At 42.8% G+C, this 42166-nt stretch carries 40 protein-coding genes, 5 tRNA genes and 1 riboswitch; of the genes, 39 read left to right on the forward strand and 6 right to left on the reverse strand.

Features of this window, described 5'->3' with window-relative positions; genetic code table 11:
* Positions 1–273 (reverse strand): hypothetical protein (locus H532_RS18420; protein WP_038112036.1); only part of this gene is annotated, 273 nt, incomplete at its 3' end.
* Positions 274–638: 365 nt separating this feature from the next.
* Between H532_RS18420 and H532_RS20330 the strand changes: the two genes are divergently transcribed.
* The 7 genes from H532_RS20330 (at position 639) to H532_RS0109490 (ending at position 2087) form a co-directional block, all read left to right on the forward strand.
* The gene (locus H532_RS20330) at positions 639–794 is read left to right on the forward strand and encodes a hypothetical protein (RefSeq protein ID WP_155995025.1); all 156 of its coding nucleotides are present in this window, start codon (positions 639–641) and stop codon (positions 792–794) included.
* Between the two features lie 107 nt (positions 795–901).
* Entirely contained in the window at positions 902–1282 is a 381-nt protein-coding gene (locus tag H532_RS18425) for a potassium channel family protein (protein WP_051263245.1), read from the forward strand.
* A 96-nt stretch (positions 1283–1378) separates the two neighbouring features.
* Positions 1379–1453 (forward strand) — tRNA-Glu (locus H532_RS0109470).
* Positions 1454–1475: 22 nt separating this feature from the next.
* Positions 1476–1551: transfer RNA gene (locus tag H532_RS0109475), tRNA-Val, on the forward strand.
* A gap of 55 nt (positions 1552–1606) precedes the next feature.
* A tRNA-Tyr gene (locus H532_RS0109480) sits at positions 1607–1691 on the forward strand.
* A 235-nt stretch (positions 1692–1926) separates the two neighbouring features.
* Positions 1927–2002 (forward strand) — tRNA-Lys (locus H532_RS0109485).
* A gap of 9 nt (positions 2003–2011) precedes the next feature.
* Positions 2012–2087 (forward strand) — tRNA-Ala (locus H532_RS0109490).
* A 265-nt stretch (positions 2088–2352) separates the two neighbouring features.
* On the opposite strand, the gene tpx is transcribed toward H532_RS0109490, so the two are convergent.
* On the reverse strand, positions 2353–2850 hold the full coding sequence (tpx, locus tag H532_RS0109495) for a thiol peroxidase (RefSeq protein WP_027725288.1): 498 nt from the start codon (positions 2848–2850) through the stop codon (positions 2353–2355).
* Positions 2851–3036: 186 nt separating this feature from the next.
* Between tpx and rocF the strand changes: the two genes are divergently transcribed.
* The 7 genes from rocF (at position 3037) to glmS (ending at position 11483) form a co-directional block, all read left to right on the forward strand.
* Positions 3037–3933 carry an arginase gene (gene rocF / locus H532_RS0109500; protein WP_027725289.1) on the forward strand — a complete coding sequence of 299 codons (897 nt, stop codon included), beginning with the start codon at positions 3037–3039 and terminating at the stop codon, positions 3931–3933.
* Positions 3934–4162: 229 nt separating this feature from the next.
* Complete coding sequence (gene sigW, locus H532_RS0109505) at positions 4163–4738, forward strand: RNA polymerase sigma factor SigW (protein ID WP_027725290.1); 576 nt, start codon at positions 4163–4165, stop codon at positions 4736–4738.
* Between the two features lie 5 nt (positions 4739–4743).
* The gene (locus H532_RS18430; protein ID WP_155995027.1) at positions 4744–5436 is read left to right on the forward strand and encodes a zf-HC2 domain-containing protein; all 693 of its coding nucleotides are present in this window, start codon (positions 4744–4746) and stop codon (positions 5434–5436) included.
* A 233-nt stretch (positions 5437–5669) separates the two neighbouring features.
* On the forward strand, positions 5670–6491 hold the full coding sequence (gene cdaA / locus H532_RS0109515; RefSeq protein ID WP_027725291.1) for a diadenylate cyclase CdaA: 822 nt from the start codon (positions 5670–5672) through the stop codon (positions 6489–6491).
* Positions 6484–7728 carry a CdaR family protein gene (locus H532_RS0109520; protein WP_027725292.1) on the forward strand — a complete coding sequence of 415 codons (1245 nt, stop codon included), beginning with the start codon at positions 6484–6486 and terminating at the stop codon, positions 7726–7728. The genes cdaA and H532_RS0109520 overlap by 8 nt, the downstream gene beginning before the upstream one ends.
* Before the next feature lie 50 nt (positions 7729–7778).
* Positions 7779–9131 carry a phosphoglucosamine mutase gene (glmM, locus tag H532_RS0109525; RefSeq protein ID WP_027725293.1) on the forward strand — a complete coding sequence of 451 codons (1353 nt, stop codon included), beginning with the start codon at positions 7779–7781 and terminating at the stop codon, positions 9129–9131.
* Between the two features lie 549 nt (positions 9132–9680).
* Positions 9681–11483, forward strand: coding sequence for a glutamine--fructose-6-phosphate transaminase (isomerizing) (glmS, locus tag H532_RS0109535; protein WP_027725295.1), 1803 nt, complete (start codon positions 9681–9683; stop codon positions 11481–11483).
* A gap of 782 nt (positions 11484–12265) precedes the next feature.
* Here the strand turns inward: glmS and H532_RS0109540 are convergent.
* Entirely contained in the window at positions 12266–13429 is a 1164-nt protein-coding gene (locus tag H532_RS0109540; RefSeq protein ID WP_027725296.1) for an MFS transporter, read from the reverse strand.
* Between the two features lie 349 nt (positions 13430–13778).
* On the opposite strand from H532_RS0109540, the gene H532_RS18435 reads away from it, so the two are divergent.
* The 24 genes from H532_RS18435 (at position 13779) to H532_RS0109670 (ending at position 39781) form a co-directional block, all read left to right on the forward strand.
* Complete coding sequence (locus H532_RS18435) at positions 13779–14492, forward strand: LysR family transcriptional regulator substrate-binding protein (protein WP_245566443.1); 714 nt, start codon at positions 13779–13781, stop codon at positions 14490–14492.
* A 599-nt stretch (positions 14493–15091) separates the two neighbouring features.
* Positions 15092–15553 (forward strand): putative iron-sulfur cluster-binding metallochaperone, encoded by a 462-nt coding sequence (locus tag H532_RS0109555; protein ID WP_027725298.1) that lies wholly within the window; start codon positions 15092–15094, stop codon positions 15551–15553.
* Positions 15554–15599: 46 nt separating this feature from the next.
* Positions 15600–15926: a YnfA family protein gene (locus H532_RS0109560; protein WP_027725299.1), complete on the forward strand. Its 327-nt coding sequence runs from the start codon at positions 15600–15602 to the stop codon at positions 15924–15926.
* Between the two features lie 92 nt (positions 15927–16018).
* Complete coding sequence (locus tag H532_RS0109565) at positions 16019–16348, forward strand: ArsR/SmtB family transcription factor (RefSeq protein WP_027725300.1); 330 nt, start codon at positions 16019–16021, stop codon at positions 16346–16348.
* 30 nt (positions 16349–16378) lie between these two features.
* Positions 16379–17419, forward strand: a complete 1041-nt coding sequence (gene arsB, locus H532_RS0109570; protein ID WP_169721028.1) for an ACR3 family arsenite efflux transporter — start codon at positions 16379–16381, stop codon at positions 17417–17419.
* A gap of 4 nt (positions 17420–17423) precedes the next feature.
* On the forward strand, positions 17424–17846 hold the full coding sequence (arsC, locus tag H532_RS0109575; RefSeq protein ID WP_027725302.1) for an arsenate reductase (thioredoxin): 423 nt from the start codon (positions 17424–17426) through the stop codon (positions 17844–17846).
* A 61-nt stretch (positions 17847–17907) separates the two neighbouring features.
* Positions 17908–17967, forward strand: a riboswitch (Fluoride riboswitch).
* A gap of 51 nt (positions 17968–18018) precedes the next feature.
* On the forward strand, positions 18019–18405 hold the full coding sequence (crcB, locus tag H532_RS0109580; RefSeq protein ID WP_027725303.1) for a fluoride efflux transporter CrcB: 387 nt from the start codon (positions 18019–18021) through the stop codon (positions 18403–18405).
* Between the two features lies 1 nt (position 18406).
* Complete coding sequence (locus H532_RS0109585) at positions 18407–18760, forward strand: fluoride efflux transporter FluC (protein WP_027725304.1); 354 nt, start codon at positions 18407–18409, stop codon at positions 18758–18760.
* A gap of 229 nt (positions 18761–18989) precedes the next feature.
* Complete coding sequence (locus H532_RS0109590) at positions 18990–19565, forward strand: cupin domain-containing protein (RefSeq protein WP_027725305.1); 576 nt, start codon at positions 18990–18992, stop codon at positions 19563–19565.
* 342 nt (positions 19566–19907) lie between these two features.
* Positions 19908–20453 (forward strand): hypothetical protein, encoded by a 546-nt coding sequence (locus H532_RS0109595; protein WP_007503499.1) that lies wholly within the window; start codon positions 19908–19910, stop codon positions 20451–20453.
* A gap of 156 nt (positions 20454–20609) precedes the next feature.
* Positions 20610–20804 carry a hypothetical protein gene (locus H532_RS0109600; RefSeq protein WP_027725306.1) on the forward strand — a complete coding sequence of 65 codons (195 nt, stop codon included), beginning with the start codon at positions 20610–20612 and terminating at the stop codon, positions 20802–20804.
* 32 nt (positions 20805–20836) lie between these two features.
* Entirely contained in the window at positions 20837–21181 is a 345-nt protein-coding gene (locus H532_RS18440; RefSeq protein ID WP_051263247.1) for a Uma2 family endonuclease, read from the forward strand.
* Positions 21182–21787: 606 nt separating this feature from the next.
* On the forward strand, positions 21788–22054 hold the full coding sequence (locus H532_RS0109615) for a hypothetical protein (protein ID WP_155995026.1): 267 nt from the start codon (positions 21788–21790) through the stop codon (positions 22052–22054).
* Positions 22054–22977, forward strand: a complete 924-nt coding sequence (locus H532_RS0109620; protein ID WP_027725309.1) for a RecB family exonuclease — start codon at positions 22054–22056, stop codon at positions 22975–22977. The genes H532_RS0109615 and H532_RS0109620 overlap by 1 nt, the downstream gene beginning before the upstream one ends.
* A gap of 124 nt (positions 22978–23101) precedes the next feature.
* Positions 23102–23590: a helix-turn-helix domain-containing protein gene (locus H532_RS19580; protein ID WP_051263248.1), complete on the forward strand. Its 489-nt coding sequence runs from the start codon at positions 23102–23104 to the stop codon at positions 23588–23590.
* Between the two features lie 65 nt (positions 23591–23655).
* The gene (locus H532_RS0109630; protein ID WP_027725310.1) at positions 23656–24822 is read left to right on the forward strand and encodes a hypothetical protein; all 1167 of its coding nucleotides are present in this window, start codon (positions 23656–23658) and stop codon (positions 24820–24822) included.
* Positions 24823–24957: 135 nt separating this feature from the next.
* Positions 24958–25236 (forward strand): TIGR04540 family protein, encoded by a 279-nt coding sequence (locus tag H532_RS18450; RefSeq protein ID WP_342662301.1) that lies wholly within the window; start codon positions 24958–24960, stop codon positions 25234–25236.
* 13 nt (positions 25237–25249) lie between these two features.
* Positions 25250–25846, forward strand: coding sequence for a DUF1819 family protein (locus H532_RS0109640; RefSeq protein WP_027725311.1), 597 nt, complete (start codon positions 25250–25252; stop codon positions 25844–25846).
* A 13-nt stretch (positions 25847–25859) separates the two neighbouring features.
* Positions 25860–26426, forward strand: a complete 567-nt coding sequence (locus H532_RS0109645) for a DUF1788 domain-containing protein (RefSeq protein ID WP_027725312.1) — start codon at positions 25860–25862, stop codon at positions 26424–26426.
* Between the two features lie 19 nt (positions 26427–26445).
* Positions 26446–29997 carry a BREX system P-loop protein BrxC gene (brxC, locus tag H532_RS0109650; RefSeq protein ID WP_027725313.1) on the forward strand — a complete coding sequence of 1184 codons (3552 nt, stop codon included), beginning with the start codon at positions 26446–26448 and terminating at the stop codon, positions 29995–29997.
* Between the two features lie 58 nt (positions 29998–30055).
* On the forward strand, positions 30056–33541 hold the full coding sequence (gene pglX, locus H532_RS0109655) for a BREX-1 system adenine-specific DNA-methyltransferase PglX (protein WP_245566444.1): 3486 nt from the start codon (positions 30056–30058) through the stop codon (positions 33539–33541).
* Between the two features lie 81 nt (positions 33542–33622).
* A complete protein-coding gene (gene pglZ / locus H532_RS0109660) occupies positions 33623–36181 on the forward strand; it encodes a BREX-1 system phosphatase PglZ type A (RefSeq protein WP_027725315.1) in 2559 nt (852 codons plus the stop codon).
* A gap of 14 nt (positions 36182–36195) precedes the next feature.
* Complete coding sequence (brxL, locus tag H532_RS0109665; RefSeq protein ID WP_027725316.1) at positions 36196–38250, forward strand: protease Lon-related BREX system protein BrxL; 2055 nt, start codon at positions 36196–36198, stop codon at positions 38248–38250.
* A 202-nt stretch (positions 38251–38452) separates the two neighbouring features.
* A complete protein-coding gene (locus H532_RS0109670) occupies positions 38453–39781 on the forward strand; it encodes a hypothetical protein (protein WP_027725317.1) in 1329 nt (442 codons plus the stop codon).
* A 171-nt stretch (positions 39782–39952) separates the two neighbouring features.
* Here H532_RS0109670 and H532_RS0109675 read toward each other — a convergent pair whose 3' ends face one another.
* The 3 genes from H532_RS0109675 to H532_RS20515 are packed head-to-tail and all read right to left on the reverse strand — an operon-like array spanning position 39953 to position 41388.
* Positions 39953–40240 carry a hypothetical protein gene (locus H532_RS0109675; RefSeq protein ID WP_027725318.1) on the reverse strand — a complete coding sequence of 96 codons (288 nt, stop codon included), beginning with the start codon at positions 40238–40240 and terminating at the stop codon, positions 39953–39955.
* Positions 40224–41210, reverse strand: coding sequence for a ParM/StbA family protein (locus H532_RS0109680; protein ID WP_027725319.1), 987 nt, complete (start codon positions 41208–41210; stop codon positions 40224–40226). The genes H532_RS0109675 and H532_RS0109680 overlap by 17 nt, the downstream gene beginning before the upstream one ends.
* Positions 41200–41388 carry a hypothetical protein gene (locus H532_RS20515; RefSeq protein WP_027725320.1) on the reverse strand — a complete coding sequence of 63 codons (189 nt, stop codon included), beginning with the start codon at positions 41386–41388 and terminating at the stop codon, positions 41200–41202. The genes H532_RS0109680 and H532_RS20515 overlap by 11 nt, the downstream gene beginning before the upstream one ends.
* 233 nt (positions 41389–41621) lie before the next feature.
* On the opposite strand from H532_RS20515, the gene H532_RS0109690 reads away from it, so the two are divergent.
* The coding region (locus tag H532_RS0109690) for an IS110 family transposase (RefSeq protein ID WP_027725321.1) at positions 41622–42166 on the forward strand (545 nt) is incomplete at its 3' end.

The raw sequence follows: 42166 nt of genomic DNA on the forward strand, positions 1-42166 counted from the left end.
TGTTGGCAAGTCCTCCAGCTTTCGATGAATCGTTGATTCATGAATGGAATCAAGTTGGGTTAGCTGTTGTAATGCCTTCTTGGCTCTAAGGTTTTCTGAAATCTCCCAAAGGGAGTCATATTGGCGAAGTTGGGCATCGACGAGAAGTAAAATAGCTTTCCCTGTTAAAAGTTTTTTGGATCCGTGATCGCGGTAAGGATGCCGATAGAGAGCAACATCCAAAATCTTAAGACACTTTTCAATAACGGTTTCTTCTGGTATACTGTTACCCATGTTAATGCTCCTTTTGTAGAGGTTTTTGGGTAACTTGTCTATTATATCTCTACATTAGGAGTTTTTTTTATAAATGTCTAATAAAAAATACCTTTTTTGTTAAATTTTATTTATATTACCGTTTAAAAACATTTATTTACAAAGTCAGTGGTTCTATACTAAATTTTTAACCTTAATATTTGCAGCCATTTCAAAAGACACACTTATCCCATCATTACTTCAGTATCGTTACAGCCAGAACCGCTTTTGATCATTTTTCTCATCCATTAGTTCGCTTGCCGAATTATTACAGTGTTTTTATGAAACGAATGGGAAACATAAATAATGCCAAAGGTAAGTGAAACATAAAAATGGGTGGTGAGTTTATGGCTCAAGGCAAAGCATGGATGCCATTACTTGCATTCGTAGGTATTGGTGCCGCTGCATACCAGCTCATGCGGCCGAATAATAAAGTTGGTAAAATGATTCGCAATCGTGTCAGTAAGATGTGGCAGCAAAGAGAATTGTTTCCCAACCAATGATTGTTAGGGGGTACCCTGATATAGGGTATCCTTTTTTTGTGTAAAAAATATTACCGGTAAAGCATAGGCATGTACTATTGAGGCACTTTACCGGAGCGTGATTATATATGAAAAGGGTATCGTTGTTATATAATGCCTTTACACTCCTTATTCTTTGTTTGAATATCATTTTGCTTTTTTCCTTAATATATATTCTTTTGGATATCATGGATGTTGGACAAATTGTCGAACATCATGGGTTTTTGTTCGAGGGGGAGAGCTGGGCGGAACAAGTGGCTAAAACGATTTATTTTAGTGCCATCACGCTCTTATCAGTTGGTTACGGTGATATTACACCGATTGGCTGGTCCCGGATGGTTGCCATCCTTGAGGCGTTAGTCGGTTATCTTTTGCCTGCTGTGATCACGGTGCAATACCTCCGTTTATTTCCGTCTGCTATTGAACGCTTTTTCCATTTTATAAAACCGACGGACAAAAAGAATAAATAAAGGCGGGCTATTCTTTTCTGAAAAGATGAACATTAATTTTTCCCTTTACAGAGCGGCACGTACAAGCTATAATAAAATATGTCCTGTTTGAAATGTGGCCCCTTGGTCAAGTGGTTAAGACACCACCCTTTCACGGTGGTAACACGGGTTCGAATCCCGTAGGGGTCACCAACATTTCTTTTTTATTCAGTATGGAGGATTAGCTCAGCTGGGAGAGCATCTGCCTTACAAGCAGAGGGTCGGCGGTTCGATCCCGTCATCCTCCACCATTTATAAATGACGTGAATGGTATGAAGAGGCCATAAAGCCCTTGTTTTTTTATATGGAGGGGTAGCGAAGTGGCTAAACGCGGCGGACTGTAAATCCGCTCCCTCAGGGTTCGGCGGTTCGAATCCGTCCCCCTCCACCACTTATACATATTGACGAAATAGTCTTATTATTGCTCGGGCAATAATCCAGGGGCGAAAAAGCTCCCAAGCGAGTGCACATTATAATCAAGCACGAGCCATTAGCTCAGTTGGTAGAGCACTCTAGCTTAAACATCTTGAGTGAGCAGCGCTGAGGAACACACCGTAATCAAGTGTTCCGAATCTCTGAGTAAGCTTCGTTCAATTACCAAGCGAGTGCACATAATAATTAAGCATGAGCCATTAGCTCAGTTGGTAGAGCATCTGACTTTTAATCAGAGGGTCGAAGGTTCGAGTCCTTCATGGCTCACCATTTCAAAACGGGGCTTTAGCTCAGCTGGGAGAGCACCTGCTCCGCAAGCAGGGGGTCAGCGGTTCGATCCCGCTAAGCTCCACCATACATAAACGGTAATGTCCTAATGGACATCATATATAATAAAGCTCATGATTCTTTATGGGCTTTTTATTTTTTACTCAGAAATCATCGAGATACCTGATGTCCATCCACCAAAAAGACCGGCCAACGGGCTTTCTATCCAGTCCGCTTGCCGGTTTTTATCGTGCAGGTAAGAGAGTATAAAATTTTTCAGACCAACATAAGTGTAACAAAGGCTCCGCCTTCGCCTAAAAGGTTTGACGGAGCCATGTTATTTTTATCAATGATTATTTTGCCTCTTTTACCGCTGCCAAAGCTGCTTCGTAATTAGGATGATGGGTGACTTCATCCACATATTCTACATAAGTGATTTCGTCGTTGCTATTGACGACAAAAACGGCACGGGATAAAAGCCGCAATTCTTTAATGACGACACCATAAGCTTCACCAAAAGAAAGATCGCGGTGATCGGACAGAGTGATGACATGATCCAGACCAGAGGCCCCGCACCAGCGTTTTTGGGCGAAAGGTAAGTCAACGCTAATGGTCAGAACGGTTACACCATCGATTTTTCCCGCTTCTTCATTAAAACGTCGGGTTTGCGCATCACAAACACCGGTATCAAGAGATGGCACAGAACTGATTAACCGTACGCCTTTAAAATCACTTAATGTTTTTTCATTTAAATCGTTGTCTATTACCTTAAAATTGGGCGCTTGATCGCCTACTTTTACTTCGTGACCAACCAAAGTGACAGGATTACCGCCAAAAGTGACATGAGCCAAATCAAACACCTCGCTATGTATTTTTAAGCTAATCATACTCTCTTTTCTCCCCATAATCAAAAAATTTGCCATAATATGCGCGTTCCTAAGAAAGTGGTTAAAGTTGTTTCATTATTATAAAAGTGTAAAATAGTATATGGAAGCGCATACATGTTGTTATGCAAACTTTCATTAGGGGTTGATAACATGAATAAACAACTTTCGATTATCGGTTCGCCTATGGACTTGGGTCAATCCCGCCGAGGCGTTGATATGGGCCCTAGTGCCATGAGATATGCCGGTTTGATACAACGCTTGGAATCACTAGGTTACGATGTGGACGATTGCGGTGATATTGCTATTGGTCGACCAGAGCGCACAAATAGCGTGAAAGGGTTAAAAAACCTCAATGCAGTAGCTGAGGCGAATCATAAATTATATGAAGTCGTCGATGAAGAAGTCCGAAAAGGTCGGTTTCCGCTGGTTCTTGGCGGCGATCACAGCATTGCCATTGGGACATTGGCTGGTGTCAGCAAACATTACAAAAGCCTAGGAGTTATTTGGTATGATGCGCATGGTGATTTGAATACGGCTGAAACCTCACCAAGCGGGAATATTCATGGTATGCCGCTCGCCGCTAGCCTCGGACTCGGTGACCCGCTTTTAACAGGGATAGGGGGCTATTCGCCAAAAGTTAAAGCGGAAAATATCGTTCTTATCGGCGCGCGGTCGCTGGATGAAGGGGAAAAAGTGCTGATTAAGAAAATGGGGATACGCGTTTATACCATGCATGAAATTGACCGGCTAGGGATGACCCAAGTCATGAAGGAAACCATTGCTTATTTAAAAGAAAGATCGGACGGTGTCCATCTCAGTTTAGATTTAGATGGCCTCGATCCTAGCGATGCACCCGGGGTTGGAACACCAGTGAACGGGGGGATTTCCTTTAGAGAAAGTCATTTGGCGATGGAAATGCTAGCGGAAGCTGATATCATTACTTCCGCAGAACTGGTGGAGGTCAATCCCATCCTCGATGTCCGGAATAAAACCGCCGATGTGGCCGTTGACCTTGCCGGATCGTTATTTGGTGAGAAACTTTTATAACCTATGTTATTCGGATCATATAGAGATAGCCTGCCGTTTGTGGCGGGCTTTTATGTTCTTTTTTACAACAGTGCTTTTGCAAGTGACTCATGATCTGAATTTGTATACCGTGATTTTCTGTTATTAAGAGGAGTTTTTTTCCGTTTCGCGAACATTTTGTTAAAATAAAAATGAAACCTTTAACCTTCGATGTTCGTATAAGGAATTGCCAAAGAAAGAGGCCGAGTGCATGAGCGATATGGAAAAACAATTAATAAAAAAAGTGAAACGGGGTAATAAGGAAGCCTTTGCCCGTATCGTCGATTTATATAAAACTTCTGTTTATAATATTTGTTTGCGCATGGTAAAAATACCGGCAGAAGCCGAAGACTTGGCCCAGGAAGCTTTTCTCAGGGCATATACGAACATCGAAAAATATGAAGATGATAAAAAATTTTCAACATGGTTATATCGAATTGCTACAAACTTATCGATTGATTACTTAAGGAAGAAACGTCCGGGCGTCTATTTAGATGCCGAAATTCCCGGCGCAGATGGGGTTAATATGCACGCGCAATTAGCATCTGAAGACCCCTTGCCGGATGAACGCGTAGTCCACAAGGAAACCCGCGATGTGGTTCTCCAAGAAATTGATCGGTTACCCCCCAAATATCGGGCGGCTATCATTTTGAAGTATCTAGAAGATTTAAGCTTAAAGGAAATCAGTGATATACTGGGAATTCCCGTTGCGACCGTCAAAACTAGAATTCACCGAGGCCGGGAAGCTTTGAAAGAACGTCTGGTCAGCAGGAGAATAAAGAGGTGAGCATCATGGCTTGTTCTAATTCCATAACGGAATTAATTCATAAAGTGCTTGACCGGGAAGCATCAGAACAAGAACGCCATGAAGTTGAGAAGCATATTGCGAATTGCGATGATTGCCGCAAGCGTTTTGAACAACTGGATCAAACGGATGTCATGCTTAGAAGCCTTACGAAGGAAAACGTACCGGATTTTTTTACGGAAAAAGTCATGGCCAAAATCTCAAAGGAAGCTGAAAAAGAGTCAAGGGTTTTAAAATGGCTAAAAAGGCATCCATTCGGAGCAGCCGCTTCTCTATTTATTGTTTTAATGGCAGGCTACATCTTCTCATTATGGGAACAAGCTCCGTTTAGTGCCGAAGTCCAGGGCAAAGGAAACATCAGCTATGAAGGTCATCATACTGTCGTCGTGCCAAAAGGGGAAACCATTAAAGGCAACTTGATAGTTCGGAATGGAAAGGTTAAAATCGAAGGTCGCGTCGATGGTAATGTTATTTTAATTAACAGCGATTCCATGCTGGCTTCGGCCGGTCATGTGACAGGGGACATTAAAGAGGTTAATCAAATTCTTGAATGGCTTTGGTTTCATGTCAAACAATTCTTCCGAGAAACTTTTTTCATTATGCCGAAAGAAAAATGGACGGGTGTCGCCTGTCCTTTCTTTTTTAAGCAGATGTGTCTGATGCAAAGGTTAAAATTATAGGGATAACGTGATATGTCCAACAAGGCTTTTCATTGAGCCGTCAATGGCATGTTAATTGTCCTTTATTCATCGTGTCGGTTCAACTTCTGGTTTATGCCATCAGCGATTAGCAGGAAACCTAACTTCGGTTTCGATCGGGGAGGGTTGTCCCAAAACCGCAAGAGAGTTTCTTCACCGCGCAAGGTCTGATATAATAAAGCAGTGATTCAGTGTTTATTTGGAGGATGGGCGCCATGGTTTCGTGGTCAGAAATAAACTTGCTCGATCTTTTAAGATCAGTAGTGGACATTTTACTCGTTACATATGTCATCTACAAACTTATCATGGTGATTCGCGGAACCAAAGCGGTTCAATTGTTAAAAGGGATCACGGTCATTGTAGTGGTTTGGTTTTTAAGTAGTCTGTTGCAATTGAAAACGCTGAATTTCATCATGACGCAGGCGATCACCTATGGTGTTCTTGCTATTATCATCATCTTTCAACCAGAATTGCGTCGGGCGCTCGAGCAACTTGGCCGCGGACGTTTTTTCTCGAGGGAGTTACAGGAAGAGGAAATTCGAAAACAGGCGATCGAAGCGATTGTTAAGGCGACCACCTACATGGCGAAGCGGCGTATTGGTGCTTTGATTTCTATTGAACGGGAAACCGGGCTCAATGAGTACATTGAAACGGGCATACCCATTGAAGCACAAATCACATCCCAATTACTCATTAATATTTTTATCCCCAATACACCACTCCATGATGGGGCCGTAATTATTAAAGATGGTGAAATTAAGGCGGCTGCTTGTTATTTACCGCTTTCGGAAAGCCCCTTTATCTCGAAGGAATTGGGGACAAGGCATCGGGCAGCCATAGGTGTCAGTGAAGTAACCGACTGCGTGACGATTGTCGTATCGGAAGAAACCGGAGCCATCTCTATTACCAAAAACGGTGAGATTTATCGAAACCTTACGGAGGAAAGATTGACTGAGCTACTTGAACTCAACTGGCTGAACCAGACGAAATCGGTTAGTGGATTACGCTGGAACTGGAGAGGGAAAAACAATGGATAAAATTTTCCGGAGCAGTTGGTTTATCAAGGTAATCTCTTTTCTCATTGCCTTAATGTTGTATAATATGGTTTCTTCCAACAACCAGTTATCGCATAATGACATTAATCCCTTTACACCGAGCACGTCCACGAAACAAACGGTTACGGAAAAGTTAAACGTTATTTTCGATCAAGACAAATATGTTGTCACCGGGGCACCGGAGACCGTCAATCTTTTGCTAGAAGGGTCTATTGGGCAAATCACGAAAACGCGTTTAATCACAACAAAAGAAGCTTATATTGACTTAACGGGAAAAAAGCCGGGGACGTACAAAGCTAAAGTTTTATATAAAGGTTTCCCCTCAAATCTTAAAATCACACCTGACCCACAGTCAGTCACCGTCACAATCATGAAAAAAATCACGAAAACGTTTCCAGTCAGTGTCGATTTTATTCATAAAAATGAACTGCCGGAAGGCTATAAGGTGGGGGAACCGAAAATCAATCCTGAAACGGTCACAGTCATCGGCGGAGAAGAATTCGTCGACCGCATCGCTTTTGTTAAAGGTGTCGTCGATCTAAAAGGAATCGATAGTTCCTTTAGTGCAAGAATGACGTTACATGCCTATGACGAGGATGGCAATCAGGTGAATGTGGCTGTCAATCCCGCCGTAGCAAGTGTACAAGTTCCCATTTTAAGTCCTTCTAAAGACGTTCCGGTTACTGTAAAAACGACGGGAAACCTTCCGAACGGATTGGCTCTTGCAGACATCGACATCGACCCTGAAACAGTGACCGTTTTCGGCAAAAAATCCGTGCTGGATGCCATTGATCATATTGGTGACATAGAGCTACCGCTTGGTGGTATTGATAAAAGTCAGACAGTGGAATTAAAGGTACCTGTCCCAGATGGCGCAGAAAAAGTGGAACCAAGAAAAATCAAAGTCAAAGTGACCATCAGTCAAAAAGCAAAAAGAACGTTGAAAGATGTTCCGATCTCCGTCAATATGCCTGCCGGCCAAAACAAGAAGGTTAAGTTTATTGACCCAGAGTCTAGAACCATCGATGTCGTTCTGACCGGCGCTAAGAACGTGATTGAGAAAATCCAACAATCGGATATTAAATTGTCCATTGATGTCGGAAACGCTTCCTCCGGGGATGTTGAGCTCCCCATCCAAGTGATTGGACCTGATAATGTCACGATGCGTTTGGAAAAAAATACAGTCACGGTGCATATAGAAAATGCAAAAAACGATTAAAGTCTTTTAGGATACGATAAAGGCTCGTTAGAAAAAGGAGCGATAACGTTATGGGTAAGTATTTCGGTACAGACGGCGTTAGGGGGATTGCCAATACGGAATTAACGCCGGAGCTGGCTTTCAAACTTGGAAGAATGGGCGGGTATGTACTGACAAAGCAATCTGAACGCCCGAAAGTGCTCGTCGGCAGGGATACGCGCATTTCGGGGCAGATGCTTGAAGCTGCCCTTGTCGCCGGGCTTCTGTCAATAGGAGCGGAAGTCATGCGTCTAGGCGTCATCTCCACCCCCGGTGTCGCTTTTTTAACCAAGGCAATGGGAGCTGAAGCCGGTGTCATGATCTCGGCTTCCCATAATCCGGTAGCAGACAACGGCATTAAATTTTTCGGCGGTGACGGTTTTAAACTCAGTGATGAGGAAGAAGCCGAAATTGAACGGTTATTGGATCAAGAAGATACGTTGCCGCGGCCGACCGGGGGCGATGTCGGCGTCGTGAGCGATTATTTTGAGGGCTCGCAAAAGTATTTGCAATTCCTGAAACAAACCATCGATGAAGAAGACTTTTCAGGTCTGCGCATTGCCCTTGATTGCGCGCACGGTGCAACTTCTTCCATTGCCCCGCATTTGTTTGCGGATTTGGAAGCGGACATCGTCACGATTGGCACATCGCCGAACGGGACCAACATCAATAACGGTGTCGGGTCCACCCATCCGGAAAGCTTAAGGGAAGTCGTGATCAAAGAAGGTGCGGATGTCGGGCTTGCCTTTGACGGTGACGGGGACCGCTTAATTGCCGTTGACGAGAACGGGAAAATTGTTGACGGCGATATCATTATGTATATTTGCGCCAAGTATTTTCATGAACAAGGCCGTTTGAAAAAAGATACACTTGTCACGACGGTTATGAGCAATCTTGGTTTGTATAAAGCTTTGGAAAAAGAAGGAATCAGCACGAAACAAACGGCCGTGGGAGACCGTTATGTCATGAGTGAAATGCGTGAGGGCGGCTATTCCATCGGCGGCGAACAATCCGGCCATATCATCTTTCTCGACTTTTCAACGACAGGTGACGGCATGCTGTCAGCTTTGCAATTGGTCAATATCATGAAAGCCACGGGGAAAAAACTTTCGGAGCTGGCAAGCGAAGTCCAAAAATATCCGCAAAAGCTGGTGAATATTAAAGTCACCGATAAAAATGCCGTGGCGGAGAATCCGCGCGTCGCCGAAATCATTCGACAAGTAGAACAAGAAATGGCAGGAAACGGCCGTGTGCTCGTCCGGCCTTCGGGCACTGAACCGCTTGTTCGCGTGATGGTCGAAGCAGAAACGGAAGAGGCCTGTGAAACGTATGCCAACCGGATTGCTGAAGTCGTGAAAAGCGAAATGGGATTGAACGAACAGTAAAATCTCTGGCCGTCTCAAAGTCCTAAAAAGGATGGGGACGGCCAATCATCTTCTCAAGCTATCATTCATCGCCAGTCGTGTTTGTTCATGAACTGCTACGCGATCGATCGGAAATATTATTGAAGCTGATTCAAGGGATACAGCCCCGAATCGGGACTGATCGTTTAATCGAACATGATTCAGTAAAAGCCGCAGGTCCTCACCTTTTTAGGCGCACGGCATACGATAGGGTTAGGCAGGCGCCCATTGACAAATTCATTTTTTGCTTATAATATAAAAAGGAATTTTTACTTTAGAATAGAAAGGTGGATCGTTGTATTATTTAAATCAAGCGCCTGGACTGATCGCACGGAAAATGGATCAGTTGACGAGGAAAGAGGAGTATCGAAGAATCGGCGGATGCCTCTCGGGACGACTCACGCCCGTAAGTTGGGATCAAAAACAAAAGGGTGACCTTTTGGACAAAAATCTCAACAGTGAGAACGACGAAAACAAGTGGGGTAAGATGCCCCACGGTCGTCTTGCCCCACAATCAGGGGGAAAGATATTATGTGTGGTATCGTTGGTTATATTGGTCAACAAGATGCAAAAAAGATTTTAATTAATGGATTGAAAAAGCTTGAATACCGAGGTTATGATTCGGCGGGGATCGGCCTTCTCAATCAAAGCGGCGTGCATGTTTTCCGTGAAAAAGGACGCATCGCTGACTTGGAAGCCATTGTCGATTGGAAGATTACGGCAAGTGTCGGCATCGGCCACACCCGTTGGGCCACCCACGGTGAGCCGAACCGTGAAAACGCGCACCCGCATCAAAGCGCCTCTGGGAGATTGACCTTAGTCCACAATGGCGTCATTGATAACTATGAAAAACTGAAAGAACAGTATCTTGTCGGCGTTCAATTAAAAAGCGATACGGATACTGAAGTCATCGTCCAATTAGTCGAAGTCTTTATTGGCGAGGGCCTTGAAGTTGCCGAAGCGTTCCGCAAGACACTGTCCTTGTTGCACGGCTCATATGCGATTGCCATGATTGATGCGGAAACGCCTGACACCCTTTTTGTCGGTAAAAATAAAAGCCCGCTGCTCGTCGGCCTTGGCGAAGGGTTTAATGTCGTTGCCAGTGATGCAATGGCGATGCTTCAAGTGACCGATCAATTCGTGGAATTGATGGACGAAGAAATCGTTTTGGTCAAGAAGGATGCCATCACGATCGAAACCCTTGACGGCAAAATGGTCAAGCGCGATCCGTTTACCGCGGAACTCGATGCGTCCGATATCGAAAAAGGCACCTACCCGCATTATATGTTGAAAGAAATCGATGAACAGCCAGCGGTCATGCGCAAATTAGTTACAGCCTATCGCGATGACAATGGCGACATTAAACTCGATCAAAACATTTGCGAAGCTGTTAAAGCAGCGGACCGGCTGTATATCATCGCGGCTGGAACGAGTTATCATGCCGGGCTTGTCGGCAAACAATTATTGGAGCGGATTGCCGGCATTCCGACAGAAGTTCATATTGCCAGCGAATTTGCTTACAATATGCCTTTAATATCGAAAAACCCGCTCTTCATCTTTATTTCGCAAAGCGGAGAAACGGCTGACAGCCGCGGGGTGCTCGTTCATGTGAAAAAACTGGGCTTTAAAACCTTAACGATCACGAACGTTCCCGGCTCGACGCTTTCACGAGAAGCCGATTATACCTTGCTGCTTCACGCCGGACCGGAAATTGCAGTGGCCTCCACGAAGGCATATACCGCGCAAATTGCCGTTTTGGCTATTTTATCGGTGGCTACAGCTGAAGCGAAAGGCCTTCAACCGAAAATCGATTTAATGAAAGAATTGAGCATTGCCGCCAATGCCATGCAGACACTTGTCGACCAAAAAGAAATGATCGAAGACATAGCTCGAAAGTATCTCAGTACATCACGCAATGCTTTCTTTATCGGCCGTGCTGTCGATTATTATGTGGCTTTGGAGGCCGCTTTAAAACTTAAAGAAATCTCGTATATTCAAGCGGAAGGCTTTGCCGGTGGTGAACTCAAACACGGTACCATTGCCCTGATTGAAAAAGGCACACCGGTCATCGCCATTGCCACACAATTCCATGTCAACGGAAACATTCGTAGTAACCTGAAGGAAGTGACGGCTCGCGGCGCCCATGCCTGCATCGTCAGCATGGAAGGCTTGAATGAAGCGGGCGACCAAATCGTCCTTCCAGAAGTTCATGATGCTCTCACACCGCTTGTTTCAGTCGTACCTTTGCAGCTGCTCGCATACTACGCAGCCCTCCACCGCGGCAACGACGTCGATAAACCGCGCAACCTTGCCAAGAGCGTGACGGTGGAGTAAGTTGCATTTTGCAAAAGGAAAAATTGTAGACAGCTAATAATTCCCGTCCTGGGAAAATAAAATCTGTCCAAGGAAAATAAAAAATGTCCAAGAAGCCGAGCGTGGTTAGGGTTTTGCCCTGATTCATGCTTGGCTTTTACTTCTTTTGAAAAGGTACAGGGGAGAGGGGACAGGAACGGCGTCTGATTTATCAAGCAGTTTCCTAATATACCCCCTCCCGCTATATTCCGATTGAGCGTCTCTATTTGTTAACTCAAATTATTTCCCTGGACATTTCCCAACGTTCCGTTTCCCTTATCCCTTCCCCCTAATCACCTAATTCCTTCCAATTGGACGGACACTTTTTATTTTCCTGGCATTTTGTACCAACTGGTTCCTCAAATCCCGAAAACCCTTGCGGCTGTAGGGAAGAGAGGGTCTGAGGGGGGAGGGGAGGGATGGACATGAATTATTTTCTCTTAACATAGTAGGAAATTCAAAATGGGTTGATCGGTATCTTGCGGTTGGTTTGCGAAAGGGGACAGGGGAAAGGACGTTCGGAAAAGCATGGAATAGCACGAAGTACATTTCAATTGCAATGCCTGGCATGTGATATAAAAATGTGTAAGAAAGTAGGGTACAACAAAAGTATATAAAATGGTCAAAATATAAATAACGGGCGAAGTGAATGTTTACATGCATTGTAGATGAGCGTGATTGAATTTCCCCAACGGGAATTGAGGAAACGATGAAAACGAGTTGCCCGAACTGCGGGAAAAATGGAAGACGACCTCGCTCTTTAGTCATAAATGTGACTCGTTTTTACTTTCCTTTTTCTTTGTTAACATTAGCATTAATTGTCCGAAAAATGCTACTAATACAAGGCAACCAGCAGCAAAGGGAAGTTGAGAAGGTCTTAAACCTGCGAACAGTGCAAAACCTCCAATCATTGATCCCACTGCACTGCCTAAATAATTTGCAGAGCTGTTTAATGCAACTACAGCTTCAGCGTGATCACGTTGTGAGAGGAGCAGTGCATGTTGTTGTGGTGGTTGAGAAGCCCAGCCCATTGCTCCCCAAAAGAAAATAGGTAGAAACGGTAACACAGGATATCTTAGTGTAGATGGTAGACTAAACATTGCTAATGCCATTATTGCCAAGATACCAGCCATGAGCAATGCAGGACGTTTTGTTCGATCAATTAGAGTCCCGATTGAAAAACTTCCCACAACACCACCAATCCCCCATGCCCATAAATATAAGGTTATATTTTTAACATATTCAAGGCTCTGTAAAATTGACGCAATATACGTATAGAGTCCTAAACTAGCAGTACTAGTTACAAATGTAATTCCAACAATTGCTAAAACACGTTTATTAGTCATCATTGCAATACGTTGACATATTGATGGCGGAGCTTCAGCTGGGATGTTAGGTAAAAAAATAATGATCCCAACCATAGCTATAAAACCATTTATGGCGACTAACCAAAGAGTTCCCTGCCATCCTATTTGTTCAGCGATTATTAAACCAAGTGGAACCCCTACAACAGTCCCCATACTCATACCTCCCAGTGTCATACCTAGAGCACGTCCACGTTTTTGTTCAGAAACGAGGGATGCTGCAGCAACAGAGACCAAGGGAGAAAAAAGTCCAGCTCCCATTCCTGCCATTGCACGTGAAATAAGAAACAATGAAAAATTAGGGGCTATAGCACTAACTCCATTTGCCAAAGAGAATACACCAAGTGCAAAAACTAAAATATTACGAATGGATTTTCCAGCAAGCAATGTTGCAAATATCGGAGCTGCTAGTGCATAACAAAGAGTAAAAACGCTGACTGCTTGTCCAGTATGTGAATCATTTATGTTAAATGTTGCACCAATTTCAGGCAACAAACCTGCTACAACATAGGCATCAAATCCAAGACCAAACATGCCTATTGTAAGAATTATAACTTTCTTCATGGATATTCACCTTTTACCTTTTTACTTCGATCTGGTTTATGTTTGGATACATAGTATGAACAAAACCTTATATTAGACAAGTTGCTATAATATTATGTTATGATAATGAAGGGGCTAATCTCTTGATAAAATACCATATATTCGACATATAAAGAACAACCATTATTCTATATGGCCATAACATATCGTTATAGAGAAGAGGGATTAAAGAAATGAATATGGAATGGTTAAATAGTTTTGCTGCAGCCGCTAAGTTAAAAGTTTTTCCAAAGCCTCAAAAGCCATTAATCTTTCTCAACCAGCATTAAGTAAACATATTCGTAATCTAGAAAATGATCTAGGTGTACAATTGTTTTATAGAACGTCTAGTGGAATCGAACTTACCGAAGCAGGCGAACGCTTCTACACTAGAATAATGCCAGTTATTTCTGATCTAACTGCGATTCGTCAAGAATTACGTCAATATTGCAGAAATAATCCCATAGCGATAGGAAGTCTTCCAAGTCTAGCTACCTACTTCTTGCCTTCAAAAATAAAGGAACTTCAAGCATTAAATCGACCTTATACTTTAATGATTCAAAACACTTCTAGGGAACTCATACAATCATTACAAGAAGGAAGACTTGATGTAGCTTTTGTAAATACATTTTATACAGATGAGTCGTTGTGGAGTTGTGAATTGTTTACGGAATCTTACTGTGCTGTATTTCCTTTAGACAATCGATTTCGATCAAAAAAAACGGTAGAACTTGCTGAACTCTGCAAGGAACCGCTAATTGTTCATCAAGCTCCATGTGATACAAGGGAGCATATTATTTCACAAATGGAGTTGCTCGGATACAAGCCTAACATCGTTAGTGAGGTTGTTTTTGGCGATTTTATATATGGATATGTAATGGCTGGGATGGGAATAGCTATTGTTCCAGATTTAGTTGCTAAGAATATAAGGCATCTTAAACTCTTTACTTTACCGATTTCGAATTTTAGAAGATCTATTTCAATAGCTACCAAGAGTAGCAAACTCGGAATGCAGTTTTCTAAGTTTTTGTCACCAGTTGATTAATATATAACGAAAGAGGGGCGAGCAATATGGAAACTATACCAAAGGCTGAGTCGCAAAAAATTACGTTTCAGGTGTTTTAGAAGTCTTATCCCAAATGAAGGAAAATAGGAATGGATCGATGGAGAGCTTTTGTTTTCGGGTCGAAGAGAACAAAACGGAAGGAGTAAAGTATTATCGGGGTTTTATATACTTGTACGTAAAAGACAAACTGGATCGTAAACGGAAAGAGAAGCTTTTTGAAGAGTGGCTACGGAACAGGGCTGAAATCGTCTTCAATGAATCCTTGGAGAAAAAATGCATGCTTTGATCCAGAAGTACAACGTCAAAAAGCCAAAGCTGATGTTTCGCACGAAAAGGGCAATGTTGTTAATCTCATGAGCATAACCATAAAAATTGGGCCGTTCTTTTCATGATGAGAATGAGTACTTGTGCGATTTCGCTATGTTTCCAGATTTTCTATAACAATTATCTGGTAAAGATTGAGGATTGGTCTGCTCTTTTATGTCGGGCATTTCTGAACGTTAAGCACGTGATACCATGGAGTATAATAATCGTATTGACGATCTAAAAATGAAAACCTTAGGAAAGGCATGATCCACATGGATTGTTGTGCTCCGACAAATCGAGAGGGAAGGGGAACCAATCGAACGAGTTGTCCGCATTGCGGTAAAAACGGAAGACATGTGCCGCTAATCACGCTCAAGTCCTTGCTAAAACCTGCGGCTTTGGCGACGCTCGACCCTGAATGCGATTACGCCTTTTGCCCTAACCCGTCCTGCGAAACGGTCTATTTTGCATCGGACGGACCGCTGACCTTTGCCGTCGGAGACTTGAAAGTGCCCGTGTTTCAAAAAGATTCGGGCATGGATGTCCCCGTTTGCTACTGTTTTGACTGGACGAGGGAACGCATCGTGCAAGCCGTTCGGCACGGCGGAGAGCCGCTTCAGGAAATCAAGGCCCAAGTCCAGGCGGGGCGTTGCAGCTGTGAGGTCAACAATCCTCAGGGGGCTTGTTGCATGGGCAACGTGGCAGAGTTTATCCGACAGGTCAGCAGTAGCTGACCTGTTGAAACATGGAACGGTTATTCCGACGTAAGGGTGAGAAGTGATGATAAAGGCAATTGTATTGTTTCTGGCGGCAGGATTGGCGGAAATTGGGGGCGGGTACCTGGTCTGGCTGTGGTTGAGGGAATCCAAACCGCTCTGGGTCGGCATGCTGGGAGGGATCATCCTTGTTTTGTATGGGATCATTCCCACCCTGCAAAGCTTCCCGAACTTTGGCCGCGTATATGCCGCCTACGGCGGGGTCTTTATTATTTTGGCAGTCTTCTGGGGATGGTTCGTGGACAGAAAAACGCCCGATCTCTACGACTGGATCGGGGCGGTGATTTGCCTGGCGGGAGTTTCCGTCATGTTGTGGGCTCCGCGGTCTTGATCCGAAGGGAACAATTCGCATTTCCAAACAAGTTTATTTTGTATAACCATATAGTTATATGGTAAATTTATTATGAAGGAAGGTGAAAGGATGTGGACATCGAAAAATTGGCGGAGATGCTGAAAGCGTTGGCCGATCCCACCCGTTTGAAAATGCTCGCAATACTCCAGCATCGGGATTGTTGCGTATGCGAATTCGTTCCTGTGTTCAAGATCTCCCAGCCAGCGGTTTCCAAACATTTAAGCCGATTGAAAACGGCGGGGTTGGTCAAGGAGAGCCGCAAAGGGCAGTGGGTGTTTTACTCGCTGAACCGTGAAGTTCTTGAACAGGTTGGATTGGCATTGCGGCAGTTGCCCGACATGTCGGATGAATTGAAAGAGCTGGAAAAACAGGGACTGTTGGTCAATGTATGCTGTGAATAAGAAGGAGTGTATCGCATGGGCAGTCAAAACATCAAAAGGTTGTCGTTTCTGGATCGGTATTTAACGGTGTGGATTTTTCTGGCCATGGTTGTTGGCATCGGTTGCGGCTACCTGTTTCCCAACATGGTGGACAACTTGAATGCTTTACAGGTCGGCACCACCTCCATTCCCATTGCCATCGGTTTGATCCTGATGATGTACCCGCCGCTGGCGAAAGTGCGATACGAGGAACTGGGCCATGTGTTCCGCAACGTGAAAGTGCTGGGCTTGTCCCTGGTGCAGAACTGGGTCATCGGGCCGCTCCTCATGTTCGTGTTGGCAATTATTTTCTTGCGGGGCTATCCCGAGTACATGGTCGGCTTGATTCTGATCGGTCTTGCCCGCTGCATCGCCATGGTCATCGTCTGGAACGATCTTTCCAAAGGGGACACTGAGTACGCGGCGGGCTTGGTGGCGTTCAATTCCATCTTTCAGGTTTTGTTTTATTCGTTCTACGCGTTCGTGTTCGTCACGATTTTGCCGCAGTGGCTCGGATTGGAAAGCATGGTCATCGAGATCACGATGGCCGAGGTCGCCAAAAGCGTGTTTATCTACCTGGGCATTCCCTTCCTTGCGGGGATGATCACCCGATATGCACTGGTGAAAACCAAGGGGAAAGCCTGGTACGAGCGGGTGTTCATTCCGAAGATCAGCCCGCTGACCTTGGTCGCCCTGCTGTTCACCATCGTGGTCATGTTCTCCCTCAAAGGGGAGGTCATCCTTGAACTGCCCATGGATGTGCTCAGGGTCGCGATCCCGCTTCTCATCTACTTTGTCGTCATGTTTGTGGTGTCGTTTCTGCTCAGCAAAAAAGCGGGAGCAGGCTACCCCGTCTGTACGACGCTTTCCTTTACCGCCGCAAGCAACAATTTTGAACTGGCGATTGCGGTGGCGGTCGGCGTGTTCGGCATTCATTCGGGAGCGGCGTTTGTGGCGGTCATCGGCCCGCTGGTGGAAGTGCCCGTGATGCTGGCTCTGGTGAAGCTGTCGCTCTATTTCCAACGCAAATTTTTTACCACGCAAGGAGGCTGACAAAATGGCGGAGAAACCGATCATCTATTTCCTTTGCACAGGCAATTCCTGCCGCAGTCAAATGGCGGAAGGATTCGGGAAAAAATATCTCGGTGACCGTTTTGACGTGTACAGTGCGGGAATCGAGGCCCACGGTCTCAATCCGTATGCGGTCCAAGTAATGCGGGAGGTGGGCATTGACATCTCCAGCCAGACTTCCGATGTGATCGATCCCGAGCTTTTAAACAAAGCGGATTATGTGATTACGCTCTGTGGAGATGCCAACGACCGATGCCCGATGACACCCCCGCACGTGACCCGCTGGCATTGGGGATTTGACGACCCCGCCAAGGCGACGGGGACGGAGGAAGAAAGACTGGTAGTGTTCCGCCGCGTGCGGGATGAGATTGAAGAACGAATCAAGCGGTTTCGCGACACGGGAGCATAGATACCAGAATACAGGCTGTTGGGATTGATTTTCGATGAAATAGGGAATATGATAGTGTCAACGCGAAATAGGCGATGGAGTTCGCCATAACCGCCTGACGGCTGATGACTCCTACCGATACGAGTGTATGGGTGGGAGTCTGTTTTTTTCCAGCATTTCGGGAGGGATCAGCATGACATATGTTTTGGTCGGAATTGCGGGTGTCATCGGCACATTGCTTCGGTATGTTTTAGGATTGTGCGTTCAACAATCGGTTCCGCCAACCTCGTTTCCCGTCGGCACGTTGACGGTCAACCTGCTCGGTTGTTTTGCCCTGGGGTGGATTTCCCAGTGGGTCATGGGCAAAAGCCGCATATCACCCAGTATTCGCACCAGCATCAGCACGGGGTTGATCGGCTCCTTCACCACGTTTTCGACGTTCAGTGCGGAAACTGTCCAATTGTTCCGTCAGGGACTGTGGGGGAACGGCATCGGTTATGCGGGCTTAAGCATGATCGGCGGCTTGTGTCTGGTCTGGATGGGAACCGCGGTTGCCGACAGGAGAAGGGAGAGGGCTTAGCATGGCTGAAATCGGCTGGATGGTGGCGGGAGGGTTTTTGGGAGCCATTTCCCGTTACGTGATGGTTGCGTTTGTTTCCGCCCGTTGGCCGACCAAACTGCCGCTCGGAACGCTGTTGGTGAATCTGATCGGTTCCTTTTTGCTCGGATGGATCACAGGCGGTGGGCTGAGTGAACAGATGGCCTTTTTCCTGGGAACGGGATTCATGGGAGCTTTTACAACGTTCTCCACCTTCAAACTGGAGAGCGTGAACCTGTTTCGGCGAGGACATGGGAAAACGGGCATCCTGTACATGGGTCTCACGTACTTCCTCGGCATCGGTGCGGTCTGGCTGGGATATGGTGTGGGAATGTAACTCATTTGAGCAAGAAAAAATGGAGACCATTTGGCGGAGTTGATCGTAAAAGGGGGCTAACCTGTTCAGTTTCATGGCGACGAATGGCCACCGCCTTTTGTGCGGGTTTCATTTCTTCTCCTCACGATGCTTCCGTTTGCCCATGGATGTGCCCTTGTCACGCCTTACTGGGTAATTGCATAAAATAGTCGCAGATTCCGCTAATTCCAATCGAAGGAGAGTGAACACGGTGAATCCTCATTACGCCCACCAGTATTACAGCACTCAGTGGTTCTATCCCATGCCCTCTTACTGTCCCCCTCATCATGACTGGCGGAACTGGCATGCGTATGTTTGTGGTTATTCCAACAACTTGCGGAATGACGGGAACCCTCAAATGGAATTGAAAGATTATGGCGGAAAACCGTTCGTGGTCAATATTGAGCAAGCCGCCAAGCTGAATCCAAATTATCGAACATCATTATGGACGGGAAAACATTTGCAGGTGACTTTGATGAGCATCGAGGCGGGGGGTGATATCGGTCTGGAAGTGCATCCCGATGTCGACCAGTTTATCCGCATTGAACAAGGACAGGGACTTGTGCAAATGGGGGAACGTAAAGACCGTCTGGATTTTGAAAGAAAGGTGTCCGAAGATGATGCCATCATGATCCCCGCTGGGACATGGCATAATGTGATCAACACAGGACACGACCCTCTGAAGCTTTATTCCATTTATGCTCCGCCCGAGCATCCGTTTGGTACGGTCCACAGGACGAAAGCCGAGGCCATGGCCGCTCATCGGCAATTGACAGCGTCGTTCTGACACCAAAGTATAAAAGGATGACGTGAACTCATTTGATTTTTGAAAGCGGAAGCACCGCAGATCACCCGAACAGGGGTGTTCTGCGGCTTTTTGCTTTAAAACAGGATAGAGATGGAAGAAGCTCCGTTTGCATCAAAACCTTGCTACAGAGGCTTCTTCGATGAAACAGGGGAATGTCAGCGAATGCCTGTGACATAGATTTGCCCAATTACCTTTCGCCTTGCCCCTCTTTAGTTTCCTGTCACGAATATTGGCACTTAAGAAATCTATAATAAAACGTCGATATTTGAAATGGAGAGCGATTACGTTCAACTTTTGATTGCGAATCAGGAGGAGAAAAAGATGGCGAAAGAATTGGTGCTGGCATCACTTCGCATGGAGAGAAACCCTATGGCGATTCCGATCGCCGACCCTTCAAAGCTGGGCATTGATGTCAAAATGCTTAAGAAATTGGACGACCATATAGAACTTGGACCGATGTATGTTGTTCCGAAATCCAAGAGGGAGATCATGGATCGGCTTGCAGAACAAATCATAACAGATTTTGAAAGTAGGGGAGCAGTTGAATCTCAAGAAGATGAAGACAGGGAAGAGGTTTTTGCTCACCGTGTTGTCAGTATGACGAAAACCATGTATGAGGATTTTTTGACCGCTTTTAAGCGGTATGAACAAGAGTTTTATGGATTAAGGGATGAACTTGTTGACCAGTACGATGAGATGATTGAAGAGTTTCGTTCCTTGTACTGCAAAGCGACAGGATGCGATGAAGAAGAATGGAATAAAATAAAAAAGATGATTCCTTCCCAAACACAGTTCCGAGACAGTTTCAAAATCAGTTTGGATAGAGCACCATTCGTTCTCACAAGCGATGGTCTTGGAGAAAGCTAGTGAGGTTCTAGGAAAAACTCTAACAGTTTTAGCAAAGAGGAGTGGTTGCATGCTCCTCTATTTCTTTTTGCACGATGGTATACTGGAAATAAAGGGACAGGATGATTGGTTGATCAGCTCATCCTTAAATTAAAATGCAAAAGGGGAAAAGTATACATGGAGATGATACCAAAGGCTGAGCCGCAGAAAATTCCGTTTGATTTATTCGAAAAAAGCGTTCCAAACGAGGGAAGATGGGAATGGATCGGCGGGAAGCTTCTCTTCTCTGATGATGAAATCCGCAAACTTATTCTCATGTTGATCGGTCAAATCGGATTGAAAAAAAGGACTTGGCATTTGTACATCTACTAACTGAGTTAACTCTCTATGCCAGGGTGAACCAGTTGGGAACGGTTTTGCCGCGAACGCTAGTTCATATCGAGGAGAAGGAAGTTGCGGTCATTCCCGATATCGTCTTTGTAAAGAGAGCAAAAAGCGGAATCATCCAGAAAAACAGGATTTGCGGCGTGCCTGATCTGGTGGTTGAAATCGTTTCGCATCCAAGCCACCGTGACAAACTGATGGGCAAAAAGAAGGATACATATGCCCGATGTGAAGTTCCTGAATATTGGGTAGCGGATCCATTTGAAAAAGCGATTAGGAAGTATGTGCTAAATGAAGGGGGTTATCAGGAAACGGAAAAATCGCGGCTGTTTCCCGACCTGCAGGTTCAGTTGCCTGATAGTTGAAAAGGGTTGAAGGTTGCACAGGGATGAAATGAAGCACAAGTGCCTCTGAAGAAAGCGAACTTGGAAGCGGCCATACTGCATAAAGGGTATGAAGCAATTATTGAACTGTTTTATACAAACTACATAAGATTCGTAGACGTTTGGGCAAAATCGCGGCTACAAGTATGCAAAATTTATGAAAAGGATATTAAAAATTTATGCAGATCCTTCATAAAAGATATACAGGCTCAGGAACATGGATAAATTATCCACAAAAAAAACAGACGGTTCTGTGGATAAATTGTATATAAGACTCCCTTTCCCCTTCAAAACCTTTTTGCCTACCAAGCAACTTTGGCAGGAAAATTTTATTTAAGCAAGTGTTGAAAACTGACAGAAGGCCAGATAAACTTTTATTAACACCATGCAAACATTCGTTCTGATGAGGAGCGGATATAAATGCGAATATTATTTTTGCCAACGTCAAATTCAATACCTGTTTTTCCCAGGGGCATCACTCCAGAGTGATTGGAGTCGATGCCCCTTCAATTTTTTCAATAAAGTTTCCAACATAACTTTAGCAAATTGAGGGAGTTGAATATGAAGATTCTCTGCACCAGGCATTTTTTGAAACGTTGCAAGGAGCAGAATCTGGATCGCAAGGACATCATCAATTGCCTGCAAGAAGAAATGCCGAACATTCGGGGAGTTGCAAAGTGGAGACTGCAAAATGCCATCGAAATCGTTGTCGATGGGATGGAAAATCGGCTTGTTCTCATCACAGTTGTTGGCATGGAGAAGCGAATACGGGGGATATACGGACGAAACAAAACCTTCAAATTGGAACGCTCATTTGCCATGCCAATTGAGCTGGAGCGGATGGAGGTGGGGTGATGATGAATGCTCAACCCTTTCCAGAGCTCAGTTGGTCATGGACTCGAAGCCAAGTGTTTCTGAATTGCAAAAGGTGGTATTTTCACGCTTATTATTCCTCCTGGGGAGGCTGGCGTCGTGAAGCTTCCAATCTCTCCAGGCATGCCTACCGTCTGAAACGACTTGTTACGCTTGACCAATTGTTCGGGATTTCGGTGCACAACCAGATTCATCGGATGATTGACGAATCTCAAAAGATGACCGTCGAAGAATTCACTACATCCGTCCGAAAAGCGTTGAACAGGGCGTTCTGGGATTCAAAATACAAACAGGAGGAGTGGTACGAACAACCCAGTGACATCAACATGTTGCATGAAATGTATTACGATGGAGAGCTTCCTGAACAAAAAATCGAAGAATATCGGGAGCGGATGACCGTCATTGCCAACCATTTGCTGTCGAGTCAAACCTTCAAAGACATCTTCGACAGAAAAGATAAAATCAGGCTGGTTTCATCCGAAAGGTTCCGTGTGTTTGAATTGGACGGAATCAAGGTATGGGTGGTCTTGGATCTGGTGTTTCAAGACCTGGAAAGCGGAAAATTTGTTGTCGTCGATTTCAAGACAGGGAAACCCTCATCCAGTGATAAGGTGCAGTTGCTACTTTATGCCCTATTCCTTAAAGAAGCGTTTCACCTCCCAGGGCTAGATCAAATTGAATTACGGAATGAATATTTGGCAACAGGAAAACATGCTTCGTTTACGCCTAGACAAACTGATCTGGAGTACGTGCAGTCGTTGATTCAAACCAGCGTGAAGGAAATGAAGGCCTACTTGCGTGTTCCAGAACAAAATGTGCCATTGGACATGGAGAGGTTCGAACAAACGAAAAATCGGGCGATCTGCCGCAGGTGTGCGTTTCGGGAGTTGTGCGACAGAGGGTGAAGGACGTTGTGAGGTATAAAGGGCTGACATCATTGACAAGGATGGCAACGCTTAAGATATGTTGATACCCAATATAACAGGTTTCCCGACTGGGAATCAGATGGAAAGGAAGGAGAGATGTATCATGCATGAAGACATGCTGAAAGACGTGGAAGTGTTGGATGAAGTAGATGAAGAGAAGGAAGGCAGTCTTACGGTTTCCGACAATTTCGGAATCATGCTGAAACATTATCGTAAACTGAAGAATCTGTCACTCAAGCAGTTGGAAGAAATTTCGGGCGTGAGTGCCTCTTACGTGAACCGACTCGAACGCGGCGAACGAAAAAGCCCATCCATTACGAAAATCCTCCAACTGGCCGAAACATTGGAAATTCCGAATTCGGTTTTGGTGGCAACGATCATCCAGGAGCCTCGAACACATGAAAAAGTGGACTTGTCCGAACTTCTGATCAAGCATGAATTTCTGTTGAATGGAAGAGAGCTCACCAGAGAGGCAAAGCAGAATCTGCTCAAAATTATCGAGCATATTGCCCAGTGCCAATGGGCGGATACGAAAATACATGACATCTATGTCTTGGCGGAGCTGGTAGATCAATTCAAACTTGCAGTTTGAAAAGTGTCGGATGGGAGGGACGAATGTCTCTCCCTTCTCAGTCATGATGAAAAGGTGGGAATACAATGTCAAAACATCGTTCGGAAAAAGAGATGATTATGAACCTATATTTCAAAAAATATCCTGATGTGCTGGAACGTATCGGTGTTGACCTGGCACAGATTGAACTGGAAATTCCGTATGGTCGGAAGAAAATTGATTTTTATGCCGTCTCCAAACATAAACGGGTGGAGGTATTCGTTGAAATTCAATTGACACAGTCGGATGAAGCCCATTTGAAAGAAAAAATCATGCCCATTCTGCAGAGCTTGCAAGAGGGCATCGTCGTGTGGACAGCTCTCCGTTTTGATCAAAAACATCTTTCGGCGGTCAAAGCATTTCTGAAAGCCAATCCGCAGAAGTACGTGAATTTTTACGGCTTGGAACTGCATCCTGAAGTAATAAAACAGGCTGAGATCCTGGACAACCTGAGTCCCTTGAACATATGGTCCAATTTGTGGCGGATAAACAAGGTTGCACAGCCGCTGAACATGGTTTATCGGCATGAGCAGATGCCCAGCATGCATGTCGGGAGAGTGTATGTGGGCGAGTACCGATATGATTTTAATCGGGTGGAGGACGTGAAAAAGTGCCTGATGGAGTATTTGCGTAAACATCTTGCCTTTTTTCCAAACATTCACAAAACAAAAAAGCATTCAGCATACAGTTTGACGATTAGTCTGGGTGCGGGCATCAGCGGTGCAGTTTATCAGCTCTCATGCCGAAATCAGCAAGGGAAGGCGTTTGTGGGAATTCACTTTGATAAAAGCCGTGAGGACATGTATCGAAGGTTTTGCCTTCACAAGTCCCTCATCACGAAAAAAGTGCATCCAAACATTGTGATGGAGAACCGATCACTCAGGGTATACTTCGAACCCTACGCGGATTTGTTTGACACGATGGCGGAAATCAAAACGATTTTGGAGAAGATGATCCAATTTTTCTCGCCATATTTGCATGGTTCAGTTGAGGGGCTTCCAGAGGATTTGCCTGGCGATGTTGAGGAAGAAAAAAGCAGTCAAGGCTTGCAGGGAAAAGTTATTGAAGAGATTTTGAAAATCGACAAAGAATGGTTGAGGTCGTCGATGATAGATCCAAGATTGGCGGAGATTTTGTTGGAAGAAGTCACGGATGAACGTGCGATTTTCGCCCAACAGGAATGGTTATCGGAGTATCTTATCAACCGTTTCTAAATCTGACCACTGAACCGCCTGTGTGGGCGGTTTTAATTTTGGAATTTTCATGATATGATCCATTTTTCCTTGGCTTGTATTGCACTAAAAGTAAGAATAAAATAGGATTTGAGTAATAATGAGGGCAGGTATGAGGTGTTCAGTTTGGAAATTAAACTTTTCTATAAGACGCAAAGAGAATTGGCCAGTACACTGAACAGCATTATTGATGCATATTGGAAAAATGAAATCAGTGAAGAAACCCTCATAAGAAGCATAACAGATATTTATTTAAACAACCAAAGGAAGTTCCTGAAAGAAGACAATTTTACTACCGTTCTGAAACAACAGTGCGGGAAACGGCGACTTGAGGTCGTTGAACGGATATTAGAAATGAACGGACTGTTAAAGGATGGTCAAACAGCGACTGGATAGAAGGAGTTGTACCATGTCTCAAGAATTAGATTATAGTGCGACTTTAACTGGGGCTTCATTCCTGTTTTATGAATTCAAACAGGTCGTAAGTCTTGCGGAGCAAGGCTTTACTGAGGCGGAAATAAAAGAAAAGGTGCTGACCGATAATTTGTTTCAGTACAAAGTCAAATCAAGCCTAAAACGCAGCCTCCCCTCGGTTTTGCGTAGAGTAAGCGTATTGGATGCCACGCTTAGAAAATTGGTTCTGGCGGACTCTTTGGACTCAGGGAAAATCATTAACCTGTATGCCATTATGAAAACGGACAGGCTCTTCTTTGAGTTTATGAATGAAGTCGTCAGGGAGAAACTTGAAGCGGGCAATTTTCTTCTCGAAAAAAAAGATCTCAACCAATATTTTGCGTTTAAAGCAGAACAGGATGCAGGTGTTGCAAGCTGGACGGAACAAACAGTAAAAAAACTGAAGCAAGTGTTTGTGAAAATCTTATTGGAATCAGGGATTCTCAAAAACAAGAAAACAGGGGAATTGACCCGTTTGCTGATGGATGAACGATTGAAAAGGCACTTGATAAACATTGGAGACATTGCCTATGTAAAGGCAATGGGGGAATGAGCGTGGGAATATCATGGCGAATTTGAATAAGCGGCTGGATAAAATTATTCCGAAGATTAAAGAGGACAAGTTCATCCAAGGCAGAGGCCTCGGCAATGAGATTAGTTTTTATGTGTTTGATTACGAGCCTGAACATGAATTGGTGGTTCGGGATTACATTCAGCACATCAAGAAAGAATTTAGTCACGAAGGTTCGAACCGAAAAATTATTGAGTTTGACCTTTACAAAATGCTTATTGAGATTGCGAAGGAAAAGCGAATTTTTGAACGGATTTTTCATATGGAAGAGAACCAGGGGAAAGATGTTTTATATAAGGCAATGACAAATTTTGCTAAACCCGAAATCTTCCTTCAAAAAATAAAAGAACAGATACAGGATCATAATGTTGTATTCATCACGGGAGTCGGAAAGGTCTATCCTTTTGTACGATCCCATACCATACTCAATAACCTTCAGGAGATACTAGATAAAATTCCTGTCATCTTGTTCTTTCCAGGCAAATACGATGGCTTGTCTCTTCAATTGTTTGGTCGATTTAAGGACGACAACTATTACAGAGCATTCCGATTAGTGGATTAAATTAAAGGGGGAAGAGCCGATGCTGATCAAAGACATGTTTCAGAAAGATATTGAGCGAAACATTAAGGGTGTTATCAAGGTCGCTCAGACTGATGAGGACAACATTTATCAGGAACTTGACGAATATGTCGTGACTAGAGAACTAAACAGGCACTTATCCAAATTTTACGAGAATTATCAGCAAGGAATCGACGGGTACACCGATAAAATGGGCGTGTGGATTTCAGGGTTCTTCGGTTCGGGTAAGTCCCATTTCTTGAAAATCCTTGCTTACCTTTTGGAAAACAAAAAGGTGAAGGATAAAAGAGCGATCGACTTCTTTATGGACAAAATCCAGGACCCGTTAGTATTGGCCAATATGAAACGAGCGGCTGATGTCGAAACGGAAGTGATCCTCTTCAATATCGATTCGAAAAGTCCTTTGGATAACAAGTCCAAGGAAGATGCGATCCTTCGGGTATTTATGAAAGTGTTTTATGAACATCGTGGTTTCTACGGTGACATTCCAGGCGTTGCTGAAATGGAGAAGTATCTCACAAAAGAAGGCGTATACGAGGACTTTAAACGGGAGTTTAAAGCCCTGGCTGGAGAAGAATGGATTGATCGCAGGCATACCTTTTGGTTTGATGCCGATTTCGTCATCGGGGCATTAACAAAAGTGACATCCATGTCTGAAGAGTCGGCCAGGAATTGGTTCGAGAACGGCGTCAATAACTTTGAAATCAGCATTGAGAAGTTTGCCAAAGATGTAAAGGAATACATAGACCAAAAAGGAGACAACTTCCACTTAATTTTCCTTGTCGATGAAATTGGGCAATACATTGGCGATAGCCGTCAATTGATGTTAAATCTGCAAACGGTGGCTGAGGATCTTGGGACGTACTGCAAAGGTAAAGTCTGGATTATGGTTACATCCCAAGAAAGCATCGACAGCATTGTGAAAGTGAAAGGTGACGATTTCTCTCGAATTCAAGGGCGATTCGATACGAGGCTGTCCTTGTCTTCTATCTCCGTTGATGAGGTCATTAAAAAGCGGATTCTTCTGAAGAAAGAGCATGCCGCTGACATGCTCAAACTACTCTACCATGAGAAAAGTGCGATATTGAAGAACCTCATTAGCTTTAAAGATAGTACGGCTGACCTAAGAGGATACGAAGACGAGAAAGAGTTTGCGGACGTATATCCGTTTATTCCTTATCAGTTTAAGCTTCTCCAGAACGTGTTTGAGCAAGTGCGTAAGCATGGAAGTTCAGGGAAACACCTGTCTGAAGGGGAACGTTCCATGCTGTCCGCTTTCAAAGAGGCTGGACTTCGGTACAAGAACGCCCAAGAAGGCATTTTGGTTCCTTTCTATGCATTTTACGATACGATCAAAGAGTTTCTGACCCCTTCCATCGCAAGGGTGATTGAGGGTGCATATGAGAACCCAGCATTAAAAGATGATGAATTTAACATTGATTTGCTCAAAGTCCTTTTTATGATCAAATACATTAAAGAACTGCCAGCAAACATTGATAACATCGCAACACTCATGGTGACAAGCATCGATGAAGACAAGCTTGCACTTAAGGCGAAGATCGAGGTTGCGTTGCGGAAGTTGATTTCGCAAACCTTGATCCAAAAGAACGGGGAAGTCTATATATTCTTAACCGATGATGAGCAAGATATCAATCGGGAAATCAAAGGTATGAAGATTGATGAAGATCTCATCAAGAGAGAGCTTGCCAACTACATTTTTCAGGACTTATATGATGATAAAAGGTATCGGTACTCTCCGCAGTATCAGTTCTCATACAACCAAAAAATGGATGAGAAAAACTATGGAAATCAAACTTCGAGTATCGGAATTAACATCCTTTCTCCGTTGTCCGATCATTATGCCAAATCCGATCAGGAATTAATGCTGATGTCTTCGGGGAATGGCGAGATGATCTTGAAGTTGGGAGGCAGTGATGCCTATATCGAAGAAATGGAGGAAGTTCTCAAGATCGAAGAGTATCGAAAGAAAAAGAACCCTGCTCAACTTCCTGAAAATATTCAAAATATCTTGAACAACAAACAAGCAGAAGCGAGAGAAAGAAGACGAAGAGTACGTGACATGCTGGAGGAAGCGATAAAAAGCGGAGTATTTTTCATCAACGGTGACAAAGCGGAAATCAAAGGTGCTTCCGTAAAAGACAAAATCAACGCCGCATTTCATAAATTAGTGGAAAATGTTTATACAAAATTGGGGTATGTCAAGACATTCTTAGAATCAGAGAAGGATTTGGTCTCGATTTTAAGACGCAAGGATGAGCAACTTACCATAGATGGATCAAAACAAAACGAGAATGATTTGGCTGTTAAAGAAGTGTTTGATTTCATCAGCTTACAAGACAGCATTCAAAAGCAAGTCCGCGTAAAAATTCTTTTGGATCGTTTCAGCGACAAGCCTTATGGATGGAAGCCGCTGGATATCGCAGGTCTGATCGCCGAATTGATCAAAGGACAAAGAATACGAATTCGTTACAATGCGGAATACTTGGAACCTGAAGACGGCAATATGTTGAATGTCTTGACGAAAGCAAGCGAAGTGGACAAAGCGATCGTTATCAAGCGTGTGAAGGTGGATGAGTCCCTTCTGAAAACAGCCAAAAACATCTGTAAACAAGTATTCAATAAAACGGATCTCGCTGACGATGAAGACGGGCTGATGAAAGATATTCGTCACCTTATCGACCAACAGGTTGCGGAAATCAAAGCTTTGAAAAATCGTTATGAGGGCAGAAAATACCCTGGAAAAAGCCTTCTGGATAAGGGGCTTGAATACTTTGGCGAGTTTACGAAGGGAATGGACAATGTTTCGTTCTTTACCAGACTTCGTGACCTTGAAGACAACCTGTTGGATTGGGAAGAGGACTTTTCCTACGTTAAGAGTTTCTTTGAAAACCAGAAAGATATTTTTGACAAAGGGCTTCATGCTTACGACAAATACAAGGACAATAGCGTTTATTTGACCGCTGAAGAAACCAAGGATTACGCCGCTAAATTACAGGAGATTTTGACGGATCCGCTTCCGTACAGAAGAATTAAAGAGATTCCCGAATTGGTCAATAAGATCGACGAGGCAATTCGAAGGGTACTGGAAGAAAAAAAGCTGGCGGCGAAAAATGCGATTCAATTGGATCTTGACCATCTTCTATTGCGTTCGAACCATGATGGCGTGACGGATGAAACCAAAAATCGTATTCAAACTTTCTACGATGGGTTATTCCAGAGCATTGATAATTTTACCGATATCTTTAAGGTGGATGCAACGGTAACGCAAAGTTCCGCTTTCAAAGAAAACATGGATATTCGATTGAGCCATGAAATCCAAGAGTGGAATAATCGAGCGAAACCAGTGGTCAATGATGGAGGGGCTTCTTACGGAGTCGAGACGGTTGTTCAGAAGGAAAAAGTGAAGATCAGCAACTTGATTATGGATAAGACCCTAAAAACCGAGGAAGACGTGGATAAATTGCTTCATTCTCTTTCTGTGAAGTTAAAGCAAATTATCCGAAGCAATAAGCAAATTGAATTTGTGGAGTAATGGAAGTGTGCCGTGGCGTTCGCCGCGGCACATGAAACGAAGAAATATGGGTTGGTGAATGGATATGAATAAGACAGCGTTGAAAAACTTTGCAATCAATGCACGAAGAGAGTTGCTCAAAAAGGTCGAAGCGAAGGCTTTGAAAATCGGAATATCTGAGGAACACATCAAGAAAGCACAGATTGAAAGCTCGGATGCAATTTATATTGACGGCAAGCAGCTTTCGATCACCGAAAAGAAACAGCGGGATAAACTCATCCAACGGATCAAAGACATCGGTTTTAAGCAAGTGGTAGAAGAAGTAGCCTATACCTGGTTCAACCGCTTCATCGCATTGCGATTTATGGAAGTAAACAATTATCTTCCAACAAAAGTCAGGGTGCTGTCTTCCAGCAATCCTGACAACCCAGAGCCTGATATCTTGAAAGAGGCTTTGTCAGTTGATTTAGACATTGATAAAGAGCTTGTATATGATCTGAAGTTAAATAACAAAACTGAGGAACTGTACAAGTATTTGATTATTAAACAATGCAACAGTTTGAATAAATATCTTCCTTTTCTCTTTGAGACAATTGAAGACTATAAAGAGATTCTTTTTCCCGAAGGATTGTTGGCAAAAGACTCGTTTCTGCGGGAAATGACCGATACAGAGAAGATTCCTGAATCCGATTGGGAGAAGGTTGAAATAATTGGTTGGTTGTACCAATATTACATTGCGGAAGAGAAAGATCGGGTTATTAAAGCAAAGAAAAAGTATAAGAAAGAAGAAATTCCATTTGCAACCCAGTTGTTTACTCCTGACTGGATTGTACGGTATATGGTGCAAAACACCCTTGGACGTTACTGGGTAGAGTCACATCCAGAAGATCGGGATTTAATCAAAAACTGGGAGTTCTATCTTGAAAATCCAAATCCAGAACCAGACCTTGAAGAAAAACTGGCTCCATTTATTAATAAGGACCTTAAAGTAGAAGATATCAAGTGTTTTGACCCTGCAATGGGAAGCGGTCATATTCTTGTTTATATGTTTGACGTCTTGTATGAGATTTATAGCCGTTGCGGATATATGGAAAGGGAAATTCCAAGACTGATTATCGAGAACAATCTATATGGCTTAGATATTGATGATCGGGCTTATCAACTTGCTTGCTTTTCAGTTGTAATGAAAGCTGTTGAGTATAATAATAGATTTTTTAGAAGCATAGAGAGAGAGGGCTTAAAACTTAACTTAGCTTCTATTCAGGAGACGAATCACTTCATTGACGATGACATTGCATATTTAGCTGGAGAAAGTAACGAGGTAAGTTTTGAAAAGATAAAAGCATTCATTGAGCAGTTCAAAAATGCCAAGACTTTCGGATCACTTATAAAGGTTGGCGATTACGATAAGGAGTATTTAGAAAAAAAATTGGATCAAATAATAAATAATCCTGCTAAGGATATTTTTGGGGATAAGTCAAGAAGAAAAGTAGTTGAACTATTACCAGAGTTATTAAAACAAGCAGAAATCATGAGTCAAAAATTTGATATTCTGGTTACTAACCCCCCCTATATGGGAAGTTCCTATATGAATAAAGATCTGGCCATGTTTATTAATCAATACTATACCGATTACAAATATGATACATTTTCTGCTTTTATTGCACTATGTACAAATAAAGTAAAAGACAATGGACAACTTGGCTTTTTAACTCCTTTTGTATGGATGTTTATATCTTCCTATGAAAAATTGAGGAAATTTATTGTTTTTAACAAGAATATAAGTTCGTTGATTGAGTTAGAATACAATGCATTTCCCGAGGCTTGTGTACCCGTTTGTTGCTTTACTTTGAGAAATTATAAAGTTGACTTAACTGGTGAATATATCAAGCTATCAGATTTTAAGGGGGCTGAAAATCAAGAAATAAAAACTTTGGAAGCTATAGAAAACCCAAAAATATATTATAGATACTCTCATCGAAGTAGTAGTTTTATAAATATACCTTCTTATACAATTGCCTATTCAGCAAGTGATAAAATTAAGGAGTTATTTGCTAAAGGAACATCTTTGGAAAAGCATGTAGAAGCTGTCACAAAGGGGATTTTTACGGGTGATAATAAAAGATTTATTAGATTTTGGTTTGAGGTGAATAAATCAGATATTGATCGTAGAAAATGGAATAAATATTCGAAGGGAGGACCTTATAGAAAATGGTATGGAAATTCTATCTATGTAATTAAATGGCATAATGATGCTCTTGAATTAAGAAATTTTCCTGGAAGCGGTATGGGAGCTTCTAAATATTATAATTTACCACATATTGTCTGGTCAGGTATAACAATTTCTAATATCTCTTTTAGATATGATTATGATGATGTTTTTTTTGATGATGTAAGTCCCGCTATTATTCTAAAAAAAGACCAAGTATTGAAATATATTACCTTGTTAAATTCAAAACCGATAAGCACTATTTTAAAAATTATTGCTCCCACAATGCATTATCAAATCGGGGATATAAAAAAAATACCTGTCATTCCAATAAATCAGGAATTACAAAGTACCGTAGTTGATATAGGAAATAATTTGATAAAAATATCGAAGCTGGATTGGGACTCGTTTGAAATATCATGGGATTTTAAAATGCATCCAATGTTAATTCACAAAGATTCGGAATCAACTCTTGAAAATACATTTAATAAGTGGAGTGATTTTGCAGAAAAGCAGTTCTATAAATTAAAGAAAAATGAAGAACAACTAAATAGAATTTATATAGAGGTTTATGGATTGCAAAAAGAGATGGCACCTGATGTGAGTGAAGAAGAGGTAACGGTTAGAAAGGCAGATAGAGAAAGGGATATTAAATCCTTTATCTCCTATGCAGTCGGTTGTATGTTTGGAAGATTCTCTTTAGATGAAGAAGGACTTGTTTTTGCTGGAGGAAAGTTTGAACCAGAAAGGTATCAGAAATATCCTGTTGATATGGACAACATTATTCCCGTTCTCTCAGGAGCTTATTTTGAAGATGATATAGTATCCAAGTTCATCGAATTTGTTAACGTGACCTTCGGCGAAGAAACTTTGGAAGAAAATTTGGAGTTTATTGCTGATACACTAGGCAAGAAAAACGGAGAAACAGCAAGAGAAACTATCAGGAGATACTTCCTGAACGATTTCTTCAAAGATCATGTCCAAACATACAAGAAGAGACCGATATACTGGCTTTTCACCTCTGGAAAACAAAAAGCGTTTAACTGCTTAATTTACATGCATCGTTATGACAAAACTACTCTGTCGAGGATCCGAACAGACTACTTGCATCCGCTTCAAATCCGACTTGATGCTGAGAGGAAATCTCTCCTTGAAGTGATTGAGGGAGGCGGAACTGCCAAAGAGATCAGCAATGCGAAAAAAGAATTGAAGCAGTTGGATTTGAAAATTGATGAACTGAAAGCATACGACGAAGTGCTTCATCATATGGCGGACATGCAAATAGAGATTGATCTGGATGACGGTGTGGCTGTGAACTATGCCAAGTTCAACGGTTTACTTGCAAAACTGGATTAGTTTTCGGTTACAATGGGGATATACCAGCTTTGTCTTGGTATATCCCTGTCTATTAGCCTGTTACAAAGGTGTTGAGAAGCAATGAATATCGATGAAATTGTAAACAGTTTAAGGACAACTTTTCAGCAACCGTTGGGTGATGGAGAGCAACGGAAGATTGTCTTTTGGATGGATAAAGATCAAGAGTTTGTTGATTACATAGACGATATCCACATTGAAAACGTGAAAGTTCATAAGTGGACTGAAACGAATAGTTTTTACACGAAATACTTGCTGGAGGAAGAAGACCCAGGTTCTCACTATCTGGTCTATTCCAACTTGGACTTGAGTCTGGAAGAGAATTGGCTATTGGATACTTTCCTTTATTCGAAAACCTTCTATGCGGATAAGATCTCACTCATCATGAAGGAGTTGAACATTGATTCATCTTTAAGAAGTGTTGTGAAGAAATACGAAAAGTTTTTTGGCAATAAAGAGCGGCTTCGAAAATTTAAGGCATATGGCATTCCTTCTTACACTCAAGAAACCATTGAATTAGCGATCATGAGTGTATTATGTAATCTCAAATCTCTTGATTTTGAAGATGCTCTCAAAGTCATTCTGATGGATAACCTTGATGACAAAGAGAACAAATATTTGCAACAGATCGAGAAGTATTTTGACATCCATGTTTTCTGGAGATATGTAACCGAACGATTTGGCTTCGAGCAAGAGAACAAATCACTTAAGACTCTGTTCATTCACTTGACTGTCACGACGCTTAGTCATTCCGTGGATGAAAATCATCTGTCGCTTTTAAAAAACTACATCGCGAATCACAACAAATCAAATGCTTTAGTATTTATTGATCACTGGATGCATCATAAAACGGATTACCTTGTGTTCGACCAACTTTCCGAGACTGTAGAGAAGGAAATCAAGCTTGCTGATATTGTGAACCAACTCCCTGTTTCAGAATTCAAAACAGCGGATACGTTTCCTTACTTCGATAAAGCGATCATCATATACATTGCCAACAGCTTGGACGCAAGACTGGAAGATTATGAGGAGTATATCAAGCTGATTCAATTACGCCGAGCCAAGCATTTTTATGAGAGGTTTCAATACATTTATGAAGCCCTGTACTACACTGTAAAAATGTTTGAGTTCTACAAGAAGTATCATATGGGAATTCCACAAGCTCAAGCTTCGGACATGTATCGAGCGTATGTGGAAGAGTACCATAAGATGGATATGTACTACAGAAAGTTTTATACCGCATTTGATCATGACACAAACAGTGAAATTTTCAAAAAGCTCAAAGAAATGATTGAGAACCTGTATACCAACTGGTTCATGGGTCAATTAAGTTCGTATTGGTCTTCCGCGGTTGAAGCAGAGATGAAAACAAACTGGGCGATCCCAGGAATACAAAATCAAAAAGATTTTTACAGAACCTTTGTCGCTCCGAAAATTCGCCAAGGTGAACGAGTATTCGTGATCATATCCGACGCTCTCCGCTATGAAGTAGCGGTTGAACTCGCGGATAAACTCAATTCGGAAACGACAGGAGTTTGCGATATTGAGGCACTGCTGGGTGTAATCCCTTCTATCACAAAGCTAGGCATGGCGTCCTTGCTTCCGTATAAAAGTTTGGAAATCGACATGGATGGCAGAGTTCTTGTAGATGGAAGAACTTCAGCTGGTCTTGATAATCGAATGGAAATTTTGCAGACGGCTGTCCCTGAAAGCATAGCAATACATTATCAAGAGTTATTCGCCATGAATAAAGCGGGTAGAAGGGAAACCTTTAAGGGCAAGAAACTGATTTACATCTACCACGACAGTATCGATGCCATTGGAGATAAAGCGTCTACAGAAATCTACACATTTACAGCGGCGGAAAGAGCGATCGAGGAAATATACAGTATTATCAAGATCATTCGGGATGATTTAAGCGGAACGAATATTTTTGTGACAGCCGATCATGGATTCGTCTATCAACGGGAAGCGTTAGAAGAAAGCGATAAGATCGAGAAAGAAGGTCTACATGCTGTTGAAGTGAAAAGAAGATATTTGCTGACTCAGGATTCGGGGGAAAGAACGGGTTTGCTTGATATTAGTATGGATTCATTAATCAAGAATGAATATCGTTTAACGGCATATGTTCCCAAAGCGACGATTCGATTTAAGATGCAGGGTTCTGGGGTCAATTTTGTCCATGGTGGAGCAAGCTTGCAGGAGATTGTAGTCCCGCTCATCAAGTTTAAAAATATCCGAAGCGGACAGAAGAACAGCCGCGAGATTGAAAAAGTGGATGTGAAGCTCACCAACACGACGAGGAAAATTACGAACAGTTTGTTCAACTTGACTTTTTTCCAGACCGAAAAAGTCGAAGACAAGCGAATTCCTCGTACTGTAAGGATTTATATGGTCGATGATACTGACTCCGTCATTACTAATGAAGAAATCCTAATTTGTGACCGAACTTCCGACAAACCAGACGATCGGACTTTTAAGTTACGCTTTGCCTTAAAGTCGATCCCATACGATAAGAACAAGGATTATTACCTTATCATCAAAGACGTTGAAACAAACGTAGTCGTTGAGCGAATACCATTTCAAATTAGCTTGGGGATCGTAAGTGAGTTCGACTTTTAGAGAGGGGGACAGGAATGGAGCCACTAAGAGAAGACCGCTCATTGGATCTAGACCGAAAACTTAACGAAGTGTTTTCGGGCAGGGTCGTTCGTAAAGATTTGACCAAAATGATTAAAGAAGGGGCCAATGTCCCTGTTTATGTACTTGAATATTTGTTGGGCATGTACGCGGCGACTGATGATGAGGAGAATATACGGGAAGGGTTGGAACGGGTCAAGAAGATCCTCGCCGAAAATTTTGTTAGACCCGACGAAGCCGAAAAGATTAAGTCCAAAATTCGGGAGCTTGGGCAATATTCCATCATTGACAAGGTCACGGTATCCCTGAATGCGAAGATTGATACCTATGAAGCCGAATTTTCCAACTTGGGCTTAAAAGGTGTTCCCATCTCTCCAAACTATGTGAAGGAATACGATAAGCTTTTGGCTGGCGGCATTTGGTGTATGCTGAAGATGGAATATTTCTTTGATGAAGAGGTAAAGAACCATAATCCGTTCAGAATCAGTAGCCTGAAGCCTATCCAACTGCCCAATATGGATTTGAATGAGGTGTTGGAAGGCAGAAAAAGTTTCTCCAAGGAAGAATGGATGGATGTACTTATTCGTTCGACTGGAATGGAACCGACGCATTTTGAGGAAAGGGTCAAATGGCATTTGCTCTTAAGGCTCGTTCCGTTGGTAGAGAACAACTACAATTTATGTGAACTTGGTCCAAGAGGAACGGGTAAGTCCCATGTTTATAAGGAGATCTCTCCGAATTCTATTCTGGTATCTGGTGGGCAAACGACTGTAGCGAATTTATTTTACAACATGTCCACGAAGAAGGTCGGATTGGTCGGTTTATGGGATACGGTCGCTTTTGATGAAGTGGCGGGCATCCAGTTCAAGGATAAAGACGGCATTCAAATTATGAAAGACTATATGGCTTCTGGATCATTTGCCAGGGGTAAGGAAGAAAAAGCGGCATCCGCCTCTATGGTTTTTGTCGGAAACATTAATCAGAGCGTGGATTCGTTAATCAAGACCTCGCATTTGTTTGCCCCGTTTCCAGAAGCGATGGCGAACGATACGGCGTTTTTTGATCGGATGCATTATTATCTCCCAGGCTGGGAAATCCCGAAGATGCGGCCCGAGTTTTTTACTGATAAATACGGGTTTATCGTTGATTATTTGGCTGAATTTTTCAGGGAGATGAGAAAACGTTCATTTTCCGATGCCATTGATAAGTATTTTAAATTGGGGAACAACTTGAATCAACGCGATGTTATTGCTGTCCGTAAAACGGTATCGGGGCTGATCAAGCTCTTGTACCCGCATGGAGAGTATACAAGAGAGAATGTTGAAGAAATCCTGAAATATGCCCTTGAAGGTCGAAGAAGGGTAAAAGAACAACTGAAGAAGATCGGCGGTATGGAATTCTACGATGTCCACTTCTCCTATATTGACAGGGAAACGCTGAACGAGGAATATGTTTCCGTCCCAGAACAAGGCGGTGGAAAGCTGATCCCCGAAGGTATGGGGAAACCTGGTCATGTCTATACCGTTGGCCATGGTGATTCAGGCATGATCGGGGTATATAAGCTTGAAAATCAGGTGGTTTCTGGAACAGGGAAGTTTGAAAAATCGGGCGTTGGATCCCATCGGGGTGCAAAAGAAAGCCTGGACACTGCTTTCCGATATTTTACTGCCAACTGCAAAAGCATAAGCAGTTCTATCAGTACGAAAACGAAGGATTATCTTATGCATATCAGCGACCTTCAAGGCATCGGGTTGACGGAAGAATTGGCTATTGCTGAATTGGTTGGGCTGTGTTCAGCGGCTCTGGAAAGACCTGTTCAAGAGAGTATGGTGGTACTTGGCAACATGACTGTAGGAGGAACGATTGCCAAAGTTGAAGAATTTGCAAATGTATTGCAAGTATGTGTTGATGCAGGGGCAAAGCGTGTATTAATTCCAGCATCGTCAGTTGTGGACTTGCAGACTGTTCCACCAGATTTGCTGATTAAGATTCAACCGATCTTTTACGCAGATCCGACCGATGCGGTGTTTAAGGCTTTAGGCGTGAGCTAGTAAATACGGACATTGTGGGAACTCCGCCGTTGTGTACAATAAAGGGATCGGCCTGGCTCCTAAACACCTTTTCTTTCTGTTCTGATTGGAAACAACGGAAAGCCATTTTGGATGAGGAAGTGGTTCGGGAACTGTGAAGCATGTAATTAAAAGAAGATGGGGAAATGTGAAAATAGATTAATTTAGGAAGGAGGGTTTTCCAATGAAATTAGCGATAACGAAAAAGGATCAGACGGTGCTTCTAATCAGTGAAATTACGAAAGATTATAAATGGTTTTATGAATTGCTCGAAAAAAACGATCGGATTACTGAGGCACTCGTTGAATCTCTAGATAATGATCAGAAGAACTTTATAGAACACATGCTCCCCGTTATATTACAACAAGCAATTTTAGAATGGAGAGAGAAGGCTCAGCTCCCAATAGATTTAGGGGAAAATAAAGAAAATTGGACGAATTGTTCACTTTGTGGACAACCAAACCGATATATACATTTTATCGTCAATAGATTAACAGGAAAAGAGATTAATGTAGGCAGTGATTGTGTAAAAGAGTATTCTTTTAACGACGGAAATACGGAGCATCAACGTAAAGAAGCGAGGAAAATTCGGAGGCTAAATATTCTTAATACAGAGTTGCCAGGTATCAAGCGTACAATAGAAAATTGGCTGAATCAATTGGAGAATTTTGAATTGTGGATCCCCCTGGATTTGTCAAAGAAATATCGTGATATCGGAGAACAACTTAAAAAGAGGTACGAAGATTTTTTGGAAGGAAAGGAATCGGAAAATTCGATATCGGAATTAAAAAATCTTATTGAGCAAGGGCAAAAAGAACTTGAAGTATTTCGCTCTTACTCTAATGATAACCGAGACAACAATTTTCTTGTTACAAAAGAGATGTATAGATGGATACAAAGGAATATGGGCAATCCAAGTGTCAGAACGGCATTTGAACAACTAAAAAACGATGGGAGGATTACTTACCAAATCGCACATAGAATTTCTGAGGAAGGGTTTATGAAGAAAATTGTTAGGCTGATGAACCGTCATTTGGAGGAAATGCAAATAGTCATAGAGGAAGCCCGAATTGCTGAAAACAATTATAGTTTTTATGTGGAACAACTTAAAGGTTGCAGGTTTTATATCTCTCATCAAGAGTTATTACAGAACTTTGGATGGGTTTTATTTGGTGAAGAGCCTTTTGTCGAAATCAATGCCAATGAATTTGTAAAGATCGGTAAAGTAAATGATGAACAATCAATGTACGTTTTACTCAAGGCTTTAGCAAGGAAGTTAAGAAAAGAGCCCATAAAGTTGAATGGCTATGATTATGACTTTAACGAGATAGTCTTATTTGACGAAAATGGAAGATGCCATAAAGTGGTGAATTTAAAAGCTTTCGTTTCAAAATACAAGGTATTAGCCATTTCTGATGATAAGGATCTTTTACGGGGAATTAAAGGTGAATCTGGACACCTAATCAATCTAAATGAATATCGAAAGAGCAGGGATGGCTACATTCCACTTTAACAAACACCTAATATAGAAGCTCTCGCACTTAACTAAAACTCCATCCCCAAAGTTCCAAATTGTGAATTATTCATTTAGTATAATTTCTGTATTGATGTGTTTGGATCAAGGAAAACTCCGCCGCTGAACTCAAAATGTTCAATCATGCGGAGTTTTTTCTATTTTGCCATCCTAACTGAATAATTTGTCAATCAGCTCAGCATCTTCTTGAGAAATATGTTCTACTTGTGAGGTAGAAGGCTGGTTCGTGACGAGAGGTAAGCCACCTTGATTCTGCAAAATCTCCATCACAATCGACCTGATATTCTCATACGTGACAGTGGATTGGCCACCGCCGTTAATGTACGCTTCGACAGCTTTTGCGATGTAATCGCTCTTGTTCGGAATGCCCTGTAAATGCTCATAGACATGTCGGTATTGTTGCTTAAAGGATATTGATAGCTTAAGCCGTTTGCCCATACTGTTTTGCCTCCAGGATTTTTAGAAAGCTAAGAACGTTTGCAAACTGAGGATCCGAATGAATCAAAGCGGCAGGGAATTGCATTAAAATGTAGTCCCTAAGCAAAAGCGACCCCCCTCCCACGAAGATCATTTCTGTATTGTTAAACGTCAACTTTCGGCTTCTGGCATGATTGAAAATTTCCTTGACATGGTCGGCGATTAACCTCTCAATGATTTCCTTGCTGTCTTCTTGCTTTTCTCCGTTCAGATACAAGTATTTGTCTTTGAACAATTGTTCCACATCACTATCCGAAATCGTTGTTCCATACTTGCTGGTTAAGGTATCGGCAAGTTTCGAACGAAGAATATTTACCCCATGGTCGGTGGTTATCATCTTGTCGTATTGAGGGACAAGATGGTTGAACTCCAAGTAGTTTATATTCAGTGAACCTATATCAACCACAAGAGCACGTTTATTTCGATATTGGTTTATATCGCTGTATATTGGACCGATCCCTTCTGGCAATAGAAGCAGTTGGTTAATGCGAAAGACGAATGATTTTCCATTAACTTTGATGTAAATAGCTTGACCACCGTTTCGAATAAAATCAAAATAGGCGTTCTTATGTTTTTCATTTTTATAGAGACTCAGAGGAATGTTGATGGCAAGCGATATATCGGCAATCCCTTTGCTCTGCCTTGATTTTAGCAAGAGCTGTGTAATCGCCAGGTAAATACAAAGCAAATGTTCCTTTGTGTGCTTCGTTAAATCAAAATTTGTGCGATCTTCCCCGACCATTTCGCCAATGAGGAAGCTCTTCCCCTCAAATTCTACCAGGAACGAATTCGGGGCAATTTCCGCTCCGAAATCACTGACTGCCTCGACTTTTGTCCAAAACTTAATCCTGAGCAACGTCCCCTCCTCTTTCATGACACCTTTGGTAGTATTCTTCCCGCTGTCGATTGCAATCAAAAATCTATTGTGCATTCACATTCCCCCTCGTATAATAAGTTTCAAATCCACGGTTGATGTCAATTTCCAGTTCATTTTTGCACATTGACAAGTGAATATAGGTTTTGTATTCCGGGCGAGCCCGGAATACAAATTTCGGACTTGGACGCTTCGTGATGTTCCCGGATAATGGTCTTAGGATCGTTTGGGTCAATGCTTAGTCCTCCTGTAGCGATGACTACTTATAAAGTCTGCATCCCCAGGTTCTTGCCTGAACGTCTAACCCGTAGGCCGTTCCTCCGGATCCCCGTGCTGGAAATGAGCAGTTCCAGGCAGCCCACGGACCGGATGAGTTCTCATACGCGAGGCTGATTGATCGGCAAGCCATCTGGGGATATCCCGAAGCGTCCGATGCCATCGATCCTAATACGGAGAGGAGGAAACGATATGCCCTTATTTGTCGGTATTGACGTGAGCTCTAAAAACCTCGAGGCCTGCCTGATGGATGCCGCCGGGGAAACGTTGGTCACTCGAACCGTCACCAACAATTTGCCCGGTGCAACGGAATTGAAGGCGGTCATTCTTCAACATGTGAAGAAAGATGACTCTATCCAAATCGCTATGGAAGCGACATCCGTTTATAGTTGGCATCCGGCCATGTTTTTCCACGAAGATCCTGAACTGAAACAGCGTCAGACAAAGGTGTTCACCTTGAATCCGAAGCTGGTAAAAAATTTCAAAAAGGCTTATGCCGAAATGGACAAGACCGACCCAAAGGATGCCTGGGTCATTGCGGATCGCTTGCGTTTTGGGCGATTGCCGAAATCTGTCATTCAGTCAGAACAATACCTTGCCCTTCAACGGTTAACCCGGATGCGCTATCATCTGGTTCACAGTTTAACGCGAGAACAACAGGTCTTTTTGAATCATCTGTTTTTCAAATTCAGCGCTTTTAACCTTGAAGTGGATACATCGGCCTTCGGCCATGCCAT

This window comes from Tuberibacillus calidus DSM 17572 (assembly GCF_000430685.1).
GTDB lineage: Bacteria > Bacillota > Bacilli > Bacillales > Sporolactobacillaceae > Tuberibacillus > Tuberibacillus calidus.

Excerpts from the sequence above, each read along its gene's own strand:
- cdaA (WP_027725291.1), top strand. The coding sequence starts at position 5,670 with ATGGTTTCGTGGTCAGAAATAAACTTGCTCGATCTTTTAAGATCAGTA.
- H532_RS18425 (WP_051263245.1), top strand. The coding sequence starts at position 902 with ATGAAAAGGGTATCGTTGTTATATAATGCCTTTACACTCCTTATTCTT.
- H532_RS0109640 (WP_027725311.1), top strand. The coding sequence starts at position 25,250 with ATGTCTCAAGAATTAGATTATAGTGCGACTTTAACTGGGGCTTCATTC.
- H532_RS0109595 (WP_007503499.1), top strand. The coding sequence starts at position 19,908 with ATGGCGAAAGAATTGGTGCTGGCATCACTTCGCATGGAGAGAAACCCT.
- H532_RS0109555 (WP_027725298.1), top strand. The coding sequence starts at position 15,092 with ATGGATTGTTGTGCTCCGACAAATCGAGAGGGAAGGGGAACCAATCGA.
- H532_RS18430 (WP_155995027.1), top strand. The coding sequence starts at position 4,744 with ATGGCTTGTTCTAATTCCATAACGGAATTAATTCATAAAGTGCTTGAC.
- brxL (WP_027725316.1), top strand. The coding sequence starts at position 36,196 with ATGGAGCCACTAAGAGAAGACCGCTCATTGGATCTAGACCGAAAACTT.
- H532_RS0109620 (WP_027725309.1), top strand. The coding sequence starts at position 22,054 with ATGATGAATGCTCAACCCTTTCCAGAGCTCAGTTGGTCATGGACTCGA.
- crcB (WP_027725303.1), top strand. The coding sequence starts at position 18,019 with ATGACATATGTTTTGGTCGGAATTGCGGGTGTCATCGGCACATTGCTT.
- H532_RS0109630 (WP_027725310.1), top strand. The coding sequence starts at position 23,656 with ATGTCAAAACATCGTTCGGAAAAAGAGATGATTATGAACCTATATTTC.
- H532_RS0109600 (WP_027725306.1), top strand. The coding sequence starts at position 20,610 with ATGGAGATGATACCAAAGGCTGAGCCGCAGAAAATTCCGTTTGATTTA.
- H532_RS0109585 (WP_027725304.1), top strand. The coding sequence starts at position 18,407 with ATGGCTGAAATCGGCTGGATGGTGGCGGGAGGGTTTTTGGGAGCCATT.
- H532_RS0109560 (WP_027725299.1), top strand. The coding sequence starts at position 15,600 with ATGATAAAGGCAATTGTATTGTTTCTGGCGGCAGGATTGGCGGAAATT.
- H532_RS19580 (WP_051263248.1), top strand. The coding sequence starts at position 23,102 with ATGCATGAAGACATGCTGAAAGACGTGGAAGTGTTGGATGAAGTAGAT.
- H532_RS0109680 (WP_027725319.1), bottom strand. The coding sequence starts at position 41,210 with ATGCACAATAGATTTTTGATTGCAATCGACAGCGGGAAGAATACTACC.
- pglZ (WP_027725315.1), top strand. The coding sequence starts at position 33,623 with ATGAATATCGATGAAATTGTAAACAGTTTAAGGACAACTTTTCAGCAA.
- H532_RS0109645 (WP_027725312.1), top strand. The coding sequence starts at position 25,860 with ATGGCGAATTTGAATAAGCGGCTGGATAAAATTATTCCGAAGATTAAA.
- H532_RS0109675 (WP_027725318.1), bottom strand. The coding sequence starts at position 40,240 with ATGGGCAAACGGCTTAAGCTATCAATATCCTTTAAGCAACAATACCGA.
- pglX (WP_245566444.1), top strand. The coding sequence starts at position 30,056 with ATGGATATGAATAAGACAGCGTTGAAAAACTTTGCAATCAATGCACGA.
- H532_RS0109540 (WP_027725296.1), bottom strand. The coding sequence starts at position 13,429 with ATGAAGAAAGTTATAATTCTTACAATAGGCATGTTTGGTCTTGGATTT.
- sigW (WP_027725290.1), top strand. The coding sequence starts at position 4,163 with ATGAGCGATATGGAAAAACAATTAATAAAAAAAGTGAAACGGGGTAAT.
- H532_RS0109520 (WP_027725292.1), top strand. The coding sequence starts at position 6,484 with ATGGATAAAATTTTCCGGAGCAGTTGGTTTATCAAGGTAATCTCTTTT.
- brxC (WP_027725313.1), top strand. The coding sequence starts at position 26,446 with ATGCTGATCAAAGACATGTTTCAGAAAGATATTGAGCGAAACATTAAG.
- rocF (WP_027725289.1), top strand. The coding sequence starts at position 3,037 with ATGAATAAACAACTTTCGATTATCGGTTCGCCTATGGACTTGGGTCAA.
- H532_RS20330 (WP_155995025.1), top strand. The coding sequence starts at position 639 with ATGGCTCAAGGCAAAGCATGGATGCCATTACTTGCATTCGTAGGTATT.
- arsC (WP_027725302.1), top strand. The coding sequence starts at position 17,424 with ATGGCGGAGAAACCGATCATCTATTTCCTTTGCACAGGCAATTCCTGC.
- glmM (WP_027725293.1), top strand. The coding sequence starts at position 7,779 with ATGGGTAAGTATTTCGGTACAGACGGCGTTAGGGGGATTGCCAATACG.
- H532_RS0109670 (WP_027725317.1), top strand. The coding sequence starts at position 38,453 with ATGAAATTAGCGATAACGAAAAAGGATCAGACGGTGCTTCTAATCAGT.
- glmS (WP_027725295.1), top strand. The coding sequence starts at position 9,681 with ATGTGTGGTATCGTTGGTTATATTGGTCAACAAGATGCAAAAAAGATT.